This is a genomic window from Flavobacterium bernardetii (assembly GCF_011305415.1).
GTDB classification, from domain to species: domain Bacteria; phylum Bacteroidota; class Bacteroidia; order Flavobacteriales; family Flavobacteriaceae; genus Flavobacterium; species Flavobacterium bernardetii.
The window spans coordinates 805,122-862,792 of the sequence record NZ_JAANOQ010000001.1 but is presented as its reverse complement, the minus strand read 5'-3'; the positions used below and the strand labels follow the sequence as shown (position 1 = coordinate 862,792).

Here is a 57,671-nt window from a genome sequence, read left to right as displayed (position 1 = left end):
AAGAGTTGCTAAAATGGCGAATGTTCTTCGTGAACAAGGTATCAAAAAAGGCGACAGAGTTTGTATTTATTTACCAATGATTCCAGAACTAGCCGTATCAGTTTTGGCTTGTGCCCGAATTGGAGCCATACATTCTGTAGTTTTCGCAGGATTTTCAGCTTCAGCAGTTTCAGCAAGAATTAACGATTCGGAATGTAAAATGGTAATTACTTCTGATGGTGGATTTAGAGGAAATAAATCAGTAGATTTAAAAGGAATTGTCGATGAAGCTCTGGAAAAATGTCCTTGTGTAGAAACGGTTTTAGTCGCTAAAAGAACAAACACTGAAGTTACTATGAAAGATGGTCGTGACATTTGGTTACAACCTCTTTTAGATGAAGCTATTGGAAATAACGTTGCAGAAATAATGGATGCGGAAGATCCTTTATTTATTTTATATACTTCTGGTTCAACAGGAAAACCAAAAGGAATGTTACATACAACCGCTGGTTACATGGTTTACACAGCATATACATTCAAAAATGTTTTCAATTACGAAGAAAATGATGTGTTTTGGTGTACTGCCGATATTGGCTGGATTACCGGACATTCATATATTTTATACGGACCACTTTTAAACGGTGCTACAACTGTAATTTTTGAAGGCGTTCCTTCTTATCCAGATTTTAGCCGCTTTTGGGAAGTTATCGAAAAACATAAAGTGAATCAATTTTATACGGCTCCAACCGCAATTCGTGCTTTAGCCAAAGAAAGTATCGATTATGTACAACGATTTCAACTAGATTCTCTAAAAGTAATTGGATCCGTTGGAGAACCTATTAATGAAGAAGCTTGGCATTGGTACAACGATCACGTAGGAGGAAAGCGTTGTCCGTTAGTAGACACATGGTGGCAAACGGAAACAGGTGGAATTATGATTTCTCCAATTCCTTTCGTAACACCAACAAAACCAACTTATGCGTCTTTACCTTTACCAGGAATTCAACCCGTTTTAATGGACGAATTACGCAACGAAATTGAAGGCAATCAAGTTACAGGAAGTTTGTGTATCAAATTCCCTTGGCCATCAATGGCGAGAACCATTTGGGGAGATCACCAAAGATATAAAGAAACCTATTTTACAGCTTTCCCAGGGAAATTTTTCACAGGTGATGGCGCTTTACGCGATGAAGTAGGTTATTACCGAATTACAGGTAGAGTAGATGATGTAATTATTGTTTCTGGTCACAATTTAGGAACGGCTCCAATTGAAGATTCAATCAACGAACACCCAGCAGTTGCTGAAAGTGCTATTGTTGGTTTTCCTCATGATATTAAAGGAAACGCTTTATATGGTTTCGTAATTTTAAAAGAAACTGGAGAAGGAAGAGATAAAGACAATTTATCTAAAGAAATTAATCAATTGATTTCAGATCAAGTTGGACCAATTGCGAAATTAGACAAGATTCAATTTGTGTCTGGTTTACCAAAAACACGCTCTGGAAAGATTATGCGACGCATTCTAAGAAAAATTGCAGAAGGTGAAGTAGATAATTTCGGAGATATTTCAACTTTATTGAATCCAGAAATTGTAGAGGAAATTAAAAACGGAAAATTGTAATAAAACATTTTCTAAACATTATATTTTAGAGGCACAGTTTTTGTGCCTCTTTTTTTATTAAAATTATCCAAATGAAAATTTACTTTATCTCAATCATTCTACTTTTAGTTTCATGCTCAAAAGAGAAAACTTATAAACCTGAAAAAGAAAAAAGAATTGTTGGAATTCAACCTTACGGGAAGTTCTCAAAAGAAGACGCTAAATTAATTTCTTTTGTGATAGATAGTTTTTATAGGTTAGAAACAAAAGTTTTGCCAAATATATCTTTACCAAAAACTGCTTTTACAAAAATTAAATCGCCAAGATATCGAGCAGATAGTATTATCAAAATTCAAAACCAAAACATTCCAAAAGACGTATATTATGTTTTAGGATTAACAAACGAAGATATTTCTGTAACTAAAAATGATAAAAATGGTCAAATATTAGAGCCGAAATGGAAATATTGTGATTTTGGAATCATGGGATTGGCTTACAGACCAGGAAAAAGCGCCGTTGTTTCAAGATTTAGAGTGAAAAGTAAAAATTATAAAACAGAAATGACTCGTTTACGGAAAATTGCTATTCACGAGTTTGGGCATAATTTAGGATTGCCACATTGTTCTGATAGAAAATGTGTTATGACAAGTGCTGCAGAGAAATTAACAACAATTGATAATGAAAAATTAGCATTATGTGATAAATGCAAGAAAATAATCAACTATAAATATTAAAATTGTGAGAATTTTACATTTTAGTAACACTTAAATAATTATTTTTGTAAATACCAAAGCATTAAACAAACTACTTAATATGAATTTTACATCCGTAAAACAGACTCTTTTCGAATTACAACATTTATTGAATCAGATTTCTGAAGATGATTATTCAAAACCGATTGAATACTTAAGCAATGCTTCAATTGGTGAACATACACGCCATATTATTGAATTGTTTCAATGTGCTATTAATTCTTATGAAGTTGGTGAATTGAATTATGATAAAAGAGAAAGAAATCTTTTGATTCAAACCAACCCATCATTTGCCATTGAAAATATCGATGCAATTTGTAATTCTATTGAAAAAGAAAACAAAGATTTAATTTTGGAAAGTGTGTTTTTTGCAGAAGTTTCTCATATGAAAACCAATTATTTTAGAGAAGTTATTTATAATTTGGAACATTGTATTCATCACCAAGCACTAATTAAAGTGGCTGTTTTTCAGTTTGATTATTTAACTGTTAATGCAAATTTTGGGGTAGCACCTTCAACTATAGTTTATAGAAATCAATGTGCACAGTAAGTTTTGTTTACGCAAATAATTCATTTTTATTGACATCAAATAGAGATGAAAAAATAACGCGACCATCAGCAATTGAACCAAAAGTTTATCAGTTAGAAAATAAAAAAATTATCTACCCAAAAGATGCTAAAGCCGGCGGAACTTGGTTTGTGGTAGATGAATTTGGAAACGCAATAATTCTACTTAATGGTGGAAAAACCAAACACATTGCTAAAGAAAAATATCGTTTAAGTCGTGGTATAATAGTTTTAGATTTAATCGCTTCGAATTCAGTTGTTTCGACATGGAAAACGATTGATTTAACTGATATTGAACCTTTTACTTTAGTTGTTTTAGATAACAAACAACTTTTTCAATTACAATGGAGTGGTGAAGAAAAATCCACAGATGATTTAGATATTAATAAAACTTATATTTGGTCATCTTCAACATTATACACTCCTGAAATTCAGCAACAACGCGCCAATTGGTTTGCTCAATATATGAATGAAAATAAAGAAATTTCATCAGAAAAGATGAAGTCTTTCCATAAGAACACCGAACCAAAAGATGCTAAAAATGGTTTAATTATCAATCGTGATAATTTACTAAAAACTTTAAGTGTGACGCAAGCAGTTATTTCAGGAAATTCAATATCTGTGAAACATTCCGATTTAATTTTGGATGAGGAATATTCTATTACTTTTTAAATTTTAAAATTTGAAACTTTTTATACATAAAGTACTCAACTGGGAATATTGGCCTTTTGGTATAGTTTATTTTCCAATATTTTTTCTTTGGGTTTATTATTCGATAAAAGCAAAAACGATTTTTTTCTTCAATGCAGCCAATCCGAAAATTAAAAATGGTGGATTTATGAATGAGAGTAAAATCGAAATTTACTACTTAATTCCAAAACAATATTATCCAAAAACGTCAATAATAAGAGTAAAAACGCCAATTGAAGCCGTTTTAAAAGGATTTAATGTATCGAACTTCAATTTTCCTCTGATTTTAAAACCAGATATGGGCTTAAGAGGAAATGGTGTAAAAAAAATCACTAATTTAGAAGAACTTAAAGACTATCACGCTAAAGCAGATTTCGATTTTTTAATTCAAGATGTGATTCCGTTTGAAAATGAAGTGGGTATTTTTTATGTAAAATTACCAAATGAAACTAAAGGAAAAATAACCGGAATAGTTTCTAAAGAATATCTAATTGTAGAAGGTGATGGAACCCATACAATAGAACAATTAATCAAACAAACTCCAAGATTTGAATTTCAACTAAAAGCTTTACAAAAAGAATATAAAGACAAGTTACTTAAAGTTTTACTTAAAGGTGAAAAAGTAAATTTAGTACCTTATGGGAATCATGCTCGTGGTGCGAAATTCATCGATTCAAGTCATTTGATTTCTGAAAAATTAAACAATGTTATTGAAAATATTAGTAAAGATATTTCTGAATTTTATTTCGGACGATTTGATATTATGTACAATACTTTTGAAGAATTAGAAAACGGACAAAATTTCTCTATTGTAGAATTAAATGGAAGTGGGAGCGAACCAACTCATATTTACGATCCAAAACATAACATATTTTTCGCTTGGAAAGAATTAGCTCGACATATTGGCTATATGTACAAAATTGGAAAATATAATAACGATAGAGGTTTCAAATTTTTAAATTATACAGAAGGAATGAAAGAATACAAAGCCCACAACGAGTGTTTAAATAAAATCGTTTCTATTTAGTTTTGAAAATCTTAAAAAACATATTAGTTGGTTTCGCTGTAAGTTTTATTGGCTCAATTCCATTGGGATACCTTAATTTATTTGGCTATCAGATTTTTACAACATCTAATTTTAATCAGCTAAATTTATATTTATTTGGTGTTTTAATTGTGGAAGCGATTGTGATTTATTCAACTTTAAAATTGTCTGCAAAAGTTTCAATGAATCCAAAATGGAAAAATTACATTTCTATTTTTTCGTTCATTTTTTTACTCGGTATCGCTATATTAACTTACAGTTCCACTTCAAACACTAGTAATGCTTTAGACAAATACAATTCTTATTTAAGTTACTCTACTATAATTTCTGGTGTGATTTTAAGTTGTCTAAATTTTGCTCAAATTCCGTTCTGGATGAGTTGGAATTTATATCTAACCAATGAAAAATACATTGTAGTTGAAGATAAAAAAGAACTGTTTTATGTTTTAGGAACACTTATCGGAACTTATTTGGGAATGTTAGCCATAATTTTTTCTATACAAGCTGCAAAAAATAAAGAGGTTATTTCACCCCAATTTTTCTCTAAATATATTTGGGTCATTTTTTTAGTTTTAGCTATTTTTCAATTGTTTCAGATTGTTAGAAGTAACATCAAATCAAAATAATACTTTTCTGTTAGCTAACTGACATTTTATTTTTTACTGATTTTCTACTTTTGATTTATAAATATTCAAAGTATGAGAACATTTCTAATTTTATCAGTAGCATTATTTTCTTTAATTTCCTGTGAGAAAGAAGGAGAATTTACGCAAACAAACAATCAGCCTCTTAATTTAAGTATGGCGGTTTTACTAAAATCAGGTCAGTTTACCACGACTTCCGGAATTTCAGGTTCTGGAAATGTAAAAATTTATGATGATAATAATCTGCGTAAATTGGTTTTAGAAAATTACACTATAGAAAATGGTCCTGATTTAAAAGTCTACCTTTCTACAACAAATGCTCCAAATACATTCGTTAATTTAGGAAATCTAAATCCTGAAACCGTTTACACAATTCCCAATTCAGTGGATTTGAATGTGTACAAATATGTCTTAATTCATTGTCAGCAATACAATCATTTGTTTGCCATCGCACTTCCAAATTAATTAAAATGAAAAAGTTATTATTTAGTTGTATCATTTTATTTGGCTCATTTGGTTATAGTCAAGGCTGCAGCGACGCGGGTATTTGTTCTATAGGTAACAGTTTTACTTCTGTAATTGATTCTACAAAAAATCAAATAGAAGTAGGGAACGTTTTCGGAAAAGGTGTAGAGGATGTTTTTTACATTTCTCCCTATGTTTCATATACAAGAGCGTTTAATGAGCATTTTTCATTAACAACAAAAATAACCTATTCGCAAGCTTCTGGAAGTTTTGGAACGCGTGGAAATATTGGAGATGCTTTTCTAATTGGGAACTATAAGTTTTTGGAGAAGAATGAGAAGCAATGGAGCACACTTTTAGGAATCAAAATTCCGTTTACTGGAAGTAATGATAAAATTAATAATTTCTCGATTCCTTTGGATTATCAGTCGAGTTTAGGAACTTACGACTTGTTTTTGGGAGCTGATTTCAAATACAAAAAATGGAATTTCAATTCAGTTATTCAAATTCCGGTCATTAATTCTAATGGGAATTCTTATTTTGATGAATATTCCGCTTCCAATGATTTTCCAACTACTAACTTATTTGAAAGAAAATCGGATGTTTTATTCAGAAGTATGTACACGTTTAAATCGAAAAGTCAAAAATTTACTTATAAACCCAATTTTCTTTTTATTTACCATTTAGGAAATGATACTTACGAAGATATTTTTGGAAAACGACAAGAAATTAAAAACTCTGAAGGAATAACAATTAACGCAAATTTCATTTCAAATTATAAAATTAACGACAGGAATAGTATTGAAGCATCCATAGCTTTTCCAGTGGTTTACAGAGAAATTAGACCTGATGGATTAACCAGATCTGTCACTTTAGGGATCAATTATAAATATTCATTTTAAAATTTTAGAATTATGAAAAAGTTTAAATTATCAATCGTTTTATTATTTATAGTCTTTTCCGTTTTTTCTCAAAATCAATCCAAAAGAACTACAGAATTCAATTTAGAAAAGAAAGTAGCTATTCAAGGTTATGATGCCGTTGGATATTTTAAACTAAACAAAGCCATAAAAGGAAAGAAAGAAATTTCTACAACTTACGAAGGTGTAATTTATTATTTTTCAACAGTAGAAAATAAAAATTTATTTATAAAAACCCCTGCAAAGTATGAACCTCAGTATGGTGGTTGGTGTGCTTACGCGATGGGTGATTCAGGTGAAAAAGTTGAAATTAATCCAGAAACTTTTAAAATTGTTGATGGAAAATTATTTTTATTTTACAACGCTTATTTTAACAATACGTTAAAAAGCTGGAATAAAAATGAAGCAACATTAAAAGCAAAAGCAGATGTAAATTGGAAAAAAATAATCAAATAATTATGAATAAATATTTCATCTTAGTTTTAAAAGTAATTGTAGCTATTATTTTGTTACAAACGTTATTCTTCAAATTTTCAGGAAGTGTAGAATCAGTTTATATTTTTGAAAAATTGGGAATGGAACCGATTGGCAGAATAGGTTCTGGGATTGTTGAATTAATTGCTTCAATTTTACTTTTTATAAATAAAACGAGGTTTTATGCAGCATTAACAGTTGTTGGAACGATGTTTGGCGCTATTATTTCACATATATTCATACTTGGAATTGAAGTAATGAATGACGGTGGAACTTTGTTTATTTTGGCTTTAATTACATTGGTTTTTAGCTCAATACTCGCTATTATTTTTGTTTCAGATTTAAAAAAGTTGAATAATAAAGCGATAAATTCTTTATTAAATTAATTGCTATTTTTTTGTTATCACTTTGAATGCACTAGGATTGATTTTTTTATGTTTTTTAAAAAACTTATTAAAATGACTAGGGTCAATAAAACCAAGTTTTTCTGCAATTTCATTGATGTTTAAGTTGCTGTCTTTTAATAAATTTTCAGCTAATTTTAATTTTACTTCAGCACAATATTTTCTAAGTGACATTCCAATATTATGTTTTAAAAACACACTCAAATAATTTGGTGAAATATTAAATTTAGTTGCCAAATAGTTGATCTTCAATTTTTCAGAATCAACTACATTCAAACGAATAAATGCTAAAATTTCTTGTAATTTTTCTTCTTTTCCATAGTTCACTTCAATACTAAAACTGTTTAGAAATTCTTTTTCTAACAGAAATATAATTGATGTAAATAAGCCTTGAACAATTTCTTTATGGAAGGCTTCTTTTTTAATATATATTTCTCTAATTACTGATAATAAATTAAAGAGTGTAACTACATCTGAATTTTGACTTACAATTGAACTATTTATAACGACTTTATTTTTTAAAATTTGGTTGAAAAGAGTAGCAGAAAAATTATTTTTAATATCTTTAAATGATTCCATAAAGTAAGAATCACTAAATTTAATGAAAGTGAAAATGGTTTTTTCTGAAATTTCAAATTCATGTGCATCTTTAGGTGTTAACAAAAACACATCACCAGCTTTATAAGCAAATGAAAGGTCGTTTAAATGATGTATTCCAAAACCTTTTTCAATAAACAATAACTCATAAAAATTATGAGTATGCAATTCATATTCCCAAAACTCTAATTCTAAAGAGAAAATATTTATGGCATTAAAATCTGAAAAGCGTTTCATAAAATAACATTTTTTTACAAATATACAATTGATTCGTACAAATAATCAATTAATTTCTCGTTTTATCTTTGTATAACAAATTTTAAATTATTTCAAAATGAAAAATATATCGAATAAAATATTTGCATTACTTACTTTATCAGTTTTGACATTAAGCTGTAAAGAGAAAAAATCAGAAGTAAAAAAATATTGGCCAAATGATGCACAATTAGTTATTTCTGTATCGATGCAATTTGAAACTGGCGGACAACCAGAAGGTGCTGAAAGTCCATTTTCCGGAAATCCATTACCAAAAGGAAATCCTGATTTACCTGCGGAATCTTGGTTTAGATATGGGGCAAATGAAGGTGTATATAGAATGCTTGATCTTTGGAAAAAACACAACATTTATGTAACTTCACATGTAGTCGGAGAAGCAGCGGTTAAATATCCTGAAATTGCAAAAGCCATAGCAAATGGTGGACATGAAATCGCAGCTCACGGAATGTCGTGGAGTAATCAATGGGATAAAAATTATGCTGAAGAATTAAAATTTGTAAAAGATGGAGTAGAAGTAGTGGAAAAAATCACTGGAAAACGTGCAGTCGGTTATAATGCAAATTGGTTAAGAAGAGGACCAAATACTTTGAAAGTTCTACAAGACTTAAATTTTCTGTATCATATTGACGATTTAAGTCGAGATGAACCTTATATAACAAAAGTTAGAGGGGAAAATTTCGTAGTTATGCCTTATACTTTAAGAAATAATGATATTGTAAACATTGAAGGCAAACATTGGAGTCCAGATCAATATTTAGCACAATTAAAATATGAATTTGATCAATTGTATGCTGAAGGGGCTACAAAAAGAAGAATGATGTCAATCAGTTTACATGATAGAATTGGTGGATCACCTGCAATTATTAAAGTTTTAGAAGAATTTTTAACTTATGCAGAATCAAAATCGGGAGTTGTTTTTATGCGTAAAGATGAAATTGCAAAATTAATTCAAAACGACCCTAACACACCAATTGATACTTCAGAAGCTAAATATAATAAATAAAATTTCAGATTATGAATAAGCAAGAAATATTAGACGCATTTCAGTTTCGTCACGCATGTAAAGAATTTGATAGTTCTAAAATAATTCCAATAGAAGATTTTGAATTTATTTTAGAAACCGCACAACTTTCTCCAAGCTCATTTGGATTTGAACCTTGGCATTTTATTATAGTTCAAGAAAAAAAGTTACGAGAATTATTAAAAGAAAATGCTTGGGGAGCACCCAAAAAGCTAGATACAGCAAGTCATTTCGTAATTGGATTAACAATGAAGCCTACATTAACCAAATGGAATAGTGACTACATCCAAAATTTTATGAAAAATGTACAACAATTGCCAGATGAAATGATAAAAGGCAAAGGAAAATTTTATGAGGAATTTCAAAAATCGGATTATGATTTAACTGACGATAGAAAATTATTCGATTGGGCTTCTAAACAATGTTATATTGCTTTAGCAAATATGATGACTTCTGCTGCCTTAATTGGAATTGACAGTTGTCCGATTGAAGGATTACAACAGAAAGAAATTGATGAAATTTTGAAGAAAGATTTCGGTGTAGATAACAATAAATACGGTGTTTCGTATATGGTAGCTTTTGGTTATAGAGTTGCAGGACCTAAACCAAAAACTAGAAGAAATTTAAATGAAATAGTAACTTGGAAATAACTAATAAAATGGAATTTAAAAACTTATTTTCTACCTATAGAATTAACGATTTAGAAGTAAAAAATCGTTTTCTAATGGCACCAATGACACGTTCAAGAGCATCTCAACCTGGCGATATTCCTAACGAATTAATGGCAAAATACTATGCGCAAAGAGCATCTGCAGGAATCATAATTACAGAAGCTACTCAAATTTCTTTACAAGGAATGGGTTATGCAAAAACACCTGGAATTTATACAAAACAACAAATTGAAGGTTGGAAATTAACCACAAAGGCAGTTCATGAAGCTGGAAGTACTATCTTTTTGCAATTATGGCATGTTGGGCGTGTAAGTTCTTCAAAAGTGAATGGTTTGCAACCTATTGGGCCTTCAAATTTAATGGCTAACAATACGAATGTATATATTTTTGATGGTGCACCAAATGGTGATGCAACTTTCGTACCTGTTGATGAACCTAAAGAAATGACAAAATTAGATATCAATGTGGTTATTGAAGAATTTACAAAAGGTGCTAAAAACGCAATAGAAGCTGGTTTTGATGGTGTTGAAATTCACGGCGCAAATGGCTATTTAATTGACCAGTTTTTAAGAAGTAATAGCAATCAAAGAACGGATGAATACGGTGGAAACCAAGAAAAAAGAATCCGATTTTTAATTGAAATTACAAAAGCAGTAGTTTTAGCTGTTGGAAAAGAAAAAACAGGAGTTCGACTTTCGCCTTTCATTAGTTTTAAAGACATGAACGATCCAGAAATTCTACAAACTATCATGTTAGCAGTTAAAGAATTGAACAAACTAGATATAACATATATTCATCTTTGTGAAGCAGATTGGGATGATGCGCCAAAAATTCCAATAGAATTTAGAGAAAAATTAAGAGCCAATTTCAAAAATACGATTATCGTAACAGGAAACAAAACTCCAGTAGAAGCAGAAGAATTATTAGAAAAAAACTTAGTTGATTTAGTGGGTTTCGGAAGAAAATTTTTAACTAATCCTGATTATCCAGAAAGAGTAAAAAAAAATGCTCTATTAAACGAAATTTCAGATAATCATACTTTATTTGGAGGCGGAACAGAAAGAGGTTATACAGATTACCCTTTCTTAAATTAAATTTTGTAATTTTATCATATAAAATTTAATATTTATGAAAAACTCAATCATTTTATTTGCAGCATTATTAATAATTTCATTTACATCTTGTAATAAAAAAGAAAATACTATAGTTAAAAGGGTAACTGATTCAATTTCTGTGAAGTCTGTAAAAAAATCAAATAAAATTGAATATAATAGCTCCACAATAAATGAAGTGACAGCTAATAAATTGAAAGAGTTTATCAGTGCAAATTATTTAAAACCAGAAGATTTAAAAATATTAGAACCAAATGATAGAAAATTTAGCTTCTATGAAATTGATTTAAATAGTGATAATAAAGTAGAATATTTTGTAAATCTTCAAGGTAATTATTTTAGAGGGTCTGGAGGTGGAACGTTTTTATTATTATCTAATGACATGAAAATAATTGACAATTTCACAGTTATGAATGAACCCATATTCAGAAGTAATCAAAAAACTAATGGTTGGAATGATATTATTTTAATTGGTGATTATGATGAAAATGGAGGAGCTAAAAATTTTTTGCATTTAAAATACGATAAAGAAAAAAGAAAATATCCATCAAATCCCTCTTTAATTAAGAAAATTAAAATGGCTCCAAGTGGTAGCGATTTTTCTATGTGGAATAAAGAATTTAGTATGGCAAAAGTATTTGAATTTTAATAATCTAAAAAAGTAGTCTGAATAGCTAAACAAATTTAATAGTTGTTCAGACTACTATTTTATTCCCAATTTATCTTTCATTTTTAAAAATAATAAAGCAATAGTATATGCATCATCAGCGACAGAATTTCTGTTGCTCATGGCTACATTTAATGATTTACTCATTTCTTCTAAGGAATATTTTTTTTCGTTTGTATCCTTTATTTTATTAAACATTGCTTCAATATCAAAAGCTTCGTTTCTGATATTACCTAATTTCATTCTGCTTAAGGCTTTATTTAGCATTTCAATATCAAAATCTACCCGATGACCAATTAAAATAGAATTACTTAAATAGTTTAATAAGGTTTCAACGGCATTATTTTCGAATACTTTTTCAATTTTACTTACTGAAATGAATTCGTTATCAATATCTAATTCGGTGTGTCTTTTATGAATTACAAAAACTTCAAAGGAATCTTTAATAATAATTCTGTTGTCAATCACCGAAGTAGCTGCAACAGACATAATTACATCTTTTTCAGTATCTAAACCAGATGTTTCCATACTAATAACCACATATTTTGTTGCCGGATTCTTAAAAGAATCGGTGTATTTTTTCCAAAATTCAGGATATTCTTTATTAAATAATTTTGATAGCATATGGTTTATGAAAATCTAGTTAATTTGTATTTATCTTTGATTAAATCGATAACATTATCAATTTCTGCAACGGCTTTTTTTAATTCTTCTTTATCAATTTTCGATAATTTAGAAGTATCAATGAATGCACCATCGTTATCATTTAAAATTCCTTCTTTTGTTCTGAATTCTTGCAGTTTGATGTAGTTTTCGGCAAAATCAAGGTATTTTTCAGCATTTTTCGGGTCAGTTATCGCCATTTGCTTAAATCGTAAAAAGGTATTATTAACACCTTTTAGGTTGTGACTTAAAGCAAAAATTCTCGCAGCATCAATGTAAAATTGTAACCCTTTTTGTTTCAAATTGAATTTATCTTTATGAACTCCATTTTCTTCCACAGCAAATTTCTTGAAAAAAGTGAGTGGTGGTGGAGATTTCAATAACTGATTTCCAATATAATCGAAAAATATCTTGTTGTTGGTTAAACTTTGATGAATGGCTATTTCTAAAGAATCTTTAATTTTAGTTTCTCCATAAATATATTCGAAATCGAAGAAAATCCCACTAAAATCAGACATATTTTCACCTGGCGATTTGATGCAATTGCTATAAATTGCTGTAAAATCTGATAAAGATTTACACCATTTGATATTGCTTGCCAAATGATCGTAAGGACAAGGTTTATAACCTAATAACTCCATATTTGAAATCACCATTTTAGCTAATTGTACGAAATAAAACTTCACATCACGATGTTTTTCAGCCGCAACATCTTCATAAACAATCATATTATCTTGATCACTCAAAACCAATTGCTCTTTACGTGCTTGACTTCCCAAAGCCAACCAAACAAAACGTGCAGGAGGTGAGCCTAATTTTTCTAAACATAACTTAATACATTGCTGAATAATTGAATGTAAAATTCCACCAGCCGTATTATTGATATGAAAAATCGGAATATTTTTGGTAAATGAATTCTGAATGACAAATAAATATTTCGAATGAACATATTTTAGTTCTTCAAAATTCTTAGCATTTCTAATTTCATCAATTAAAACGCCAGGATTATTAGATTGCGATTTGATGATATCACGTTCAGAAATCATTCCTTTAACGCGAGTATTTTCTGTGCCATCTTCAGTAACTAATAAATAATCCGTATCATTTTTAAGTAACAATAACTGAGCTTCAGCAACTGAAATAGATTCTTCCACAATTGTCACATTTTGTTGCATAATTGTGGTGCAGTCAGCTTCTAAATTTATAATTCCGAAAGCAATTTTCTTTTTAAAATCGGCATCAGTAATTAAACCATTTATTCTAGCGTTATTGGTAACAATTGCGTAAGATTTATTAGTTTCTACCATTTTTTTAGCAACAGTAGAAATATTGGTATGAATAGGAACTAATAGTGGATTTTTATCGTAATCTAATTCTTGAAAATAAGAAAAATCAGTTAATTCAGATTCCGAACCAGCTTCAGAAATAGCTTTTAAATTTTGATAATTTTCACCAGTAGATTTTGTTTGTTCAGAAAAACTTTCTAAGAAGTAATCCATCACAACAGCATATTTAGCCAACAAAGGTTTAAATAATACAATTGGAATCGCATAAACTACAGCATCTTCATTGGCTATAGAATTTAAAGAATAATTATTTTTTGCAAAAAACGGACGTAATCCAAAAATAGAACCCACATAACATTTTGAGACTAAAGCTTCTTGAGCATCAATAATTTTTGTTAAATGGATAATTCCAGAATTTACGATGTAGAAATTTTTATGTAATTCATCGTTTATTTTGAATAATCGTTTCGATTTTTCTAAATAAATAATTTCGCTTTGTGAAGCAATATCTAATAAATCGCTGTATTGCACAGTTTTAAAAGGATCGTATTGCTGTAAAAAGTCTACAATATTTTCTGCAAAGGTATTCTTCATAATTTTGGAGTAGTAAATACACATCAAATTTAAACAAATATATCAATAGTGAAAGACTTAATTTAAAATAATCTATTGAACTTATACTGATTGTATTTTACTAATTTTAACATAACTGATTAAAAAACAACAAGATATAGTGTAGTGATTAAAAAAGTGTTCATAAAATATGGTCATAAATTTTAAAAAGATAAAGATAAATATCAACTATTAAAAGTTATTCAAATAGCTTAAAGAAAAAAAATCTAATTTTGTAAGAAATAAAACTACTATTCTTTTGAAAAATATCTTAATCATTGATGACGAAGAAAAACTTCGCGGACTTCTTGGTCGAATTGTAAAATCAGAGGGATTTGAAGTTATTGAAGCACCAGATTTAAAATCGGGTTTCAAAAAATTAGAGCAAAACGATATTGATGTAGTGCTTTGTGATGTAAAACTTCCTGATGGAAATGGGGTTGATTTTCTTCAAAAAATAAAAGCAAATTTTCCACTTACAGAAGTGATTCTTTTAACGGCTTATGGCAATATTTCAGATGGCGTTCAAGCTATGAAAAATGGCGCTTTTGATTATATTGTAAAAGGCGATGACAATGACAAAATTATTCCATTACTCTATAAAGCAATTGAAAAAGTACACTTACAAAAGAAAGTCAAACAACTTGAAAAAAGAATTTCTGACACCTATTCTTTCGATACAATTATAGGAAAATCTAAAGCCCTTGAACAAGTTATTGATTTAGCTAAAAAAGTGGCAAAAACCAATTCAACAGTTTTGTTAACAGGTGAAACGGGAACTGGAAAAGAAGTATTTGCACAAGCCATTCACGAAAATAGTTCACACGCAAACAAATCGTTTGTAGCCTTAAATTGCAGTACTTTCAGTAAAGAGATTTTAGAAAGCGAATTATTCGGACACAAGCAAGGTGCGTTTACTGGAGCTACAAAAGACAAAAAAGGATTTATAGAAGAAGCCAATGACGGAACTCTTTTTCTAGATGAAATTGGAGAAATGCCTTTAGAATTGCAAGCTAAATTACTTCGTGTGTTAGAAACCAATCAGTTTATTCCAATTGGTGATACAACTCCAAAAAAATCAAATTTCCGATTAATTGCTGCTACTAATAGAAATTTAAAGGAAGAAAGCGAAGCACATCGTTTTCGTTCCGATTTGTATTTCCGATTAAATATTTTTGAAATCAATATTCCACCATTACGAGAACGAGTTAAGGATATTGCACCTTTAGTTCATTTCTTCGTAGATAAATTTTCGTCTGCTATCAACAAAAAAACATTACAAGTAGATGATAACTTTCTTCACAAATTAGAAGTATATCATTGGCCAGGAAATGTACGTGAGCTAAAAAATGTGATTGAAAGAGCTGTAATATTAGCTAATGACGACATATTAACAGTTGATGTTCTGCCATACGAAATGCAACATCAATCGGATCATTCTACCAAATCGATGTCGGCATTTTCAATGAATAGTGTTGAAAAATTGCATATTCAAAAAGTTTTGAATCATACCAAAGGCAATAAAGCAGAAACGGCCAGATTGCTAGAAATTGGCATCGCTACTTTATATAGAAAATTAGACGAATATAATATTCAATAGAATATCTTATCATTTTAATAAAAGCCTATCATTTTGATAGGCTTTTTTATTGGCATGAACTTGCGTGAAAACTAATATCTTATTGTTTTACAGCGGTTTACTTGTTTTGTTTTATTTATGGAATACATTTTGGCAGTAGCGATGAAGAATAAATAAATTCATCACTATGAAAACTAAAATAAAAACCATTTACAAACAAGCCGAACGTTTTGCAGAGCTTACCAACAAAGCTATTGTTTCGGGAAACATTTCAAGAGCAAAGAAACTCTTAAACATTGCTGAAAATCTTTTAGTAACAGGAAGTAAGGAAACTAAAGAAGTGATTGCAACGGTTTACATCTATTCTGTTTCCTCATTCATGGAAATTCGCCATTGTAGCATTTCAAATTTATTTCCTAAAACACTAAAAGCCGAATATGTGAAGCAAATTAATGCCATTTCCGCTTAAATTCTAATTTTAAATCCATTATATGATAAGTACAATTCTCTTACTCGCATTAGGAATTTTCCTTTTTGCAATCTTTTTTAAATCGGTCGAATTTTTTGAAAAAATCTAAATTATGATAGCACTATTTATTGTCGCTTTAGCCGTTTTTGGCTATTTGGTTTATGTTTTAATTAAACCCGAAAAATTTTAAAATGAACAAGGCAAAATTTAAAGAATTTATACTAATTGCTTTTGCTTGGTTATTTGCATTTGCTATGGTTTACTTTGTTTATATGAAAGCCAAAAATTTATTAAATAACAAATAATTAATTATGAACACAGAAATTTTTGGAGTCGTAACAGTTTTTCTTCTAACTATAGTTTTAGCTATTCCTGTTGGAAAATATATAGCAAAAGTATATGAAGGAGAAAAAACGTTTTTAGATTTCATTTTTAATCCAATTGAACGCTTGATTTTTAAAATAAGTGGTATCAATGACAAAGAAGAAATGAATTGGAAACAACATCTAAAAGCACTTTTAAGTGTCAATTTAGGTTGGTTTATTCTTTGTTTTTTTGTTTTACTTTTTCAAGGAAATTTACCACTCAACCCAGATGGAAATCCTTCCATGAGTCCCGATTTAGCTTTTAATACAGCTATTTCATTCGTAGTAAATTGTAATTTACAGCATTATTCTGGCGAATCAGGCTTGTCTTATTTAGGTCAATTAATGTTGATGTTTTTACAATTTGTTTCAGCTGGTGTAGGAATGGCAGCTGCCGCAATGGTTTTCAACGCCATGAAAGAAAGAACAACGGAACATTTAGGTAACTTCTATAATTACTTTATCAAAAGTTGTACTCGTGTTTTATTACCACTTTCAGCCATTGTTGCTGTTGTATTGATTTTCAATGGAACACCAATGACCTTTGAAGGTAAAGATCAAATTACAACTTTACAAGGTGATATTATTGAAGTTTCTCGTGGTCCGGCAGCGACATTTATTAGTATTAAACATATTGGTACAAATGGAGGTGGTTTTTTCGGAGCGAATTCGGCACATCCTTTAGAAAACCCAACGTACCTTACTAATGCAGTGGAACTTTGGGCGCAACTAATTATTCCATTTGCTATGATTTTTGCTTTAGGATTTTATCTGAAAAAACGAAAATTATCTTACGTGGTTTTTGGAGTAATGACAATCGGTTTCTTACTCTTAGTGATTCCAACCATGACTTCCGAGTTAAACGGAAATCCAGCTATTGAAAGAATGGGAATTACCCAAACTACAGGAGCAATGGAAGGTAAGGAAGTGCGATTTGGTCCAGCTATTTCAAGTTTTTGGAGTATTGCTACAACGGTAATTTCAACAGGTTCAGTTAATAGTATGCACGACAGTTCTATGCCAATTTCTGGTTCCATGCAATTATTAGCTATGATGGTAAATGCCTTTTATGGAGGTTGTGGTGTAGGTTGGTTGAACTTTTATATTTTCATTATTCTTGCCGTTTTCATTTCGGGATTAATGGTTGGTAGAACGCCTGAGTTTTTAGGAAAGAAGATAGAAGCTCGAGAAGTTAAAATTGCAGCCTTTATTGCTATTCTTCATCCTTTATTGATTTTATCTGGAACAGCTTTAGCTTCTTATTTTGCTGCTAATGATACTCCAATGGGATATTGGTTTAGCGGAAATGCAACAGGTTGGTTAAATAATCCAGGTAATCACGGGTTTTCAGAAATGTTATATGAGTTTACCTCAAGTGCTGCCAATAATGGTTCTGGTTTTGAAGGTTTAAGTGATAACAATCCGTTTTGGAATATCACTACAGGAATTGTATTACTATTAGGAAGATTTTTACCAATTATCGGTCCACTTGCGATTGCAGGATTATTAGCTAGTAAAAAATACATTCCAGAAAGTGCAGGAACTTTAAAAACAGATACAACTATTTTCGGAATTATGGTTTTTGCTGTAATTGCAATTATTGCGGCACTTTCTTTCTTTCCAGCTTTGGCTTTAGGTCCATTAGCAGAATATTTTACAATAAAATAATTTAAATAAAATGAGTAAAAATAAATCCAATTCATTATTTGAAAGTCAGCAAGTAAAAGAAGCTTTAGTGCAATCTTTTGTAAAGCTTAACCCGAAAGTAATGTTCAAAAATCCAGTCATGTTTACGGTGGAGATTGGAACTGCCATTATGTTCATTATGTGTATTGCCATTTTAATGGGTGCGCAAAATCAAGGTAGTTTTATCTATAATTTCATCGTGTTTATAATATTGTTTTTAACACTTTTGTTTGCCAATTTTGCAGAAGCTATTGCCGAAGCAAGAGGAAAAGCACAAGCCGATAGTTTAAGAAAAACAAGAGAAGAAACACCTGCTAAAAAAGTGTTAGTCCTTGGAAAAATTAGTTCAAGCGATATTGAAATGATTTCTTCTTCGCAACTTAAAAAAGGAGATATGTTTTTCTGTGAAGCAGGAGATGTAATTCCTACAGATGGAGAAATTATTGAAGGTTTAGCCACAATAGATGAAAGTGCTATTACTGGAGAAAGTGCTCCTGTTATTCGTGAAGCTGGTGGCGATAAAAGTTCAGTAACTGGTGGAACAAAAGTATTAAGCGATAGAATAACCGTAAAAGTAACTACTGAACCTGGTGAAAGTTTTCTAGATAAAATGATTGCTTTGGTAGAAGGTGCCAGTCGTCAAAAAACACCTAATGAAATTGCCTTAACTATTTTGTTAGCCGCTTTTACTTTAATTTTCGTAATTGTTTGTGTGACTTTAAAACCATTCGCAGATTATGCTAACGCGCCAATTACAATTGCTGCTTTTATCTCACTTTTTGTGTGTTTAATTCCAACAACCATTGGCGGATTATTATCAGCTATTGGTATTGCTGGAATGGACAGAGCCTTACGAGCAAACGTAATTACAAAATCTGGAAAAGCGGTGGAAACTGCTGGAGATATTGATGTGTTACTTTTAGATAAAACAGGTACAATTACTATCGGAAATAGAAAAGCTACTAGTTTTTATCCTACGAATGGTGTTTCTAAAGAAGATTTTATTCAATCAGCGGTTTTAAGTTCTTTAGCCGATGATACTCCAGAAGGAAAGAGTATTGTAGAATTGGCAGGAAATGAAGTAGCTCAAAAACTTTCTATTGATGGTGCAACTTTAATCAAATTTACAGCCGAAACCAGAACTAGTGGTGTGGTTTTAAAAGACGGAACCAATATTAGAAAAGGAGCACAAGATGCTGCTAAAAACATTTCGGAACAAGCGGGACATAAATTTCCTGAAGACACGGCTAAACAAGTAATAGAAATTTCTTCTAATGGTGGAACGCCTTTAGTGGTGATTAAAAACAGTCAAGTTCAAGGTGTAGTGGAATTGCAAGACATCATCAAAACAGGAATGAAAGAACGTTTTGATCGTTTGCGAAAAATGGGTGTAAAAACCGTTATGGTTACAGGTGATAATCCATTAACAGCCAAATTTATTGCAGAAAAAGCAGGTGTTGATGATTTTATTGCTGAAGCGAAACCAGAAGACAAAATGAACTACATCAAAAATGAACAACAAAACGGAAAATTAGTTGCCATGATGGGTGATGGTACTAATGATGCACCCGCTCTTGCTCAAGCTGATGTTGGTGTAGCCATGAATAGTGGAACTCAAGCAGCAAAAGAAGCAGGAAACATGGTGGATTTGGATAATGATCCAACCAAGCTAATTGAAATTGTTGAAATTGGAAAACAATTATTAATGACAAGAGGAACACTAACTACTTTCTCAATTGCTAATGATGTGGCTAAATATTTCGCTATTGTTCCTGCACTTTTTATTGGATCTATTCCAGCGTTACAAGGTTTGAATATTATGCGTTTACATAGTCCAGAAAGTGCCATTTTATCAGCGGTTATTTTTAATGCTATCATCATTCCAATATTAATTCCGTTAGCATTACGAGGTGTGGATTACAAACCAATCGGAGCAAGTGCCATTCTAAAAAGAAATCTTTTGATTTATGGTTTAGGAGGAATAATTATACCTTTTATTGGTATCAAATTGATTGATTTAGTGGTAGCTATGTTTTTTTAAAAAATGAAATAAAATGAAAAATATAGTATCAATACTCATCATTCCCATACTGATTCCATTAAAATTACGCGGAGTAGGTTACAAATCAGTTGGAACAAATACTTACTTAAAAAGTAATCTTATACTTTATGTTTTGGGAGGATTGATGGTTCCGTTTATTGGAATCAAATTGATAGAAGTAGTTATAACAATGTTCTTTAAAAATTAAATAAAATGAAAAATATAATATCAATACTAAAATTTACTGTTTTAATAGTAATTTTGTTTGCAGTCATCTATCCTTTGACCATCTTAGGGATTGCCCAATTTGCTCCAAACCAAGGTAAAGGAGAAACCCTTTCGGTAAATGGTAAAGTGGTTGGATATCAAAAAATAGGTCAAAAGTTTGATAAACCAAACTATTTTTGGGGTCGACCATCAGCTGTAGAGTATAATGCAGCAGGAAGTGGCGGAAGCAATAAAGGAGCAAGTAATGCCGAATATTTAGCTCTAGTTCAAAAAAGAATTGATACTTTTTTAGTGGTTCATCCCTATTTGAAAAAATCGGAAATACCTACTGATATGGTAACCGCATCTGGAAGTGGATTAGATCCAAATATTTCACCACAAGGTGCTTTAATTCAAGTAAAAAGAGTAGCTGATGCCAGAAAATTATCTGAAGAAAAAGTAAAACAATTAGTAGAAAAAATGAGTAACAAACCAAAAGTTATGGGAACTGAAACCGTAAATGTTTTAGAATTGAACATCGCTTTAGATCAATTGAAATAAAAAATTAAATGAAAAAAATAATATTGACAGCTTTAGGAGCTTTCGGATTTACAATAGGTAACGCTCAAGAAGCAGCAAAAGAGAAAAGTCCATTAACCTTTTCAGGATATTTAGAAACCTATTACAGTTACGATTTCGGAAATCCAGATAATCATTTGCGACCAGGATTTGTATACAGTCATAATAAACACAATGAGTTAAACCTGAATTTAGGAATGGCAAAAGTAAATTATGCCAAAGACAATATCAGAGGAAACTTTGCATTAATGGGCGGAACGTATGCCCAATATAACTTAGCAGCCGAACAAGATTTAATGAAAAATATCTATGAAGCGAATGTTGGAGTTAAAATTTCATCAAAACATAATTTATGGGTTGATGCAGGAGTTATGCCTTCTCATATTGGTTTTGAAAGTGCTATTGGAAAAGATTGTCAAACTTTAACTCGAAGCCTATTAGCAGATAATTCACCTTATTATGAAGCAGGTGCAAAAATCGGCTATACTTCTAAATCTGAAAAATGGTATTTAGCAGCCATGTATTTAAACGGTTGGCAACGTATTCAAAAAGTGGATGGGAATCAAACGCCAGCTTTTGGAACGCAAGTAACTTACAAACCATCTGGAAAAACGACATTAAATTGGAGTACTTATGTAGGAAATGAACAACCAGATAGTATTAAAAAATGGCGTTATTTCAATAATATTTACGGTCAATTTAAAGTTTCTGAAAAAACCAATTTAATAGCTGGTTTTGATATTGGAGCGCAACAAACTCTAAAAGGTAGCCATGCTTATGAAACTTGGTATTCACCTGTTATTATCGCACAATATAAACCAACGGCTAAAATTCAATTAGCAGCAAGAGGTGAGTATTATCAAGATAAAAACGGAGTAATTATCGCTACAGGAACCGCAAACGGTTTTAAAACTTTCGGCTATTCTGCTAACTTTGATTATCTAGTTTCGGATCATGCTATGTTCAGAATTGAAGCACGTTCCTTAAATAGTAAGGATGCTATTTTCTTAAGAAACAATAATCCAACAGAAAGTAATTTCTTTATTACTACTTCTTTGGCTATTTCTTTCTAGTTAAAGTATAATATAATTTACAAATCCTACAAGGTTAATTTGGACCTTGTAGGTTATTTTCATTAACTATGGATGCTGAAAAAGAAAAAAACGTAAAACATTTTCTAGATTTAATTCAAAAATCTAGAAAAGGAAAATTCAAAGTCTATATTGGAATGAGCGCAGGTGTGGGTAAAACGTATCGTATGCTACAAGAAGCACATACGCTTTTGAAGAAAGGCATTGATGTTAAGATTGGTTATGTTGAAACGCATAATCGGAAAGAAACGCACGAATTATTGGCTGGACTTCCCGTAATTCCAAGAAGAACCATTTTCTATAAAGGAAAAGAATTGGAAGAAATGGATGTGCAAGCCATTATCAATCTTCGTCCAGAAATTGTCATTGTGGATGAATTAGCCCATACAAATATTGAAGGAAGCAAAAATGAAAAACGCTGGCAAGATGTTTTAGAAATTTTAGATGCTGGAATTAATGTGATTTCCGCAGTCAATATTCAACATATTGAAAGTTTAAATCAAAATGTAAAAGACATTACTAATGTTGATGTTCAAGAACGAGTTCCAGATAATGTGTTGCGATTAGCAGATGAAGTAGTAAATATCGACTTAACTTCAGATGAATTAATCACACGATTAAAAGAAGGGAAAATTTATACTGAAGATAAAATTCAGGCGGCATTAAATAACTTTTTCAAATCCGATCAAATCCTTCAATTAAGAGAACTTGCTTTGAAAGAAGTGGCCAGTCAAGTGGTTCGAAAAGTAGAAAATGAAGTACCAAAAAATGTAGCTTTAAGACACGAAAAGCTTTTAGCTTGCATCAGTAGTAATGATAAAACGGCCAAAAGAATAATCAGAAAAGCTGCGCGTTTAGCTAGTTATTATAACAGTAATTGGTATGTTTTATACATTGAAACGCCAAATGAAAGTAGTGATAAAATTGCATTGGACAAACAACGCTATTTAATCAATAACTTTAAGCTTGCAACCGAGTTAGGAGCAGAAGTTATAAAAGTTCAAAGTTCTAATATAACGGATGCTATATTAGATATTGTGGAACAAAAAGACATTACAACGGTTTGCATTGGAAAACCACACTTAAATTTATTTAAAGTAATTTTGTCTACTAATGTATTTAATAAATTATTAAATAATCTTTCATCATCTAATATTGATCTTGTAATTCTTTCCTAATGAGAATAAAAACTAAATTAAATCTAGGGGTAGGAGTGTTGTTCTTACTAATTATAATACTTTCTATAATAAGTGCTTTTTATATATATTCTATAAAAAAAGACACCCAAAATATCATTAAAGCTAATTACGAAACATTAGAGTATTCTAGAAATATGCTTTTAGCTTTAGATGAAATTAAGGAGAAGGATTCAAAATCTGTTGCTTTTTTTGAAGTCAATTTGAAAAAGCAGTTGAGTAACATTACTGAAGATGGTGAAAATAAAGCTACTTATAAATTAAGAGATAACTTTAATTCTCTTAAAACCAATATGCTAAACGATAGTATTAAATTTCAAATACATCAAAATATTTTTGAGATTATGAAACTTAATATGGACGCCATTAAACAAAAAAGTGATGTAGCAAAAAAAACAGCAGAAACCGCCAACTTTTGGGTGATTATTATTGGAACATTATGTTTTCTTATAGCCTTTAATTTATTGGTTAATTTGCCAAATAATATAGCAAATCCGATTAAAGAATTAACCACAAGTATTCAAGAAATTGCGAATAAAAACTATTCTGAACGGGTACATTTTATAGATCATAATGAATTTGGAGATTTGGCTGATTCATTTAATACAATGGCAGAAAAACTGGAAGAATATAATAGTACTAATTTGTTTAAATTGTTGTTTGAAAAGAAACGATTAGAAACCTTAATTAATAATATGCACGATCCAATTATCGGATTAGATAATGAGGATAGTATTCTATTTGTAAACAATGAAGCCTTAAAAATTATTGGATTAAAAAAGGAAGATGTCATAGGTAAATCGGCTCTTAAATTAGCTTTAGAAAACGATTTGATACGAACGCTATTAAACACTAAAAATAACTCACAGAAATCAGCACCAATAAAAATATTTGCTGATGGAAAAGAAAGTTATTTTGAAACAGAAACAGTTAATATAACAATCACACCAACTGGAGAAGATAAAACGATTGATATTGGTGATGTAATTATTTTAAGAAATATTACTATTTTTAAAGAATTAGATTTCGCTAAAACTAATTTTATTGCAACCGTTTCACACGAATTGAAAACTCCAATATCGTCAATTAAATTCAGTTTACAATTGTTAGAAAAAGCTGAAACAGGAGACATCAATGAAGATCAAAAACAATTAATTGAGAGCATTAAAGATGACAGTCAAAGACTTTTAAAAATTACGGGGGAATTATTAGATATGTCTCAATTAGAAACAGGAAACATTCATTTAAGTATCGAAAAAAGTAATCCCTATCACATTGTAAATTATGCTTTAGAAGCGGTAAAAGTTCAAGCAGAGCAGAAACAAATTAATCTTATTGTTGAAGCTGAAAATGATTTACCTGACATTAAAGCAGATAGTGAAAAAACAGGCTGGGTTTTAATCAATTTTCTAACGAATGCCATTACATATTCTTCAAGTAACAGTCAAATTCTTGTCAAATTAAAAAAAGAAAAAAATCAAGTTGTATTTCAAGTTATTGATAATGGAAAAGGAATTGATAAACGTTACCAATCGAAAGTTTTTGATAAATATTTCCAAATTCCTGGAAGCAACAAATCTGGTACTGGTTTAGGTTTAGCAATAAGTAAAGAATTTATTGAAGCTCAAAATGGGAGTATTGCTATTGAAAGTGAACTAGGTTTAGGTAGTACTTTTAGTATTGGTTTGAATGTGTTTTAAATGAATATATATTATTTAAAACACATGTTTAATATTTGAAGTAATTGATATGGACTTAAATATTCTATTAAACTTATATTCACTGCATTTTGTTCTTTTTTTTACCTCAATCTCATAATAATATAACGTTTGCAAATGTTTTCTAAAAATAATGTTCATAGATAATGTTCATGAATTTTGTTTTGTACATTTATATTTGATTTCAATTCTTTGCTATTTGAATGAATTAGTATAGAACCCAATATTATTATAGGTTTACTACTTTTTGCTTAATAATTATTTAACATTTTAAATCTAAGACTTACATAATAGTAACATAAAATTAACTTGTATTTTTTACATATATTAAAATTATATCGTCTTTTTGCGTAATAAATTTAATATTTGTAAAAATGAAAACAAGATTTAAAAAATTATTATTATTCGTATTGTTAAACACTGTGGGTTTTTGTTTTGCTCAACAACAATCTATTAGTGGTTTTATTTATGATGACAATCAAGCATTACCAGGTGCTTCGGTAACACTTTTAGGATCAAATAAAGTAACAACTACTGAAGTAGATGGTTCTTTTAAATTGAATGGTTTACCAATTGGTGAAGTTACTTTAAAATTCAGTTATTTAGGTTACGGAAGTTACGAACAAACGTTTGATTTAAAATCTGGTTCTGCAATTAATATTGGGATTATTAGATTAGAATCAGGTGTAAATGAAATTGAAAAAGTAGTTGTTTATTCTTCTCAAAAGAATAGTGAATCTAGAGCTTTGTCAATGCAAAGAAAAGCAGTAAATATTATGAATGTTATTGCTGCTGATGGTATTGGTAAACTCCCAGATAGAAATGCAGCTGAAACTGTTCAAAGAATTCAAGGTGTATCTATTGAAAGAGATCAAGGTGAAGGACGCTTTGTTTCATTGCGTGGACTTCCTCCATTTTGGGCTTCAACTACAATTAACGGAAATAGAATTCCAACTGCAGAAGAAGAAACAACTTCTAGAGCTACTGCATTTGATTTTTTCCCATCGGAACTTATATCATATGTACAAGTAAACAAAGCATTTACTCCAGATATTGAAGCAGATGGTATTGGTGGAAGTGTTAATTTTATTACACAAACGGCTCCTTTAAAAAATAGTTTTAATGCAACTATTGGAGGTGGTTATAATGACAAATCTGGTAAAGGAATCTATAATACATCTTTAACTTATGGTGGAAGAACAAAAGATAAAAAATTTGGTTATTTATTCAATTTAACTAAGTTCAATAGAAATTGGTCAACTGATAATTTTGAAGCAAGAAGAAACGGTGATCAAGGTGTTTTTAGAATGGAGTTGAGAGATTATAACGGTATTCGTAAAACGACAGGAGTAAATGTAGCTTTTGAACACAACCCAACATCTAAAGATAAAATATATTTAAAAGCATTATATGGATCTTTAAATGATGATGAAACGCATTACAAACACAGAGTTCGTTTTGATAAATTTAATTCCACAACTAATGCAGCAAGAGTTGAATTGCAAAACATACATAATGTATTAATAACTGAGTTAAAATCTGTAACATTAGGAGGTAAGCATGAATTGAGTAAAAGTAAAATAGATTGGGATTTATCTGTATATGAAAATGAATTTAAATATGGTAATATACCTGATAAAGAAAACAAATCATATTATGTAATTAAATTCACTCAAAATAATGTTGGAATTGACCCAAGCTACATTCAAAATAATGGAGTAGGACCTAGAGCATATTGGGCTGCTGATGGTGGGAAATTAGATTATAAAAATCCAGATGCTTTGTTTGGTTTTTATAGTGATCCAAATTTTAAAATGGATGCGACCAAAATGAGATTTGCAGATTTAGAGTTTTATAAAGTATCAGTTATTGAACGTGATAATATTGTAGCTGCTTTTAATCATGAAATTAATGCTTCGGAAAAATTCACATTAAAATACGGTTTAAAATTTAGAGATAAAGAAAGAATAGCTCGTTTTTCAGATTTGTTTTACACATGGAATAATGGAACAGCTCCTTTATTGTCAGACTATAGTAATTATATAACCACTCAACCAAATGGGACAGATTATTTAAATGAAATGAATACTTCTATTGGAAATTCTTTTGGACCAGTTTTGTCTACGGATGGAATGAATGCTTTTTGGAATCAAAATCAGTCTAATTTGTCTGTAAGTGCTGCTGATTCTGAAGCATTAGAATTTAATAAAGGTTTAGGTAGAAACTTTGATGTTCATGAAACTCATGCAGATGCTTACACAATGGGTACATACAAAATTACAGATAAATTGACTGTTTTAGGTGGCGTTAGATTATCTAACACTAACACAGTAGTTGATGGATATAATGTTGTAGATAACAAACTAATAGAGGTTCAAAATGAAAAAAAATATTTAGCAATATTACCAATGTTACACGTTAAATATGAAGTTAACAACGATGTAAATGTCCGTTTCGCAGCAACAAGAACATTTTCTAGACCTAACTTCGGAGATATCACACCTGGTGGTACTTTCATTGAGGCGGATAATGAATTTAAAGGAGGAAATCCTAATTTGAATCCAACGTATTCTCTAAATTTTGATTTAATGGGAGAATATTATTTCTCTAATGTTGGAGTGGTTAATGCTGGTGTATTTTATAAATCAATTACTGACCCAATTTTTCAAGATTCATTTATTGGAAATTATAATGGGTTAACTGGAGTTCAATTTACAGCTCCAAATAATGCAGGAAATGCTTGGCTAGGAGGTTTTGAAGCTGGAATAATGAGACGTTTTGACTTTCTTCCAGGCTTTTTAAAATACTTCGGTACTCAGTTAAATGCAACATTAATGACATCAGAAATGGAAAAACCAAGTGGTCGTAAAGTAGCACTTCCTTATCAAGCAAAACAATTATATAATGCTCAATTGTTCTTTGAAAAAGGAGGATTCAATATTAGAGCTGCTTATAATTTCAAAGGGAAATATGCTATTGAGTATGCTGAAGAAGACATAAACGATTTGTATTATGGAAAATATAGCACTTTAGACGCTGGATTGTCTTACAGAGTAACTAAATATTTAACATTATTTAGCGATGTAAACAATATTTTAAACAAACCATTGATTTATCATTTTGGAAATAGTGAAGATCGTCCAGAACAAGTAGAATATTATGGTATTAGAGGAAGTTTTGGAGCTAAATTCAACTTTTAGTACATAGATTTTTAAGTAAATGAAAATATTAAAAAACAATAAAAATTATATTATTCCAAAAGCTGCTTTTGCGGCTTTTGGAGTATATTTTTGCATGTATGCTTTCAGAAAACCTTTTACTGTAGCAACCTTTGAAGGAATTTCTTATTTTGGAATTGATTATAAAGTACTATTAATTATAGCTCAAGTTTTTGGGTATTTTATTTCAAAGTTTCTAGGGATAAAAATTATTTCTGAACTTAATGAAACGAAAAGATTACGCTATTTAATTGCTTTTATTTTACTTGCAGAGTTGTTTTTGTTCTGCTTTGCAGTAGTTCCCAAGCCTTATAATATTTTATTTATGTTTCTAAATGGTTTACCACTTGGAATGATTTGGGGAATAGTGTTTTCTTATATCGAAGGAAGAAAAGCAACGGAAATATTAGGGTTAATTCTTTGTTCAAGTTTTGTAGTGTCTTCAGGATTTGTAAAATCTGTTGGGAAATTCATGTTAGATGTTTTTCAAGTAGATGAATTATGGATGCCCTTTCTTACAGGTTTGTTGTTTTTATTACCATTACTGTATTTTGGAAGATTGTTGGAAAGATTGCCAAAACCTACTGATGATGACATTGCATGTAAATCAGAACGATTGCCTCTTGGACGCAAAGGAAGAAGAAAATTGTTGCAAACTTTTTCTTTACCATTAGTTTTTCTATCAATAGTTTATGTTAGTTTAACTGTAGTTCGCGACTTTAGAGACAATTTTGCACGTGAAATTTGGGATGCTTTAGGATATGAAAATTCTAGTTCGATTTATACTTTTAGTGAAATTCCAATCGCAATAACTGTTTTAATACTTTTAAGCAGTTTAATTGCCATTAAGAATAACCAAAAAGCATTTGTGTATTATCATTATATGATTGTTTTAGGTTTGTTAGCAGTTGGTCTTTCCACATTTGCTTTTATAAATCACTATATGTCGCCTTTTAACTGGATGATGCTTTCGGGAATAGGTATGTATTTGTGTTATATACCTTTTAATGGTATATTTTTCGATAGAATGATAGCTACCTTTAAGATAAAAGGAAACGTTGGATTTCTAATATACTTTATAGATTCTATTGGTTATTTGGGAAGTATAGCAGTGCTTTTATATAAAAATTTTGGAACACAATCAGAATCATGGTTGAATTTTTACTTAAAACTAAACTTTGTTTTGGTAGTAATAGGTGTTTCCTCAATACTTTTTGCTTTGTTTTTCTTTCAAAAAATTAAGAATAAAAATAAGATTAAAACTAATTTAAAAATGAATATTGTAAAAATATAAATATAGAAATGATGAAATATGATTTAATTGTAGTAGGTGGCGGTATTTTAGGAACATTTCATGCCTATCATGCTTTGAAGAAAAATTTAAAAGTTCTTTTAGTGGAACGAAACAGTCTTCCACAGGGAGCAACAGTTAGGAATTTCGGGCAAGTAGTTCCTTCTGGAATGGATTTAAAATGGCAAAATTTTGGTAGAGAAAGTTTAGCAATTTATAAAGAATTACAATCCCTAACTGATTTAACTGTTCGTCAGAATGGAACTATTTACATTGCATCAAATGATGAAGAAATGCAATTGATTGAGGAATTAAGCCAAATTAATAAATCAAATAGTTACGAATCACACTTATTAACTAAAAACGATTGTTTAAAAAAATTCGATGGTTTGCGTTCAGATTATTGCAAAGGAGGTTTATTTTTTCCAGAGGAAATTACAGTAGATTCAGGAGAAATGATTGTGAAGTTACATAAGCTATTGGTTGAAAAATTCGGATTAATTATTCAATATAATACTACGATAACTGCAACACAAGAACTAAATGGAACTTGTACAGCAACTACTGGTAATGGTGATTTTTTAGAAGCTTCTAAAATTATAATTTGTGGAGGAAGTGAATTTAAAACTCTTTATCCAAATGTTTTTGAAGAAAGTGATTTAGAAGTTACAAAATTGCAAATGTTACAAACGAAATCACAAGGAATTTATACACTGCCAAGTAATATTTTAACAGGATTAACTATAAGAAGATATGAATCTTTTGAAGAATGTGCTTCTTTCAAAAGTATAAAATCAAAAGAAAACCCTTCTAGCTTTGAAAAGAAATTTGGAGTGCATATTTTATTTAAACAAGGTTTAGATGGATCTATAATCATTGGAGACTCTCATGAATATGCAGATGCAAAAGATATCGATTTATTAGGATATGATTTAAATATGGAAATTGATGAATTCATGATTGATGAAGCTAAAAAAATTATCGATTTACCTACATACGAAATTCAAAAAAGATGGTTTGGGATTTATTCTCAATGTAAAAACAATGATATTTTCGAGTTTAATCCATCACCAAATATTCATATTATTACTGGAATTGGTGGAAAAGGAATGACTGGAAGTGCAGGTTTTTCTAAAAAGAATATTGATTTAATTTTTAATAACTAAATGAGTAATACAATTAAAATGGTAGTTCTAGATATGGCTGGAACTACAATTAACGAAGATAATATTGTTTATAAAACATTACATAAAGCAGTTGAAGAACAAGGAATAGAAGTTGATTTATCTACAGTTTTAAAGATTTGTGCAGGTAAGGAAAAACATAAAGCTATTATTGATTTATTGAAAAATTTAGGAATAGAAAATGTTGATTCAAAGGTTGTTTTTGAAAACTTTAAGAAAAATCTTGAGGAAGCTTATGATTTATATGAAATTAAGCCAATTGATGGAGTAGAAGCTTTTTTTGCAGAATTAAAAAATAGGGGAGTAATAGTAGTTCTAAATACAGGTTACGATTCTAAAACAGCAAATAAATTATTATCAAAATTAAATTGGTCAGTTGGCAATCAAATAGATGCATTAATTACAGCTGATGATGTAGTTACCGGTAGACCAAGTGCGGAAATGATTAATTTGGCTATGGAAATTTTTTCAATAAGTAATTCAAAAAACGTCTTAAAAGCTGGAGATTCAGCCATAGATATTGAAGAAGGAAAAAGTGCAAATTGTGGTTTAACTGTAGGTGTACTTTCTGGAGCACAAAATGAGGAAGAACTCATAAAAGCATCACCGGATTATATTTTTCAAAACGTTACACAAATAATTAATTTATTTGTTTAGATTGTTTGTTTTTTTTGTTTAAACCTAACTTTATAGTTAGGTTTTTTTAATTTTCTCAACTAAGATTATTGTATTCTGATTCAGATTTAAATGAACAATAATAAGAGAATGTTAATTCCATTAATTTTTGGTTAATACATTAAAAAGTTTACAAATAGTAAATAAATATTATATAATTTTACAAATAATATAAATTTAGAAATATAAAAAATCATGAAAACAAAATTATTTTTATTTGTCTTTTTGAGTACATTGTGTGTAGCTCAAACAAAGAAAGTTTTATTTATTGGTATTGATGGTTGCCGACCAGATGCATTAGAATTGGCTAATACACCAAATATCGATTTGTTAAAAGCACAATCTATTAGAAGTGATGATGCTTTATGTACCTATGAAACCTTGAGTGCTAACGGATGGAGTAGTATGTTAACAGGAGTTTGGAATAATAAACATAAAGCTTTCACAAATTCTTTTACAGGTGCTGACTTTGTAAGTTATCCATCAATTATTTCCCGAATTGAAGCAATTAATCCAGCTTTAAGAACAATTTCTAACGTGCATTGGGCTCCAATTAATAGTACAATAATAGGAGCGTGTGATGTTAAAAACACGGTTACTACAGATTTAGCGGTTAAACAAACTTCAGTAAATGCATTAACAAGTGATAATCCAGATTTATTATTTGTTGCTTTTGATGATGTTGATCATGCTGGTCATGCCGCTGGTTTTTCTCCAACGGTTCCATCTTATTTACAAGCTATTGAAGCCACTGATGCTTATATCGGTGAAATTTTAACAGCTTTACAAAATAGACCTACTTATGCAAATGAAGATTGGCTAATTATTGTAACTACTGATCATGGCGGAACTTTAGCAAACGGACATGGAGGTGGAGAATTAACCGAAAGAGATATTTTTACCATTTTTTCGAGTCCACTTCTTACACCAACCGTTTTAACAAAATCTATAGTTACTAGTAATCAAACTATAAATACAACAAATTTAAACGCTAGTGCTTATGCTTCACCAATTAATCAAACGCCTTTTAATTTTGGTTCAAACCAAGATTTTACAATTGAATTTTGGGTAAAACCAACAAGCTATACAGCTGATGCTCCTATGCTAGGTAATAAAAATTGGAATAGTGGAACGAATAAGGGTTTTGTGTTTTCTGCTCTAAACGGAGGGTTTTGGAAGTTTAATATTGGAGACGGAACAGATAGAAAAGATATTAAAGGTGGAAAATTAGTAATTAATGAATGGATGCATATTGCCGCATCATTTGACAGAGACGGATTAATGACTGTATACGAAAATGGAGTGGTAGTTGGTTTTCTTAATATGGTTAATATTAATGATATAAATAGTGGTTTACCATTCATTATTAATCAAGATGGTACAACAACTTATAATTTTAAGTTTTCTGGAATTTATAAAGATATAAGAGTTTGGAATTCGGTTATCCCAAATAATGTCTTAATTAATTGGGCAACTCAACCTATTACAGCTTCACATCCAAATTATAATCAATTAGTTGCTAACTGGACTTGTAATGAAACTACTGGAACTTCTTTACTTGATAGTAGTATTAATGCAAATAATGCAACTATTACTGGAGCTGTAGCAAGATATTCAGATGTAAATGTTGCATTATCAATTTATGATTATTTAGCTACAACACGACAAACTGATAATGCCATTGCGGCTCTTGATTGGTTATGTATTCCTGTTCAGACTTCTTGGAATTTAGATGGTGTAAGTAGAGTACCGAGTTGTACAACTTTAAATCAAGATAGCTATGATAATAAAAACAGTCAATTTTATATTAGTCCAAATCCAGCCAATGATTTAATTCAGATCAAATTTTCATCTACATCGGAAAAAATACTTTATCGTATTTTAGATATAAATGGAAAAGTTATTTTAAATGACAGTAATTCAAGCAATTCATCAAGTTTTGAATGGCAATTAAACGTATCTCATTTGAATCAAGGCATGTATATTCTTGAAATTAAGGATGGAAACCGAGTGTACACAAAAAAGTTTTTAAAGAAATAAAAAAGATAAAATAAAATTAAAATGTCGGTTCAATTATTTTGAGCCGACCTTTTTTTTATGGTTTAATTTTTATCAGAATAGAAGTAAAGTACTAACATTGTACATTTTTTTTCAGAATTGTTAATAGGAACGTGAGGAAATTTTCCATTAAAATAAAGTGAATCACCTTCTTTTAATTCTACTTGTTCATTATCAATTATGTAGGTAACTTCACCATCTAAAATGTACTTAAATTCCCAAGCATCTGTTATAACTTTATCTCGTTTTGATCCTGGTGCAATTGTTAATAAAACGGCTTCAAAACCAATAGCATTTAAACTTTTATTGAATATATGTAAATAACTAAATCCTTCAGCTTCAACTTCTTTTTCTAAAATTTGTTGGTTTTCTTTAGGTATATGAATGTATTTAGTATTTGATTTTTTTTCGACACCTTGAAAAAAATAACTAGCATCTATTTCTAATGATTGAATTAATTCTAATAAAACAGGTAATGATGGAATTGTTCTTCCATTTTCAATCCTAGAAATTAAACCATTACTAACACTAGCTTTATTGGCTAATTCGTTAATAGTTAAATTGTTTTTTTTTCTAATGTCTTTAATTCGTTTACCAATACCTATTAAAAAATCACTCATTTCGGTTTTTATTTTTAAAATTCAAATGTAATAGTTTTGCGGATAAGTATGTTTAATTTTAAATTAAATATTTAGAAATCCCTTTTCATTTATAATAACTATAATATTTTGATTGTTGATTTTACTTTTAATAATTTTCATCTATGCAATTTTAAAATAAAATTACATATTTATTTTTTAAACCGAAGGGAAATAATTTAATATGAACAATATTTGCAGTACTTCTTATTTTACATAATGTATATTATAGTTCAAATATAATATTTTAAAATTATCATAAATACTGCGTTAATTGCTAAACATTATTTAGTTTTGTATAAAATATAAATTTACACATAATATGTTTAACTGGTTTAAAAGAATCGCACTACTTGAAGGAATTTCGTATTTAATTTTAATTTTTAATATGTTGGTTTTAAAACCAAACTATTTTGAAACTTATAAAATGATTTTGAAGCCTTTCGGAATGGCTCACGGAATTTTATTTATCTTATACATAATTTTAGCGTTTTTGCTTAAAGAAGAAAAAAATTGGAATCTTAAAAATTTCGCCATTATATTATTAGCTTCATTAATTCCTTTTGGAACTTTTTGGGTGGATAAAAAATATCTTAGCTAAAATTTCGATATTCAAAAAAAATAAAAACTATTTGAAAATATGAAAGTTTTCGACCTAGCAGAACCTTTATTAAAAAAAAATGATTTTGGTGCAGATTTTACTTTGTATATAAATTTGTTCATCAATCTCTTTGTATTGATGTTATTGGCTTATGCTATTGATTATTTGGCTAAAAAAGTATTGATAATTGGTTTGGCAGTTGTTGCAACGTATACAAAATCAACGTTTGACGATTTTTTAGTCGCTAATAAAACCGCAAAATATATTGCGCATTTAGTTCCATTATATTACATCAGTAAAAAAATTCCAATAGTTTTAGATGATTTTGTGTATTGGGAAAATTTGTTCGGAAAAAGTGTCAAGATTTTCATTATCGTTTTATCACTTTTTATTGTTCGAAGTATATTTAATTCTCTTAAAGATTATTTAAAAAGCTTACCAAAATATAACGACAAACCTATTGATAGTTACATTCAGGTAATTATGATCGTGTTATGGATTTATGCTTTAATTTCTATTGTTTTATTACTTTTTGATACGAAAAAGAACGTTTTATTAACGGCTTTTGGGTCTATTTCAGCTTTAATTATCTTAGTTTTTAGAGATACGATTTTAGGATTTGTGGCAAGTATTCAGGTAACTGTGAACGATATGGTTCGTATTGGTGATTGGATTACAGTTGACAAATTTGGCGCTGATGGAGAAGTAGAAGAAATTAATTTGGCTACAGTAAAAGTTCGAAATTTTGATAACACGACTTCCACTATTCCAACTTATAGTCTAATTTCGGATAGTTTTAGAAACTGGCGAGGCATGATAAATTCTGACGGAAGACGAATTAAAAGACACATTTTAATAAAAGGCGCAACAGTAAGATTTATTACGAATGAGGAATTAGAATCGTTCAAACGCATTCAATTTGTAGCGAGTTATATTGAAAAACGTAAAGCTGATATTGATAAATTTAATATTGCGAATAACATTGATAAATCATTAAATGTAAATGGTAGAAATATCACCAATTTAGGGCTTTTCAGAAAATACATTCAAAAATATATTGAAACACATCCTGGCATAAATAAAGATATGCAATTGATGGTTAGACATTTACAACCTACAGAAAAAGGAATTCCATTAGAAATTTATTGTTTTAGTAAAGATAAAAAATGGGAAAACTACGAATATATTATGGCCGATATTTTCGATCATATCATTGCTTCTATTCCGTATTTCGATTTAGAATTGTTTGAAGTACAACATGTTAAGTCCGATAAGTTAAATTTGTTAGATATAATAGATACAGAATAATCAACTCAATTTTATAAAATTGAGTTGATTATTTCTAAATGATCAAAAGCTAATTCTGGTAAATCGTTTATGGAAAACCATTTTGTTTCTTTCGCATCATCTTTAGCTTTTACAATTTGATTGTCAATTAAATAGGTTTGATAAGCAATAGAAATCATATGTCCGCGCGGATCACGATTTGGAGTTCCGAAAGCGCCTATTTGAATCATTTCATTTGTTTCAATATTAGTTTCTTCAAAGAGCTCTCTCCTAGCCGCTTGTTCTAAATCTTCATTTTCATCAACAAATCCGCCAGGTAAAGCCCAACAATCTTTAAAAGGTTCGTTCAAACGTTTGATTAATAAGATTTCGTTTGATATTTTGTTAATAACTAATACATCAACTGTTACAAAAATTTTAGATACATATTTAGACATGAGAGTTTTTTTTGTAAATTTAAAATAAAAAATGATAGAACGTAGCCAATTTCTTTTGCCACTTAAAACTGTAAAGTTTGGAGATGAAAATGTAGAATCATTAAGTGAGGAATATTTTCAAAATAATACACTTCGACCAATTCTTAAATTGCAAAACGATTTATTAATTGAGGTTTTTAAGAATTACGCTGTCAAACAAAAGAATACCTTTTTTGAGCTTTCTCCAGATAAAAAGGAAAAGTATATAGAAAATGTTATTCAGAAAGATATCAAGTTCAGAAATTCATTAAAAGGAATGATTATCGCTTTGTTTAGTGTAGAAGAATATTTAGATTACATCAAGAATTCTTCCAATTTAAATAAACGAATGATGACTATGTTAATGGAAAGATTAAAAAGTCAGGTTCAAATATTAACAAATAATTAAATGGAAATAGATAGTTTACCAAAAGATAAAAAAATAATTCTTTTTGACGGAGTTTGTAATTATTGTAATGATAAAATTAATTTTATTATAAAGAATGACAAACAAGATGTTTTCAGATTTGTGGCATTACAAAGCGAAACCGGACAAAAAATCATCAAGTATTTAGGAATTGATTCTTCTATTGACAGTATTATTTTATACGAACCTGGTTATGCTTATTTTATTAAGTCGGAAGCCGTTTTTAGAATTATAAAACACTTATCTTCATCAGTTCGATTACTGTTGTTTTTCAATTTTATTCCAACAAGTATTAAAAATATTTTTTACGATATAATTGCGAAAAACAGATACAATTGGTATGGTAAAAAAGAAAGTTGTATGATGCCAACAGAAGAAGTCAAAAGAAAATTTATTTCATAAAAAATCCCGTCTAGTTCCAAAACTAGACGGGTTTTTATAAATGTAGGCCTTATTTTAAATTAAATAGTATTAATAATAAAACACGAACTATTTCAATTTTCTTCTATTTCTTTCGGTAATTATTAAGGTTAATTCTCTACCTGTTTGTCCTGCAACTGATGTATTTTCCTGAGCACGTCTAATTAAGTATGGCATAACGTCTCTAACTGGTCCAAAAGGCAAATATTTTGCCACATTATATTCGTTTGCAGCCAAGTTATAACTGATGTTATCACTCATTCCATACAATTGTCCGAACCAAATTCGGGAATCATTTTTAGAAATCCCTTTTTGTTGCATTAAGTCCATTAATAAGTACGAACTTTCTTCATTATGAGTTCCAGCAAAAACAGCCATTTCATTAATATTGTCTAACATATATGATAATCCAGCATTGAAATTAGCATCAGTAGCTTCTTTGCTTTCGCAAATAGGATTTTTGTAACCTTTCTCTTCAGCACGTTTCGCTTCTTTTTCCATGTAAGCACCACGAACTAACTTCATTCCAATGTGATACCCTTTTTCTTTTGCTCTTGTATGTAAAGCTTTTAAATAAGGAACTCTATCCCAACGATATAATTGTAAGGTGTTAAAAATCAATGCTTTTTTCGTATTGAATTTCTCCATCATTTTCTCTACTAAATCATCAGCAGCATCTTGCATCCAAGTTTCTTCACCATCAATTAAAATCTGAACATCATTTTCAAAAGCATATTGACAAATTTTTTCAAAACGTGCCACTACTCTATTCCATTCATTTTGTTCGCTTGAAGATAAAGGTAATTTTGCACCAACTTTTTCGTATAAATCAATTTTTCCTAAACCAGTTGGTTTGAAAACCGCAAATGGAATGGCTTTATTTTCTTTAGCAAAATCAATCGTTTTCAATGTCATTTTTAAACAAGCGTCAAACTGCTCTTCTTCTTCTTTACCTTCAACAGAATAATCTAAAACAGAAGAAACACCTTTGGTATACATATTTGCTACCACTTTTAAACAATCTTGCTCACTTACGCCTCCACAAAAATGATCAAAGACGGTTTTTCTAATTATACCTTCTACTGGTAAATGAAATTTTAAAGCAAAATTTGTTAATGAAGTTCCGATTTTTACTAATGACGGCTTCCCAATCATTTGAAATAAAAAGTGTGCTCTGTTTAATTCAGAGTTAGATTTTAGCGAAAATGCGTTTTCTGTATTGTTAAATATTTTTTCCATTTTATTGTATGAAATGAGTATTAATCTAAATTTATTGTAAATACTATTATTGTTTACGAATTACATGTGTCAGAAAAAAAAACAATTGAAAAGTCACATGAAAATTTAGGAATGCAAATATACTTATTGAAGTAATGATTTCTCCTTTTTTTTAATTTATTTTGCAAAGAATTTATAAAAAAATCTATGGATCCTATTCAAGCCAATAATTATTCTATTTATTTTAATGATGATAGTTTTGTTTATTTAGAAAACCTTCTAAAAGCAGAAACCTATTCCAAGATATTCGTTTTAGTTGATGAAAATACGAACGAAAATTGTTTGCCTTATTTTTTGTCAAATTTACCAACTGAAATTGATATAGAAATTATTGAAATTGAAGTCGGTGAAGAAAATAAAAACATCTATACTTGCCTTGATTTATGGCATACTTTAATTGAATTAGGTGCGGATAGAAAAAGTATCATGCTAAATTTAGGCGGTGGCGTAATCACTGATTTAGGTGGTTTCGTAGCGTGTACCTTTAAAAGAGGAATCGATTTTATAAATATCCCAACTACTTTATTGTCAATGGTTGATGCTTCAATTGGTGGTAAAAACGGTGTCGATTTAGGAAACTTAAAAAACCAAATTGGTGTGATTAAAGAACCAAAATCTGTTGTTGTAATTACTAAGTTTTTAGAAACTTTACCTTCCAACGAAATGCGTTCTGGTTTAGCTGAAATGTTAAAACATGGATTAATTTACGATAAAAAATATTGGGATAAATTAAAAAACTTAAATGATTTAAATACTGATGATTTAGATGTTCTAATTAAAGAATCAATTGAAATAAAAAATAAAATTGTTTCTGAAGATTTAACCGAAAATGGGATTCGAAAATCATTAAATTTCGGACATACTTTAGGTCATGCTATTGAAAGTTATTTCTTGGAATCTGAAGATAAAAAAGCATTACTTCATGGTGAAGCTATTGCGGTTGGAATGATTTTAGAAAGTTTTTTATCCTTAAAATTGAATCTGATTTCAAATGAAGAATACGCCGAAATAAAATACATCATTACCGATGTTTTTGAAAAGGTTGATTTTAACGATGTTGACATTCAAAAAATTATAGATTTATTAATTTTCGACAAGAAAAATGAGTTTGGAAAAGTACAATTTGCATTACTAAATAAAATTGGCGAAATTAAAATTGATCAAACTGTAGATAACTCGTTGATTTTATTAGCGTTTGAAGATTATTTACAGAATTAATTTTTTTTTAAATTACATCTATTTTTAGCAATATTATTTTTACTTTTGCTAATTGTTTTTGTACTGATTTTTCAATTAAACTTTTATTTATTCAATGAATACAAAATATTCCGATCTAATAAACCAGACTTTCTATTTTCCGCAAGAAGAATTTACTTTAAATAAAGATAATTTGCAATTTCATGGCATTGATTTAATGAAATTGGTTGAACAATATGGAACGCCTTTAAAGTTTACCTACTTGCCTAAAATTTCTGAGAATATCAATAAAGCCAAAATGTGGTTCAGAAATTCGATGGAAAAACATGGTTACGAAGCAAAATATTTCTATTGCTATTGTACAAAAAGTTCGCATTTTGAATTCATTTTAAATGAAGCTTTAAAAAACAATATTCATATTGAAACGTCTTCAGCTTTCGATATTAATATCGTTGAAAACTTAATGGAACAAGGTAAAATTAATAAAAATTCATTTATTGTTTGTAACGGTTTCAAACGTGATCAATATATTACAAATATTGCTCGTTTAATTAATAACGGTCATAAAAACACCATTCCAGTAATTGATAATTATGAAGAATTAGATTTACTTCAAGAACAAATTGATGGTAAATTTAAAATCGGAATTAGAATTGCTGCGGAAGAAGAACCTAAATTTGAGTTTTATACGTCTCGTTTAGGTATTGGTTATAAAGATATTGTGCCATTTTACAGAAAACAAATTGCTGATAATAAAAAGGTTGAGCTTAAAATGCTTCACTTTTTCATTAACGCAGGTATTCGTGATACAGCTTATTACTGGAACGAATTAGTAAAATGTTTAAAAGTATATATCGCTTTAAAAAAGGAATGTCCGTCTTTAGATAGTTTAAATATTGGTGGTGGTTTCCCTATCAAAAACTCTTTAGCTTTTGAATACGATTACCAATATATGGTAGATGAAATTCTAAATCAAATCAAAATTGCTTGTGACGAAGCAGAAGTTGATGTACCTCATATTTTTACAGAATTTGGTTCATTCACCGTTGGTGAAGCTGGTGGTGCCTTATACCAAGTTTTATATCAAAAGAAACAAAACGATAGAGAAAATTGGAACATGATTGACTCATCGTTTATTACTACATTACCAGATACTTGGGCTATTAACAAACGTTTTGTGATGTTAGCGGTGAATCGTTGGAATGATGTTTATGAAAGAGTACTTTTAGGTGGATTAACCTGCGATGGTGACGACTATTACAATTCGGAACAACACATGAATGCGGTTTATTTACCAAAATATAATAAAGAAAAGCCATTATATATAGGGTTTTTCAACACAGGTGCGTATCAAGAAACAATTGGAGGATATGGTGGATTAAGTCACTGTATTTTACCACAACCCAAACACATTTTGATTGATAAAGATAAAAACGGAATTTTTGCAACAGAAGTTTTTTCTGAACAACAAAATGCCGAACAAGTTTTAGACATTTTAGGATATAATAAAAAAAAGAACGAAAATATATAATACAATGAGTAAAGGACCAATAAGTCAGTTTGTAGAGAAACATTATTTACATTTTAACGCTGCGGCTTTAGTTGATGCGGCTAAAGGATATGAAGAACATTTATTAGACAATGGTAAAATGATGGTAACTTTAGCAGGTGCGATGAGTACGGCTGAGTTAGGGAAATCATTAGCTGAAATGATTCGTCAAGATAAAATTCATATTATTTCTTGTACTGGTGCGAATTTAGAAGAAGATATTATGAACTTAGTCGCTCATAATTCATACAAAAGAATTCCAAATTATAGAGATTTAACTCCAGCTGAAGAAAGAGATTTATTAGACAATCACTTTAATAGAGTTACAGATACTTGTATTCCTGAAGAAGAAGCTTTCCGTCGTTTACAACAACATTTATTCGATATTTGGAACAAAGCAGACAAATCTGGAGAAAGATATTTTCCACATGAATTCATGTACCAAATGATTAATTCTGGAGTTTTAGAACAATACTACGAAATTGATCCAAAAGATTCTTGGATGGTTGCTGCAGCTGAAAAAAACTTACCAATTGTTGTACCAGGTTGGGAAGATAGTACAATGGGTAATATTTTCGCATCATACTGTATTAAAGGAGAACTTCAACCGTCAACAACAAAAAGCGGAATTGAATACATGATGTGGTTGTCAAAATGGTATCCTGAAAACTGCGCTGGTAAAGGAATTGGTTTCTTCCAAGTTGGTGGTGGTATCGCTGGAGATTTTCCAATTTGCGTAGTACCAATGTTATATCAAGATATGGAAATGCATGATGTACCATTTTGGAGTTATTTCTGTCAAATTTCAGATTCAACTACAAGTTATGGTTCGTATTCTGGTGCCGTTCCAAATGAAAAAATTACTTGGGGAAAATTAGATATTGACACACCGAAATTTATTGTAGAATCTGATGCTACAATTGTGACACCACTAATATTTGCTTACATCTTAGGTTGGTAATAAGAAAAAAAAAAGTTTAAAAAAAATTTAAATTTTAATATTTCAATACTAAATTTGACACTTAAATTGATTAAGGCACGCAACAAATGAAAAGAGTAATTGTAGAGTACGCAAAGTTAACAAACGAGATTTTAAACTTACTAGTTGAAAAGTTTCCTGACGGATATGATGATTCGGATATTATTCGTTTCAAAAATGCTAAAAATGAGACTATTGAAGCAGTTGAAGTAAAAACGGAGGACACTATTTATTTGGTAAAAGTAAGTATGAAGTTGGCAGATAGAATTGAAAACTTCGATGAAGATGATGATTTATTCGCACCAGAGGAAAGTTTAGATGCTTTAAAAGAGTTAGAAATTGACGATGATGGAGATGATGAAGATGAAAAAGAAGAAAAAATCGAGTTAGATGACGAAGAAGATGCTGATGGAAATAAAATCAGTGACGATTCAGATGATGATGACGAAGACGACGAAGATTAAAACATAAAAAAATCCCGATTATTTTAATCGGGATTTTTTTATTTCAAATATCTCACTTTTATAATATTGATGTGATGTATTTCATGACCAGAGATTATAAAACCAATTGCTCTAACAGAAGCAGGTGCATTATTCGCCTGACCAACATTTAAAAGCATTTTTTCTGAAAAACTTTTAAATAAATGAATCGTTGCTAATTTTACAATTTTATATTCTTCAATTAAATCTTCAATAGTTCTGCTATTTGCATGGGCAACTTCTGCATAATCATTTTCTTCATAGCCAGGAAGATTAATAGCATCGAAACGAGCGAATCTTAAAGCTCTGTAAGCGAATATTCTTTCTGTATCAATAATGTGTTGCAAAATATCTTTTGGTGTCCACTTCCCTACTTCATATTGATATTCTAATTTATCAGCTGGAATTGATTTAAAAAAATCACACGTAGCTTCTAATTGATGCTCTAAATTCAGAATTAAATTATCAGTAGCATTTAATGAAATGTAATAGCCGTAATATTCTGAATATTCGTTGTGGTTTAAATGTATCATAGTTATATAAAAAAAAAGGCTTTCAAAAATGAAAGCCTAAATATATTACAATTCTTTGAAGATTGTATGCATTAATCGTTTTTTGTCGTTAATGCTTTCTTCTAATGAAATCATTGTTTCTGTTCTGTAAACTCCGTCAATGTCGTCAATTTGGAAGATAATGTCTTTTGCGTTTGCTGTATCTTTCGCTCTAATTTTACAGAAAATATTAAATTTTCCAGTCGTTACTGAAGCAACAGTTACATATGGTATTTCGTTAATTCTTTCTAATACAAATTTTGTTTGAGAAGTACTTTGTAAAAAGATACCTACGTATGCAATAAAAGAATATCCTAATTTTTCATAATCTAAGGTTAATGAAGAACCTTGAATGATTCCTGCATCTTCCATTTTTTTAACTCTAACATGCACCGTACCAGCAGATATTAATAGTTTTTTGGCAATATCCGTGAACGGGATTCTAGTATTGTCAATTAACATATCTAAAATTTGGTGATCTACTTCATCTAATCTAAACTTACTCATAATCAATATATTTAATCTTTTTTATATTCTAATTTTTATAGTGTCGCCAATTTTAGGAAAGTTTCTATTTTCAAATTCAAATAAATCATTTTTAAAATCAATAGTTTGATGTGCATAAAAATCATCTAAATTCTCTACTTGAATAATCTCAGGAATAAACTCAATTTCGTCATTCTTCAAAACTTCCTTATATTGAGCTGCAAATTTAATGATTTTTTCTACATTATTGTCAATAATTTTGACATTTTTGAAAATAAAATCATAAAAACATTTGTTATTTTGATAAATATGCAAATATTTGTTAAAATTTGGTTCTACTATAACGTTTTCGACTATAGAAGAAATCGCAGATTTTATGGAAATAAAAACATATTTTCTTACAACATCTCTCTGATAATCATTGTGATAATGTCCCGCTTCAAACAAAATTGTAGGATAACCTTTATTGGTAAAATAGTCACCAGTGCAGTTTATATTAAAGGAATCATCAAATCTACCCACTTGATTAGGAATAAATTTTTGAAGTTCATTATTTATTCCAACAATAACTTCGGCAGCTTTCTTTCTAACAACGTTAAATTCTCTTTCATTATTGTACGAAGCTGTTAAAAAAGACATAGTTGCTGGTTTTTTCGATTCTAACAAACCAAAAATAGTACGCTGATCATGTAAATTGAAACAATAATCTGGGTTGAAATCTTCTAAAATCTTTCTTAATATTTTGCTTTCCGGTTGTGAACAATCTAAAGCATCTCGATTTAAGTCGACTTTATTCGCATTTTCACGTGTATATAAAATCGCACCATCCGGATTTAAAATTGGTAGTATATATAAGGTGTAGTTTTTTGTTATGTTTTCAAACTCCTTTTTATCTAAATTCAAATAGTTTAAATAATCGATTAAGCCTTTTGTTGTTGTCGATTCGTTTCCATGCATTTGTGACCAAACCAAAATTTTAGTTTTTCCTTCACCAAATTGAATAGCTTTTATAGGATTATTTTCGACAGAAAATCCAACAGTAGAAATTTTAAAACCAGAATGTAAAGTCTCTAAAAAAGGATTAATATGATTCATAGTAACATATCGTCCTAATATATTACTGTATAAATATTCAGTTGCTAATTGTAAATTATCTTTCATGTTACAAATGTAAATATATTTGGTTTTACATTTGTAAACTAATAAACAGAACTAGTTGTAAACAATTGTAAACAATAATAAATGAAGAATAGTTTGGTAAATTGACAAATGTAAATAAGTTTAATTGTTTAAACATAAATATATAATTATTAGGTAGTTGTATGTATTTAAATAAACTTATTATTTATGTTTTTTTGAGTTACTATAAGGATATTTACAATTGTAATTTGCCATTATGTGATTTATTTTATTACATTTGTAAACATAATTTACAATTTAAATTACCATGATAAATACAGACGATTTTGTAAAACGATTAGAAACCATTTTTGATTATTATGGACTAACTGCTTCTTCATTTGCAGATAAAATCAACGTGCAACGTTCGAGTATTTCTCACCTATTATCAGGAAGAAATAAACCTAGTTTAGATTTTATTCTAAAAGTTATAGAGAATTTTCCAGAAGTAGAATTATTATGGCTGTTAAATGGAAAAGGAAATTTTCCAAAAGGAGAAAATTCTAATTCTGAAAAAATTGACACTACTCCTATTTCAAAAATCGAAAATGAAGAAGAAATAAATTCACCAGATTTATTTTCGAATAATGTGCCGATATCAGAAAATGAAAAAAATCCTGTATTTGAAAATAGTTCTAAAAATTTTTCAAATACGGAAGTTTTCAATACTCCGATAAATTCTTTAATTAGTAATTCTGATATTGAGCAAATTGTAATTTTTTATAAAGACGGAACTTTTAAAACATACGTACAAAAAAATCCCAACCTGAAATAAATCAAGCTGGGATTATTTTTTAAAAAAATTTTGCTCTAAATAAAACTGTTTTCAGCTACCTTACCTTTTACATTTTTAAATAAGCTTTCTAAATATTTAGAATCTTTTTCAAAATCATTTGTAACGGTAAATGGTTCAAAAACAATTACTTGTTTATTCGCATAATCAAAACCAATAGGAATAATTGGAAGATTGGCTTTTTGAGCGATATAGTAGTAACCCGATTTCCATTGTGTCACTTTTTTTCTGGTTCCTTCTGGAGATAAGGAAAGTCGTAATACGTCTTTAGTTTCGAATATTCTTGCTATCGCATCAACTTTGTTTTCTGTTTTACTTCTGTCTAACGGAATTCCGCCCATCCATTTTAAATAACCACCTAAAGGAAATTTGAATAATTCTTTCTTAGCTAAAAAATTAATTTCTACAGGATAAGTTCCTCTAAAGAAAACGCCAATAAAAAAATCGAACCAACTTGTGTGTGGAACGACAATCATAATGCATTTTTTTATATTTGTATCGAAAGTGCCTTTTACCTTCCAACCCATTAAAGTAAAAAATATAAATCTGTAGATAATTTGTTTCATTCTTATAAATTTGCATGACAAAAATATAGTATATTTACTTAAATCAAAGCATGATGTTTAAAAAAATACTCAGTTACTTCTATCCTATCACCGTTTATAATAAATCTTCAAATATTAGTAAGTCCATAGAAGTGACCTTGTATAATGGAAAAACGTTATTAAATACTAAAAATACGAATTATTCTTACGGCAGTTTACAATCTGTTCTAAAAAAAGGACTTTTAACGATTGGTCAATCGGAAATAAGTAAAATGAATAGTGTTTTGGTGCTTGGTGTCGCTGGCGGAAGCGTTGTAAAAACTCTAATTACTGATTTTGAATTCACAAAAAGTATTACTGGTGTGGAGTTAGATCCTGAAATAATTGAAATTGCGAATTCATATTTCGACTTAGATAAGGTTACTAATTTTAAATGTATAATTGACGATGCAGAACAGTTTGTTGCAACTAGTACGGATAAGTTTGATTTAATCATTATCGATATTTTTAAAGATACAGAAATGCCGGAATTTTTATTTGAAGAAAGATTTATTAATTCTATTAAACAAAGACTTAATATAAATGGTTATATTATCTTTAATATGATGATTTTAGATGCTTCTAAAAAATATAAAATTCAAAATTATTTAAACCATTTTGAAGGAGAAAACTATTCTAAAAATGTATTGAAAAATGTTGAGCGCTATAATGATTTGATAATTATTAAGAGTTTATAAGATATTAAACCCAAAAAAATGAAAAGATTTTTAAGACAACTTCTACTAGGAAAGATCACAAAAAATGATAAACCTCGATTAAAAGTAAATCCCATTAAAAAAAGAATATTAAATATAAGAGCGATTTGGAATAACGATCATCAAGACGATAATGGAATTGAGAAAATATTCAGGTTGTTTTTATCGATTTCACAACTGCTTTTTCCTGGAGTTTATATCAAATATTGGGTTTCTAAACGAAATTTCGAGTATCAAGATATCGCTATGGATATTTATATTTTATTGAAATTGTTTTTTCCTGTGCTAATTTTAAAAAATCATTGGCAAGAACATACTATTCTAATTTACATTATGGTTTATGTTTTGTTAGAAACGGTTTTATACATTCCAACTTTAATTTTTGCTTCCGACATGTTATCTCGACCACGTTCATATAAACGTTCTATGATGCTTTTGTTTTTAAATTATCTGGAAATTGTTTGCGCTTTTGCTGTTTTATATACTTTAGGAGACAATATGAACAAACCTTTTACAAGTTGGTTTGATCCAATTTATTTTAGCATAATTACATCCAATTCAGTTGGTTATGGAGATTTTTATCCTATAACTACATTTGCAAAAGTATTAGTTAGTATTCAGGCGATGTTTTTCTTGTCGTTTGTGGTTTTATTTTTAAATTTCTTTTCTTCAAAAGTAAAAAGTAAAGGCTATTTCGATCATGAAAGTGAAATATAAAGTATTAAAATTATCCTAAATTACTAGGTTTGATTAGTTCTTTACAGTTATAAAATCTATTTTTGGCAAAGTGAGAAATACCTTAAAAATATCATTTGTAATCCTTTTCTCTGTTATAAGCTACTTTGTTATCAGTAACTTACAACAGATGGATTCTCGTATTATAGAAATTCCTCAACAAGAACAAACTGATAAAAAAGAGATTCACACTATAGATTCTCCAACAATTTTAAGTGATAATTTAAATAGAACGTTACAACTTCACTTTTTTACAGCAAAAACAAAAATAGCTAAAGCTTTTTATAACATTCATTTTATAAAAGCTATAAATAAGAAAAAACAAAACAAATCGGTTTTAGCCAAAAATCATTTTTCTTATACCATTATCCCTATTAGTTTTAAACAAACTGATATTATATTCCCTTTCCATAATTTTTGGTAATTAATTATACATTTTAGCAATAAAACAAGTTTGTAAGTAGTAAAATATAACACTTACAAAAAGCAATGTATCATTAATTTAAAATTTAAAAAATATGGATTCAACATCCTTAACAATTGGCATCATATTATTAATAGTATGTGTGTTACCGTTTATATTATTCAGTGTAAATAACAGTAAGAAACGTAAAAAAAGAATTCAAAATTTAATTAAAAAAGCACAAGAAAATAACGCTACTATTCAAGAAAAAGACGATTGGAATCAGTCTATAATTGGAATTGACAAAACAAATAAAATGCTTTTTTTCTCTAAAAAATCAGAAGAATTTGATAAATTTATCTCCATCAACATTTCGGAATTATTAAAATGTCGAATTGAGAGAACTGAAAATAAGCATAACGTATTAGAAAAGTTGGAGTTAGAGCTCACATTCGCTAGCAGACCAACAATAGTTTTAGAATTTTTCAATAAAGACGAAACCCGATTAATACTAAACGAAATTGAAATTATTCAGAAATGGCAAACACTGTTGAATAAAATCACATAATTATTCTTAAAAAAACATAAAATGAATTCATTTTTAAAAAATTTAGTTCTTAAACTCATAATTCGCGATGAATCGATCGATCGAAGTAAAATATCAGATTATATTTTCGCGAAAGCCTATAAAAAATTTAGAATTACAGTAAAACATAATATTAAGGATGTTTTCTTGATTTTATTAGGAATTTTATCTGCATCCTTTGGTTTTAAGGCCTTTTTATTAACGAATCATTTTATTGATGGTGGCGCTACAGGTATTTCTTTACTTGTAGCTTCACTAACTAATATTCCATTATATGTACTTATTATTTGTGTCAATTTGCCTTTCGTATTTTTAGGTTATAATGTAATAGGAAAACAATTTGCCTTTAAAACAGCCTTTGCAATTGGCGGACTTTCCCTTGCGTTAGCCACTTTAACTTTTCCAAACATCACAGACGATAATTTATTAGTAGCTGTTTTCGGTGGATTTTTCCTTGGAGCCGGAATTGGTTTTGCCATTAGAGGTGGCGCTGTTATTGACGGAACTGAAGTTTTAGCCATTTATTTAAGTCGAAAATTTGGAACCACAATTGGTGACGTAATTATTATTATTAATATCCTTATTTTTGGAACAGCGGCTTATTTCTTAGGAATTGAAGTTGCTTTATATTCGATGATTACTTATTTGGCGGCGTCCAAAACACTTGATTTTATTGTAGAAGGTATTGAAGAATATATTGGTGTAACAATCGTTTCATCTCACAATGAGGAAATTAGAGAAATGATTATCAACACAATGGGTCGTGGTGTTACGGTTTACAGCGGTAAAAAAGGATATGGAAAACGTGGTGAAACTAAAGAAACAGATATTGTTTATACAGTAATTACCCGATTAGAATTAAATAAATTAATGACCGAATTAGATAAAATTTCACCTTCTGCTTTTGTAGTGATGAATAGCGTAAAAGATACTCGAGGTGGAATGATTAAAAAACGACCATTGAAGCATTAGTATGGAAGAATTAGAACAATTTGTATTTTGTTTAGAAGCCGTTTCCGATGTTGAAACTTTGGAAACAACAGAAATTCAAAAGCAATTAGAAAGTTTAGCATTACATCATGGAATTCCCAATATTTATAAAGCTTGTGATACGATTGAAGGTTTAGAAGAAAGTTTGTCTGCACTACTCTACGATGATCATAATTTTAAGAATTATGAAATTATTTATTTGGTGATGGAAGGCGAAGATAATTCCATTTGTATTTATGATTACTACTATAGTTTAGATGAAATTGCCGAACTTTTTGAAGGAAAAATGAAAGGAAAAATTGTCCATTTCGCCAATACAAAAACTTTAGAATTAACTAATGATGAAGCACAATTTTTCTTAGATGTTACCGGTGCAAAAGCGATTTCTGGCTATGGAGAAAAATTTAGTAATTTAAAAAGTTATCAATTAGATCAAGTCTTTTTTCAACTTTTTCAGGAAAATGATGATATTACCGAAGTGGTAGAAACTCTTTTTGAAAAACATTATGCGCTTTGTAAATTATTAGATTTCAGATTGTATTTTTAAGCTAAAACCCTATTAATGTGATAGATAATTTTGCAAATCAACATTAAAAGCATTTATTTGTAATACTATAATATTGCTAAAAACATAAATTGCACCCAATGAAAAAAAATCTACTACTTTTATTCTTAGTTTTTGCATCTGTTGTTTTTGCCCAAGAAACGGCAACAATTGAAAACATTACTTCATTTGAAGGAAAAACAATAACCATTTGCGAAAAAGTAACGGGAATTCATGAAACCAAAGGTGAAAACGCAGTACTAAATTTCGGTAAAGCTTATCCTAACAATGCCTTTTCAATAATTATTTTTAAACGTGATAGAGAAAAATTCTCTTATAATCCGTTAGAATTTCTAAATAGCAAAACCATTTGCATTACTGGAACGGTGATTATGTATAAAGGAAAGCCAGAAATCGTTATTAAAAATGAAGCAGAGATTGTGATAAGGTAGATCAAATAATAATTTAAGCCATATAAAATTTAGTATACATAAAAAAACCTTGGAAATACAAGGCTTTTTTTTATGTATGTAAAGATATTATTTAATCAATAACCTCGCTTTTTCTAAATCTTCCAACGTATCAATTCCAATACTTGCGTGAGATGTTTCTATCATTTTAATACGTTTCCCATATTCTAAATAGCGTAATTGTTCAAGTTTTTCTGAAGCTTCCAAAGAAAGCATTGGTAAATTAGCAAAATCTAATAAAGCTTGCTTTCTAAAGGCATAAATTCCAATATGCTTCATATAACGCACACCAACATTTTCTTCACGAGGAAACGGAATTACAGAACGCGAAAAATATAAAGCAAAACCTTGTTGATCTGTAATCACTTTTACATTATTCGGATTTTCAATTTCCGATTTATCTTTAATTTCAAACATTAACGATGCCAAGTCAATTTTCTTTTCCACATCTTGTTTGAAGGCTTCAATAATTTGTTCTAATGGCGGTTTATTGATAAAAGGTTCGTCACCTTGAACGTTAATGATAATATCAGCGTCAATTTTTTCTACAGCTTCAGCAATTCTGTCACTTCCACTTTCGTGTTCTTTGATACTCATAATCGCTTTTCCGTTGTTCGAAATAATTTCGTTATAAATTAAATCAGAATCGGTTACCACAAATACATCATCAAATAAATTTGTAGACATTGCAGCTTCATAAGTTCTTAAAATAACCGTTTTTCCACCTAAATCTTGCATTAATTTAGCAGGAAATCGTGTAGAAGCATAACGCGCAGGAATTACAGCAATTATTTTCATTTTTTTGTCATTGCGAGGAACGAAGCAATCTCAAAATCCCTCAATTAATAATTATTTTTTCAAAAGTAAAAAGTTTTTCATCATTTGTATCTTCATTTAAAATAAAATCAAGTTTATTTAATAATTTGATAGAATCAACATTCTTTTTAAAAACTTTTGCTTCTAATTTATTAAATTTTTGAGTTTTCAAATAATTCATAAAACCATTTAAAGTTTCAATTGCGAAACCTTGCTTCCAATGGTTTTTCCCTAAAGAATAGCCTATTTTACAAATTTCTGAATCTTTATTTTCAGTAAAATATAAAATAGTACCAATTAATTCATTTGTTTCTTTTTTTACAATTGCAAATCTAAATTTCAAACCTAATTTACAATCTGTATTGGATTGCTTTATCATTTCTATTGCTTCAGAAAGATTCTCAAATGGTTTATTTGCTCTGTATTGCATAGACTCTTTATCTGAATAAATTTCAAACATAGATTCTGAATCACTTTCTTCTAAATTTCGAATAAATAATCTTTTAGTTTCAAAAACCATATCTAATTAATTTTTGATTTTCTTTAGATAAAGAGTCTACACCTAACTCAAGTTTAATGATATTTATTAATTCTCTATAATTATTAAAATAAGTTTCAAAATTTGACTCCAAATTAGCTGAATTTTTATTTTCTAACTCATTCAATAAAAAATTAATAGTATTTAATGTATCACTTGATTTTTCTAATATTTTATTTGAGCTAATATGAATATTTGAAAACATAACTTCAAAAGTTTTCTCAATTTTTAATTTTGTTTCCTGAATATCAACTTTTTGATTGTTTTTTAATTTACTTAAATCTGAATGTAAATTATAAAACTCATTTGTAAGTTTTGATATAAAATTCATTTGCTCTTTATATAAACTTTCCCTTAAAGAGTTTTTTCTGTTTTTATTTGCTATATAAATTGTAAAAACACTTATAATAAATGTAGAAAATATTCCGAATAAGTAGAAAAAATCTTTTAAATTTTCTGGTTTTATTTGACAACAAATATTCATTTTTTATATTTTAAATTAGGAAATTATTTTCAATTAACGATTTTATAAAATTACTCAAAATTTTCATCTTTAAACCCTATTAAATATAACTTTTCTTTAGCACGAGTAATCGCAGTATATAACCAACGAATGTAATCTCTATCTACTCCATTTGGTAAATACGGTTTTTCTACAAACACACTACTCCATTGCCCACCTTGCGATTTATGACACGTTATCGCATAAGAAAACTTGACTTGTAACGCATTGAAATACGGATTGCTTTTAACTTTTAAAAGGCGTTTGTATTTATGACTTTCGTCTTCATAATCTTTAGAAACTTCCTGGTATAATAAGTTCGATTCTTCATAAGTTAAAGATGCCGATTCACTTTCGATTGTATTTAAAAGTAAAACCGTTTCAAACGAAGCTTCATTTGGATAATCAATCATTCGAATCGTAACATTCGCAAATTTAAATCCGTATAATTCTTGAATATTTCTAATTTTTAGGACTTCAATAATATCTCCATTGGCAATAAAACCAGCTTGTGAAGTGTCGTTCAACCAAAAATAATTGTTTTTTACAACCATTAGTAAATCGCCAGCCGATAAATCGCTTTCTTTTCCTAAAATACGTTGTCTAATTTGTTGGTTGTATTGATTGGCTCTTTTGTTCGAACGCACAATAAAAGCTGTATCTTCCGTAGAATAATTTCTGTACGATTGATGAATGGCGTCTTCAATATCAAAACCATCTTCTAATCGGACAATATCTTTAAATCGTTTCAAACTGAATTTGAAATCATCAATAAAATGTGATTTTAGTAATTCTCGTAATTCTGTTGCATTGTACAAAATCCCAGAATTTTCAGCTTGTCGCATGACTTCATCTAATTCAATATGAACGATTTCTTTATCATAATTCACATTTAAAGAATGAATATCCAAAGCAGGACTAATTTCTGAATTGATTGGTGGCAACTGCGCCGTATCTCCAACTAAAATTAGTTTGCAATTTTGTCCAGCATCCACATAAAACAACAAATCATCTAATAATGAACCGTTTTCATACAAACTCGTTTCGTTAGATTGATCTGAAATCATGGACGATTCATCCACAATGAAAATCGTATCTTTAAATTTATTGGCTTGCATGACAAATCCAACACCGCCATTTTTATTCTTTTTCGGAAAATAAATACGTTTGTGAATAGTAAAAGCTGGTTTATCAGAATAGGCCGACATCACTTTTGCTGCACGACCCGTTGGCGCTAACATCACTGCTTTTTTATTGGCTGTATTTAATTGATTTACTAAAGTAGAAATTACAGTTGTTTTTCCAGTTCCAGCGTATCCTTTTAATACAAATAAATCGTCTTTGGAATGTAAAATGTAACCTGCGATTTTTTGAAAGAAAATATCCTGATTTGCGGTAGGCTCAAAAGGAAAATTATCCATTAAAACTCTGTAAAATTGCGTTGGCGACATTCATTTTTATTTAAGAACACCAAATATAGCAAGGTTTTTAAATATAATTTCATTTGAAGGTTTTTAATTCTCTCAAAAAATGTAAATTTGTCAATCAAATAGAAAACATGAATCAGGATATTACTCAAAAAACATATAAAAAGTTATGCTTTGAGGTTGCAACTAGTAACCTTTCTTTTTGTGTTATTGATTTGATTTCGAATAAAATAATTACGCATAAATCGTATGCTTTTAATCAGAATAATGTATTAGAAGAAGAATTTTGGAAGATATTTGTAGAAAACCCAATTTTAGAAGAAAAGTATGATGATGTGATAGTTTTGCACAATTCTAACTTAAATACTTTTGTGCCTTCTTCCCTATTTGATCCGAATTATTTAGGAAGTTATTTGCAATATAATTCCAAAGTTTTTGAAACCGATTATTTTGCTTACGATTATTTAGATACCTACGATTTAAACAATGTTTTTATTCCATATACGAATATAAACAACTATTTATTAGATCATTACGATACCTTCGATTATAAGAATTGCAATTCGATATTCGTAAAAAAAGCATTAGATTTTTCTAAAAATAACGATGCAAAACAAGTTTGGGTACATTTTCAAAAGGATCGATTTGAAATTGTGGTGACCAAAAACAAACATTTATTATTGTTTAATACATTTATTTACAAAACGTTAGAAGATTTCATTTATTATTTATTGTTCACTTATGAGCAATTGCAATTGAATCCGGAAATAGTTCCAGTTCAGTTTGTAGGCGATATTTCGGAAGAAAGTGATTCTTTTAAAATAGCTTATAAATACATAAGAAATTGTAGTTTGTTAGATGTATCGCACTTAAAAACAGCCTTTAATGTGGATGAAAAAGACCTATTAAAGCACTTTATTTTATTTCACTCATGAGAATAATATCAGGAAAATATAAAGGAAGAAGATTACAAGCACCTAAAAATTTGCCTGTAAGACCAACCACCGACATGGCCAAAGAAGCTTTGTTTAACATTTTGAACAACCATTTTAATTTTGGTGAACTTAAAATTTTAGACTTGTTTTCTGGAACTGGAAATATTGCTTACGAATTTGCTTCTCGTGGCGCTACTCCTTTAGTAGCTGTTGATGCAGATATGGGTTGTGTGAATTTCATCAGAAAAATTTCAAATGAATTTGATTTTGATATTACGCCTATTAAAAGTGATGTGTTTACTTTTTTACAAAAACACAAAGGATGTTATGATATTATTTTTGCTGATCCACCGTATCATTTAGATCAAAAAGATTTTGAAAAAATTCCGACTTTAATTTTCGAAAATGAAATTTTAGACGAAGAAGGAATGTTGATAATTGAACATTCTAAAGATACGAAATTAGAACATTTAGATAATTTTTCATTCGCCAGAACTTACGGCGGTACAACTTTTACTTTCTTCGAATTAGTAAGCGATGAAGATGAAGAAGATACTATCACAAAAGACGATGAGGAAGACGACGAATCTGAATCTGAATAAAACAAAAAAAATCCCAACAAATTAATGTTGGGATTTTTTACATTATAACTAAAAACTAAACAATTAAAACTAAATGTTTATCAATTATTTTCGGATAAACATCAAAGTATAATATTTTTTACCTGCAGCATCAGCTTTTACAGCTAAGCCAAAGTGTGTATGTGACGTACTTTCTAAATTTGCTTTGTGAGTTGTACTAGCTTTCCAAGCAGCTAATACAGATGCTGGTGTACTAAAACCTGAAGCAACATTTTCACTTACTAAAATAGCTCCAACGCCACTTTTTAAAGAAGCAGATCTTTGTTCAAAATTGTCATGACTTGCAGCACCTTGAGTAATCATATAATCATCGTGTGTAGAAGCAACATAAGAAATTTCACTTATAATAGTTAAAGTATTTAAACCTTTACTAGCTCTATCTTGATTTACTAAATCTAATACTTCTAATTCGAAAGCAGAGTGTGTATATTTATTTAATGCAATTGACGACTGCGTAGTGTTAGTTTCTGAAGCATCTTCACTTGAGCAAGACATTAAAGAAATAGAAAAACATAAAACTACTAAACTTCTTAAAAACATCATTTTTTTCATAATTATCGATTAAGTGATTGATTTACAGGACAAATGTACATCTTTTCTGTTTAACTGCAAATAAAATCGACGAAATACACTAAATTTTAACATTTTAAATCGTTAAACATCAATTAGTTACGTGTTTTGTAAGTAAAAACGTAAAAAAATCCTAAGTGTGGTACTTAGGATTTGTGTATTTTTATATGTATTTGAATATCAAGGAGATAATCTTTCAATTTTCCAGCTAAAATCTTCGTTTAGTTTATATCTAATTCTATCATGTAATCGGTTGGCTCTTCCTTGCCAAAATTCTACTTCAACAGGTTTGACTAAAAAACCACCCCAATTTTCTGGTCGGATAATTTCTGAACCTTCCGTTTCTTTTTCTAAAGCTTTTAATTTATCATCTAAATATTCTCTAGAAGGAATTACTTCACTTTGATTAGAAACTATTGCACCTAACTTACTTCCTTCTGGACGAGAATCGAAATAATTATCAGAAATGATCTTCTCTGTTTTTTCTGCTACTCCTTTAATAATAACTTGACGTTCTAATAATGGCCAAAAGAAAGATAAACAGATATTTGGGTTTTGTTGTATTGCTTTTCCTTTTTCAGAATTGTAATTGGTGTAGAAAATAAAACCTTCTTCATTAAATTTTTTAAGGAGCACTACTCTACTTTTCGGAAATCCGTCTAAACCAATAGAAGAAACCGTCATAGCATTTACTTCACCATCTTCTTGTTCTTCTGCTTCATAAAACCATTTATGAAACAATTGAATCGCATCATCTGGAATTGTGTTTTCTAACAATTCGCTCTTTTCGTATGATTTTCTATAATCTGATAAGTCTTTCATAATATATCCGCGAAGTCACAAAGTCGCGAAGGCTTTTTTTAATTTCTAAATAAACATCTTATAATAAATGCAACTAGTTTTGCTAAAAAGGTTTCAATTTTTTTAATTCTTATTTTTGATTTCTGGTTTATTAATAATTGTTGAAATTGTTCCAATAGTGCTAATTTCAATGGTTTTATTTGATTTAATATAAAAATAATATTGACTGTTTGAACCTAAAATATGACATTTAATAGTAGTTCCATTACTTAGTGTCAAAACATCTTCA

Annotated in this window: 64 protein-coding genes (2 of these 64 cut by a window edge); 47 read left to right on the top strand and 17 right to left on the bottom strand. The window is 29.2% G+C overall.

Annotated features, from left to right (window positions below):
- From acs to G6N05_RS04165, 10 genes are all read left to right on the top strand, one after another.
- On the top strand, positions 1-1,600 hold the 3' portion of the coding sequence (gene acs / locus G6N05_RS04210; protein ID WP_166125294.1) for an acetate--CoA ligase. The gene continues 308 nt to the left of window position 1, outside the view; 1,600 of the gene's 1,908 nt are visible here — the last part of the coding sequence; the start codon falls outside the window, past its left edge; it ends in the stop codon at positions 1,598-1,600.
- A 71-nt stretch (positions 1,601-1,671) separates the two neighbouring features.
- Entirely contained in the window at positions 1,672-2,313 is a 642-nt protein-coding gene (locus G6N05_RS04205) for an archaemetzincin (protein WP_166125293.1), read from the top strand.
- A gap of 79 nt (positions 2,314-2,392) precedes the next feature.
- The gene (locus G6N05_RS04200) at positions 2,393-2,881 is read left to right on the top strand and encodes a DinB family protein (RefSeq protein WP_166125292.1); all 489 of its coding nucleotides are present in this window, start codon (positions 2,393-2,395) and stop codon (positions 2,879-2,881) included.
- Positions 2,869-3,570, top strand: a complete 702-nt coding sequence (locus tag G6N05_RS04195) for an NRDE family protein (protein ID WP_166125291.1) — start codon at positions 2,869-2,871, stop codon at positions 3,568-3,570. The genes G6N05_RS04200 and G6N05_RS04195 overlap by 13 nt, the downstream gene beginning before the upstream one ends.
- 10 nt (positions 3,571-3,580) lie before the next feature.
- A complete protein-coding gene (locus G6N05_RS04190; protein ID WP_166125290.1) occupies positions 3,581-4,615 on the top strand; it encodes a D-alanine--D-alanine ligase in 1,035 nt (344 codons plus the stop codon).
- Between the two features lie 2 nt (positions 4,616-4,617).
- On the top strand, positions 4,618-5,259 hold the full coding sequence (locus G6N05_RS04185) for a hypothetical protein (protein WP_166125289.1): 642 nt from the start codon (positions 4,618-4,620) through the stop codon (positions 5,257-5,259).
- Between the two features lie 72 nt (positions 5,260-5,331).
- The gene (locus G6N05_RS04180) at positions 5,332-5,742 is read left to right on the top strand and encodes a DM13 domain-containing protein (RefSeq protein ID WP_166125288.1); all 411 of its coding nucleotides are present in this window, start codon (positions 5,332-5,334) and stop codon (positions 5,740-5,742) included.
- Between the two features lie 5 nt (positions 5,743-5,747).
- Positions 5,748-6,644, top strand: a complete 897-nt coding sequence (locus G6N05_RS04175) for a hypothetical protein (RefSeq protein ID WP_166125287.1) — start codon at positions 5,748-5,750, stop codon at positions 6,642-6,644.
- Positions 6,645-6,656: 12 nt separating this feature from the next.
- Complete coding sequence (locus tag G6N05_RS04170; RefSeq protein WP_166125286.1) at positions 6,657-7,118, top strand: YHS domain-containing (seleno)protein; 462 nt, start codon at positions 6,657-6,659, stop codon at positions 7,116-7,118.
- A 2-nt stretch (positions 7,119-7,120) separates the two neighbouring features.
- Complete coding sequence (locus G6N05_RS04165) at positions 7,121-7,522, top strand: DoxX family membrane protein (RefSeq protein ID WP_166125285.1); 402 nt, start codon at positions 7,121-7,123, stop codon at positions 7,520-7,522.
- A 3-nt stretch (positions 7,523-7,525) separates the two neighbouring features.
- On the opposite strand, the gene G6N05_RS04160 is transcribed toward G6N05_RS04165, so the two are convergent.
- The gene (locus G6N05_RS04160) at positions 7,526-8,374 is read right to left on the bottom strand and encodes a helix-turn-helix domain-containing protein (RefSeq protein WP_166125284.1); all 849 of its coding nucleotides are present in this window, start codon (positions 8,372-8,374) and stop codon (positions 7,526-7,528) included.
- A 97-nt stretch (positions 8,375-8,471) separates the two neighbouring features.
- Here G6N05_RS04160 and G6N05_RS04155 point away from each other — a divergent pair, with 97 nt between their 5' ends.
- From G6N05_RS04155 to G6N05_RS04140, 4 genes are read left to right on the top strand one after another with little or no spacing between them, the layout of a single operon-like run.
- Positions 8,472-9,416: a polysaccharide deacetylase family protein gene (locus G6N05_RS04155; protein ID WP_166125283.1), complete on the top strand. Its 945-nt coding sequence runs from the start codon at positions 8,472-8,474 to the stop codon at positions 9,414-9,416.
- A gap of 11 nt (positions 9,417-9,427) precedes the next feature.
- Positions 9,428-10,084, top strand: a complete 657-nt coding sequence (locus tag G6N05_RS04150) for an NAD(P)H-dependent oxidoreductase (RefSeq protein WP_187002998.1) — start codon at positions 9,428-9,430, stop codon at positions 10,082-10,084.
- An 8-nt stretch (positions 10,085-10,092) separates the two neighbouring features.
- Positions 10,093-11,199 (top strand): alkene reductase, encoded by a 1,107-nt coding sequence (locus tag G6N05_RS04145; protein ID WP_166125282.1) that lies wholly within the window; start codon positions 10,093-10,095, stop codon positions 11,197-11,199.
- Positions 11,200-11,233: 34 nt separating this feature from the next.
- A complete protein-coding gene (locus G6N05_RS04140; RefSeq protein ID WP_166125281.1) occupies positions 11,234-11,866 on the top strand; it encodes a hypothetical protein in 633 nt (210 codons plus the stop codon).
- 54 nt (positions 11,867-11,920) lie between these two features.
- Here the strand turns inward: G6N05_RS04140 and G6N05_RS04135 are convergent, their stop codons facing one another.
- Both G6N05_RS04135 and G6N05_RS04130 read right to left on the bottom strand, forming a co-directional pair.
- The gene (locus G6N05_RS04135; protein ID WP_166125280.1) at positions 11,921-12,508 is read right to left on the bottom strand and encodes a 3'-5' exonuclease; all 588 of its coding nucleotides are present in this window, start codon (positions 12,506-12,508) and stop codon (positions 11,921-11,923) included.
- Positions 12,509-12,513: 5 nt separating this feature from the next.
- A complete protein-coding gene (locus G6N05_RS04130) occupies positions 12,514-14,427 on the bottom strand; it encodes a DUF294 nucleotidyltransferase-like domain-containing protein (protein WP_166125279.1) in 1,914 nt (637 codons plus the stop codon).
- 277 nt (positions 14,428-14,704) lie between these two features.
- Here G6N05_RS04130 and G6N05_RS04125 point away from each other — a divergent pair, with 277 nt between their 5' ends.
- From G6N05_RS04125 to G6N05_RS04055, 15 genes are all read left to right on the top strand, one after another.
- Positions 14,705-16,045 (top strand): sigma-54-dependent transcriptional regulator, encoded by a 1,341-nt coding sequence (locus G6N05_RS04125; RefSeq protein ID WP_166125278.1) that lies wholly within the window; start codon positions 14,705-14,707, stop codon positions 16,043-16,045.
- 166 nt (positions 16,046-16,211) lie between these two features.
- Positions 16,212-16,493, top strand: a complete 282-nt coding sequence (locus G6N05_RS04120) for a DUF7674 family protein (RefSeq protein ID WP_166125277.1) — start codon at positions 16,212-16,214, stop codon at positions 16,491-16,493.
- 112 nt (positions 16,494-16,605) lie between these two features.
- Entirely contained in the window at positions 16,606-16,683 is a 78-nt protein-coding gene (gene kdpF, locus G6N05_RS04115) for a K(+)-transporting ATPase subunit F (RefSeq protein WP_091314114.1), read from the top strand.
- Between the two features lie 121 nt (positions 16,684-16,804).
- Positions 16,805-18,526, top strand: a complete 1,722-nt coding sequence (gene kdpA / locus G6N05_RS04110) for a potassium-transporting ATPase subunit KdpA (RefSeq protein ID WP_166125276.1) — start codon at positions 16,805-16,807, stop codon at positions 18,524-18,526.
- Between the two features lie 10 nt (positions 18,527-18,536).
- Positions 18,537-20,585, top strand: coding sequence for a potassium-transporting ATPase subunit KdpB (gene kdpB, locus G6N05_RS04105; RefSeq protein WP_166125275.1), 2,049 nt, complete (start codon positions 18,537-18,539; stop codon positions 20,583-20,585).
- A 13-nt stretch (positions 20,586-20,598) separates the two neighbouring features.
- Positions 20,599-20,793, top strand: coding sequence for a hypothetical protein (locus tag G6N05_RS04100; protein WP_166125274.1), 195 nt, complete (start codon positions 20,599-20,601; stop codon positions 20,791-20,793).
- Between the two features lie 5 nt (positions 20,794-20,798).
- The gene (locus G6N05_RS04095) at positions 20,799-21,353 is read left to right on the top strand and encodes a K(+)-transporting ATPase subunit C (RefSeq protein WP_166125273.1); all 555 of its coding nucleotides are present in this window, start codon (positions 20,799-20,801) and stop codon (positions 21,351-21,353) included.
- Between the two features lie 8 nt (positions 21,354-21,361).
- A complete protein-coding gene (locus tag G6N05_RS04090; RefSeq protein WP_166125272.1) occupies positions 21,362-22,444 on the top strand; it encodes a porin in 1,083 nt (360 codons plus the stop codon).
- Positions 22,445-22,512: 68 nt separating this feature from the next.
- Positions 22,513-23,640, top strand: coding sequence for a sensor protein KdpD (locus G6N05_RS04085; protein WP_166125271.1), 1,128 nt, complete (start codon positions 22,513-22,515; stop codon positions 23,638-23,640).
- Positions 23,640-25,358 (top strand): sensor histidine kinase, encoded by a 1,719-nt coding sequence (locus tag G6N05_RS04080; RefSeq protein WP_166125270.1) that lies wholly within the window; start codon positions 23,640-23,642, stop codon positions 25,356-25,358. The genes G6N05_RS04085 and G6N05_RS04080 overlap by 1 nt, the downstream gene beginning before the upstream one ends.
- Before the next feature lie 392 nt (positions 25,359-25,750).
- Complete coding sequence (locus tag G6N05_RS04075; RefSeq protein WP_166125269.1) at positions 25,751-28,576, top strand: TonB-dependent receptor; 2,826 nt, start codon at positions 25,751-25,753, stop codon at positions 28,574-28,576.
- Positions 28,577-28,595: 19 nt separating this feature from the next.
- Entirely contained in the window at positions 28,596-29,888 is a 1,293-nt protein-coding gene (locus G6N05_RS04070) for a DUF5690 family protein (protein WP_166125268.1), read from the top strand.
- An 11-nt stretch (positions 29,889-29,899) separates the two neighbouring features.
- Complete coding sequence (locus G6N05_RS04065; protein ID WP_166125267.1) at positions 29,900-31,051, top strand: TIGR03364 family FAD-dependent oxidoreductase; 1,152 nt, start codon at positions 29,900-29,902, stop codon at positions 31,049-31,051.
- On the top strand, positions 31,052-31,726 hold the full coding sequence (locus tag G6N05_RS04060; RefSeq protein ID WP_166125266.1) for a phosphonatase-like hydrolase: 675 nt from the start codon (positions 31,052-31,054) through the stop codon (positions 31,724-31,726). It abuts the gene before it with no gap.
- A 213-nt stretch (positions 31,727-31,939) separates the two neighbouring features.
- Entirely contained in the window at positions 31,940-33,784 is a 1,845-nt protein-coding gene (locus tag G6N05_RS04055; RefSeq protein ID WP_166125265.1) for an alkaline phosphatase family protein, read from the top strand.
- A 62-nt stretch (positions 33,785-33,846) separates the two neighbouring features.
- Here G6N05_RS04055 and G6N05_RS04050 read toward each other — a convergent pair whose 3' ends face one another.
- Positions 33,847-34,422, bottom strand: a complete 576-nt coding sequence (locus tag G6N05_RS04050) for a helix-turn-helix domain-containing protein (RefSeq protein ID WP_166125264.1) — start codon at positions 34,420-34,422, stop codon at positions 33,847-33,849.
- A gap of 340 nt (positions 34,423-34,762) precedes the next feature.
- Between G6N05_RS04050 and G6N05_RS04045 the strand changes: the two genes are divergently transcribed.
- The gene (locus tag G6N05_RS04045) at positions 34,763-35,041 is read left to right on the top strand and encodes a DUF3817 domain-containing protein (protein WP_166125263.1); all 279 of its coding nucleotides are present in this window, start codon (positions 34,763-34,765) and stop codon (positions 35,039-35,041) included.
- Between the two features lie 39 nt (positions 35,042-35,080).
- Complete coding sequence (locus G6N05_RS04040) at positions 35,081-36,349, top strand: mechanosensitive ion channel family protein (RefSeq protein WP_166125262.1); 1,269 nt, start codon at positions 35,081-35,083, stop codon at positions 36,347-36,349.
- Positions 36,350-36,360: 11 nt separating this feature from the next.
- Here the strand turns inward: G6N05_RS04040 and G6N05_RS04035 are convergent, their stop codons facing one another.
- Positions 36,361-36,765: an NUDIX domain-containing protein gene (locus tag G6N05_RS04035; RefSeq protein ID WP_166125261.1), complete on the bottom strand. Its 405-nt coding sequence runs from the start codon at positions 36,763-36,765 to the stop codon at positions 36,361-36,363.
- Between the two features lie 31 nt (positions 36,766-36,796).
- Here G6N05_RS04035 and G6N05_RS04030 point away from each other — a divergent pair, with 31 nt between their 5' ends.
- Both G6N05_RS04030 and G6N05_RS04025 read left to right on the top strand, forming a co-directional pair.
- Positions 36,797-37,192, top strand: coding sequence for a glyoxalase (locus G6N05_RS04030; protein ID WP_166125260.1), 396 nt, complete (start codon positions 36,797-36,799; stop codon positions 37,190-37,192).
- A gap of 6 nt (positions 37,193-37,198) precedes the next feature.
- Entirely contained in the window at positions 37,199-37,612 is a 414-nt protein-coding gene (locus G6N05_RS04025; RefSeq protein WP_166125442.1) for a thiol-disulfide oxidoreductase DCC family protein, read from the top strand.
- An 87-nt stretch (positions 37,613-37,699) separates the two neighbouring features.
- On the opposite strand, the gene G6N05_RS04020 is transcribed toward G6N05_RS04025, so the two are convergent.
- On the bottom strand, positions 37,700-38,869 hold the full coding sequence (locus tag G6N05_RS04020; RefSeq protein WP_166125259.1) for a proline dehydrogenase family protein: 1,170 nt from the start codon (positions 38,867-38,869) through the stop codon (positions 37,700-37,702).
- Between the two features lie 186 nt (positions 38,870-39,055).
- On the opposite strand from G6N05_RS04020, the gene aroB reads away from it, so the two are divergent.
- The 4 genes from aroB to G6N05_RS04000 all read left to right on the top strand — a co-directional run bounded on the left by aroB (position 39,056) and on the right by G6N05_RS04000 (position 43,097).
- A complete protein-coding gene (gene aroB, locus G6N05_RS04015; protein WP_166125258.1) occupies positions 39,056-40,126 on the top strand; it encodes a 3-dehydroquinate synthase in 1,071 nt (356 codons plus the stop codon).
- 94 nt (positions 40,127-40,220) lie between these two features.
- Positions 40,221-41,636 (top strand): type III PLP-dependent enzyme domain-containing protein, encoded by a 1,416-nt coding sequence (locus G6N05_RS04010; RefSeq protein WP_166125257.1) that lies wholly within the window; start codon positions 40,221-40,223, stop codon positions 41,634-41,636.
- Positions 41,637-41,640: 4 nt separating this feature from the next.
- On the top strand, positions 41,641-42,615 hold the full coding sequence (locus tag G6N05_RS04005) for a deoxyhypusine synthase family protein (RefSeq protein WP_166125256.1): 975 nt from the start codon (positions 41,641-41,643) through the stop codon (positions 42,613-42,615).
- Between the two features lie 86 nt (positions 42,616-42,701).
- Positions 42,702-43,097, top strand: coding sequence for a DNA primase (locus tag G6N05_RS04000; RefSeq protein ID WP_166125255.1), 396 nt, complete (start codon positions 42,702-42,704; stop codon positions 43,095-43,097).
- A 38-nt stretch (positions 43,098-43,135) separates the two neighbouring features.
- Here the strand turns inward: G6N05_RS04000 and G6N05_RS03995 are convergent, their stop codons facing one another.
- Genes G6N05_RS03995 through G6N05_RS03985 form a run of 3 tightly spaced genes read right to left on the bottom strand, consistent with a single transcriptional unit; the run spans position 43,136 to position 45,313 of the window.
- Positions 43,136-43,648, bottom strand: coding sequence for a DinB family protein (locus tag G6N05_RS03995; protein ID WP_166125254.1), 513 nt, complete (start codon positions 43,646-43,648; stop codon positions 43,136-43,138).
- A 45-nt stretch (positions 43,649-43,693) separates the two neighbouring features.
- Positions 43,694-44,173 carry an Lrp/AsnC family transcriptional regulator gene (locus tag G6N05_RS03990; protein WP_091313834.1) on the bottom strand — a complete coding sequence of 160 codons (480 nt, stop codon included), beginning with the start codon at positions 44,171-44,173 and terminating at the stop codon, positions 43,694-43,696.
- A 21-nt stretch (positions 44,174-44,194) separates the two neighbouring features.
- Positions 44,195-45,313, bottom strand: coding sequence for a M14 family metallopeptidase (locus G6N05_RS03985; protein WP_166125253.1), 1,119 nt, complete (start codon positions 45,311-45,313; stop codon positions 44,195-44,197).
- Between the two features lie 286 nt (positions 45,314-45,599).
- Here G6N05_RS03985 and G6N05_RS03980 point away from each other — a divergent pair, with 286 nt between their 5' ends.
- Positions 45,600-46,106, top strand: coding sequence for a helix-turn-helix domain-containing protein (locus tag G6N05_RS03980; protein ID WP_166125252.1), 507 nt, complete (start codon positions 45,600-45,602; stop codon positions 46,104-46,106).
- Between the two features lie 35 nt (positions 46,107-46,141).
- On the opposite strand, the gene G6N05_RS03975 is transcribed toward G6N05_RS03980, so the two are convergent.
- A complete protein-coding gene (locus G6N05_RS03975) occupies positions 46,142-46,690 on the bottom strand; it encodes a 1-acyl-sn-glycerol-3-phosphate acyltransferase (RefSeq protein WP_166125251.1) in 549 nt (182 codons plus the stop codon).
- A gap of 50 nt (positions 46,691-46,740) precedes the next feature.
- On the opposite strand from G6N05_RS03975, the gene G6N05_RS03970 reads away from it, so the two are divergent.
- The 7 genes from G6N05_RS03970 to G6N05_RS03940 all read left to right on the top strand — a co-directional run bounded on the left by G6N05_RS03970 (position 46,741) and on the right by G6N05_RS03940 (position 51,134).
- Positions 46,741-47,406 (top strand): spermidine synthase, encoded by a 666-nt coding sequence (locus G6N05_RS03970; protein ID WP_225875122.1) that lies wholly within the window; start codon positions 46,741-46,743, stop codon positions 47,404-47,406.
- A gap of 18 nt (positions 47,407-47,424) precedes the next feature.
- Complete coding sequence (locus G6N05_RS03965) at positions 47,425-48,141, top strand: potassium channel family protein (protein WP_166125250.1); 717 nt, start codon at positions 47,425-47,427, stop codon at positions 48,139-48,141.
- Between the two features lie 148 nt (positions 48,142-48,289).
- Entirely contained in the window at positions 48,290-48,583 is a 294-nt protein-coding gene (locus G6N05_RS03960) for a hypothetical protein (protein WP_166125249.1), read from the top strand.
- Between the two features lie 94 nt (positions 48,584-48,677).
- Positions 48,678-49,130, top strand: coding sequence for a hypothetical protein (locus tag G6N05_RS03955; RefSeq protein WP_166125248.1), 453 nt, complete (start codon positions 48,678-48,680; stop codon positions 49,128-49,130).
- A 21-nt stretch (positions 49,131-49,151) separates the two neighbouring features.
- Positions 49,152-50,120 (top strand): YitT family protein, encoded by a 969-nt coding sequence (locus G6N05_RS03950; RefSeq protein ID WP_166125247.1) that lies wholly within the window; start codon positions 49,152-49,154, stop codon positions 50,118-50,120.
- A gap of 1 nt (position 50,121) precedes the next feature.
- On the top strand, positions 50,122-50,685 hold the full coding sequence (locus tag G6N05_RS03945) for a DUF6642 family protein (RefSeq protein ID WP_166125246.1): 564 nt from the start codon (positions 50,122-50,124) through the stop codon (positions 50,683-50,685).
- Between the two features lie 98 nt (positions 50,686-50,783).
- Positions 50,784-51,134, top strand: a complete 351-nt coding sequence (locus G6N05_RS03940; RefSeq protein WP_166125245.1) for a hypothetical protein — start codon at positions 50,784-50,786, stop codon at positions 51,132-51,134.
- Between the two features lie 87 nt (positions 51,135-51,221).
- Here G6N05_RS03940 and kdsB read toward each other — a convergent pair whose 3' ends face one another.
- From kdsB to G6N05_RS03920, 4 genes are all read right to left on the bottom strand, one after another.
- Positions 51,222-51,950 carry a 3-deoxy-manno-octulosonate cytidylyltransferase gene (kdsB, locus tag G6N05_RS03935; RefSeq protein WP_166125244.1) on the bottom strand — a complete coding sequence of 243 codons (729 nt, stop codon included), beginning with the start codon at positions 51,948-51,950 and terminating at the stop codon, positions 51,222-51,224.
- A gap of 40 nt (positions 51,951-51,990) precedes the next feature.
- Entirely contained in the window at positions 51,991-52,488 is a 498-nt protein-coding gene (locus tag G6N05_RS03930; RefSeq protein WP_166125243.1) for a GNAT family N-acetyltransferase, read from the bottom strand.
- Entirely contained in the window at positions 52,478-52,837 is a 360-nt protein-coding gene (locus G6N05_RS03925; protein ID WP_166125242.1) for a hypothetical protein, read from the bottom strand. The genes G6N05_RS03930 and G6N05_RS03925 overlap by 11 nt, the downstream gene beginning before the upstream one ends.
- A gap of 203 nt (positions 52,838-53,040) precedes the next feature.
- Complete coding sequence (locus G6N05_RS03920) at positions 53,041-54,459, bottom strand: ATP-dependent DNA helicase (RefSeq protein WP_166125241.1); 1,419 nt, start codon at positions 54,457-54,459, stop codon at positions 53,041-53,043.
- Between the two features lie 107 nt (positions 54,460-54,566).
- Between G6N05_RS03920 and G6N05_RS03915 the strand changes: the two genes are divergently transcribed.
- A complete protein-coding gene (locus G6N05_RS03915; RefSeq protein WP_205729729.1) occupies positions 54,567-55,370 on the top strand; it encodes a DUF3822 family protein in 804 nt (267 codons plus the stop codon).
- Positions 55,367-55,972 carry a 16S rRNA (guanine(966)-N(2))-methyltransferase RsmD gene (rsmD, locus tag G6N05_RS03910; protein ID WP_166125240.1) on the top strand — a complete coding sequence of 202 codons (606 nt, stop codon included), beginning with the start codon at positions 55,367-55,369 and terminating at the stop codon, positions 55,970-55,972. The genes G6N05_RS03915 and rsmD overlap by 4 nt, the downstream gene beginning before the upstream one ends.
- An 84-nt stretch (positions 55,973-56,056) precedes the next feature.
- Here the strand turns inward: rsmD and G6N05_RS03905 are convergent, their stop codons facing one another.
- From G6N05_RS03905 to G6N05_RS03895, 3 genes are all read right to left on the bottom strand, one after another.
- The gene (locus G6N05_RS03905; protein WP_166125239.1) at positions 56,057-56,563 is read right to left on the bottom strand and encodes a CAP domain-containing protein; all 507 of its coding nucleotides are present in this window, start codon (positions 56,561-56,563) and stop codon (positions 56,057-56,059) included.
- A 198-nt stretch (positions 56,564-56,761) separates the two neighbouring features.
- Complete coding sequence (pdxH, locus tag G6N05_RS03900) at positions 56,762-57,403, bottom strand: pyridoxamine 5'-phosphate oxidase (protein ID WP_166125238.1); 642 nt, start codon at positions 57,401-57,403, stop codon at positions 56,762-56,764.
- A 102-nt stretch (positions 57,404-57,505) separates the two neighbouring features.
- Positions 57,506-57,671 carry the 3' end of a hypothetical protein gene (locus tag G6N05_RS03895; RefSeq protein WP_166125237.1) on the bottom strand. 437 nt of this gene lie beyond the right edge of the window, so 166 of the gene's 603 nt are visible here — the last part of the coding sequence; the start codon falls outside the window, past its right edge; it ends in the stop codon at positions 57,506-57,508.

Coding starts and splice junctions, on each gene's coding strand:
- G6N05_RS04170 (WP_166125286.1), top strand. CDS start 6,657: ATGAAAAAGTTTAAATTATCAATCGTTTTATTATTTATAGTCTTTTCC.
- G6N05_RS04165 (WP_166125285.1), top strand. CDS start 7,121: ATGAATAAATATTTCATCTTAGTTTTAAAAGTAATTGTAGCTATTATT.
- G6N05_RS03920 (WP_166125241.1), bottom strand. CDS start 54,459: ATGTCGCCAACGCAATTTTACAGAGTTTTAATGGATAATTTTCCTTTT.
- G6N05_RS03960 (WP_166125249.1), top strand. CDS start 48,290: ATGGATTCTCGTATTATAGAAATTCCTCAACAAGAACAAACTGATAAA.
- G6N05_RS04135 (WP_166125280.1), bottom strand. CDS start 12,508: ATGCTATCAAAATTATTTAATAAAGAATATCCTGAATTTTGGAAAAAA.
- G6N05_RS03965 (WP_166125250.1), top strand. CDS start 47,425: ATGAAAAGATTTTTAAGACAACTTCTACTAGGAAAGATCACAAAAAAT.
- G6N05_RS04000 (WP_166125255.1), top strand. CDS start 42,702: ATGAAAAGAGTAATTGTAGAGTACGCAAAGTTAACAAACGAGATTTTA.
- G6N05_RS04175 (WP_166125287.1), top strand. CDS start 5,748: ATGAAAAAGTTATTATTTAGTTGTATCATTTTATTTGGCTCATTTGGT.
- G6N05_RS04195 (WP_166125291.1), top strand. CDS start 2,869: ATGTGCACAGTAAGTTTTGTTTACGCAAATAATTCATTTTTATTGACA.
- aroB (WP_166125258.1), top strand. CDS start 39,056: ATGGATCCTATTCAAGCCAATAATTATTCTATTTATTTTAATGATGAT.
- G6N05_RS04095 (WP_166125273.1), top strand. CDS start 20,799: ATGAAAAATATAATATCAATACTAAAATTTACTGTTTTAATAGTAATT.
- G6N05_RS03990 (WP_091313834.1), bottom strand. CDS start 44,173: ATGAGTAAGTTTAGATTAGATGAAGTAGATCACCAAATTTTAGATATG.
- G6N05_RS04075 (WP_166125269.1), top strand. CDS start 25,751: ATGAAAACAAGATTTAAAAAATTATTATTATTCGTATTGTTAAACACT.
- G6N05_RS03970 (WP_225875122.1), top strand. CDS start 46,741: ATGATGTTTAAAAAAATACTCAGTTACTTCTATCCTATCACCGTTTAT.
- G6N05_RS04145 (WP_166125282.1), top strand. CDS start 10,093: ATGGAATTTAAAAACTTATTTTCTACCTATAGAATTAACGATTTAGAA.
- G6N05_RS03925 (WP_166125242.1), bottom strand. CDS start 52,837: ATGAATTTTATATCAAAACTTACAAATGAGTTTTATAATTTACATTCA.
- G6N05_RS04070 (WP_166125268.1), top strand. CDS start 28,596: ATGAAAATATTAAAAAACAATAAAAATTATATTATTCCAAAAGCTGCT.
- G6N05_RS04180 (WP_166125288.1), top strand. CDS start 5,332: ATGAGAACATTTCTAATTTTATCAGTAGCATTATTTTCTTTAATTTCC.
- G6N05_RS04005 (WP_166125256.1), top strand. CDS start 41,641: ATGAGTAAAGGACCAATAAGTCAGTTTGTAGAGAAACATTATTTACAT.
- G6N05_RS04055 (WP_166125265.1), top strand. CDS start 31,940: ATGAAAACAAAATTATTTTTATTTGTCTTTTTGAGTACATTGTGTGTA.
- G6N05_RS03995 (WP_166125254.1), bottom strand. CDS start 43,648: ATGATACATTTAAACCACAACGAATATTCAGAATATTACGGCTATTAC.
- G6N05_RS03985 (WP_166125253.1), bottom strand. CDS start 45,313: ATGAAAGATAATTTACAATTAGCAACTGAATATTTATACAGTAATATA.
- pdxH (WP_166125238.1), bottom strand. CDS start 57,403: ATGAAAGACTTATCAGATTATAGAAAATCATACGAAAAGAGCGAATTG.
- G6N05_RS04150 (WP_187002998.1), top strand. CDS start 9,428: ATGAATAAGCAAGAAATATTAGACGCATTTCAGTTTCGTCACGCATGT.
- G6N05_RS04030 (WP_166125260.1), top strand. CDS start 36,797: ATGATAGAACGTAGCCAATTTCTTTTGCCACTTAAAACTGTAAAGTTT.
- G6N05_RS04100 (WP_166125274.1), top strand. CDS start 20,599: ATGAAAAATATAGTATCAATACTCATCATTCCCATACTGATTCCATTA.
- G6N05_RS04040 (WP_166125262.1), top strand. CDS start 35,081: ATGAAAGTTTTCGACCTAGCAGAACCTTTATTAAAAAAAAATGATTTT.
- G6N05_RS03940 (WP_166125245.1), top strand. CDS start 50,784: ATGAAAAAAAATCTACTACTTTTATTCTTAGTTTTTGCATCTGTTGTT.
- G6N05_RS04120 (WP_166125277.1), top strand. CDS start 16,212: ATGAAAACTAAAATAAAAACCATTTACAAACAAGCCGAACGTTTTGCA.
- G6N05_RS03955 (WP_166125248.1), top strand. CDS start 48,678: ATGGATTCAACATCCTTAACAATTGGCATCATATTATTAATAGTATGT.
- G6N05_RS04090 (WP_166125272.1), top strand. CDS start 21,362: ATGAAAAAAATAATATTGACAGCTTTAGGAGCTTTCGGATTTACAATA.
- G6N05_RS04205 (WP_166125293.1), top strand. CDS start 1,672: ATGAAAATTTACTTTATCTCAATCATTCTACTTTTAGTTTCATGCTCA.
- G6N05_RS03930 (WP_166125243.1), bottom strand. CDS start 52,488: ATGGTTTTTGAAACTAAAAGATTATTTATTCGAAATTTAGAAGAAAGT.
- G6N05_RS03905 (WP_166125239.1), bottom strand. CDS start 56,563: ATGAAAAAAATGATGTTTTTAAGAAGTTTAGTAGTTTTATGTTTTTCT.
- G6N05_RS04010 (WP_166125257.1), top strand. CDS start 40,221: ATGAATACAAAATATTCCGATCTAATAAACCAGACTTTCTATTTTCCG.
- kdpB (WP_166125275.1), top strand. CDS start 18,537: ATGAGTAAAAATAAATCCAATTCATTATTTGAAAGTCAGCAAGTAAAA.
- G6N05_RS04060 (WP_166125266.1), top strand. CDS start 31,052: ATGAGTAATACAATTAAAATGGTAGTTCTAGATATGGCTGGAACTACA.
- G6N05_RS04140 (WP_166125281.1), top strand. CDS start 11,234: ATGAAAAACTCAATCATTTTATTTGCAGCATTATTAATAATTTCATTT.
- G6N05_RS04080 (WP_166125270.1), top strand. CDS start 23,640: ATGAGAATAAAAACTAAATTAAATCTAGGGGTAGGAGTGTTGTTCTTA.
- G6N05_RS03915 (WP_205729729.1), top strand. CDS start 54,567: ATGAATCAGGATATTACTCAAAAAACATATAAAAAGTTATGCTTTGAG.
- G6N05_RS04200 (WP_166125292.1), top strand. CDS start 2,393: ATGAATTTTACATCCGTAAAACAGACTCTTTTCGAATTACAACATTTA.
- G6N05_RS04045 (WP_166125263.1), top strand. CDS start 34,763: ATGTTTAACTGGTTTAAAAGAATCGCACTACTTGAAGGAATTTCGTAT.
- G6N05_RS04065 (WP_166125267.1), top strand. CDS start 29,900: ATGAAATATGATTTAATTGTAGTAGGTGGCGGTATTTTAGGAACATTT.
- G6N05_RS04050 (WP_166125264.1), bottom strand. CDS start 34,422: ATGAGTGATTTTTTAATAGGTATTGGTAAACGAATTAAAGACATTAGA.
- G6N05_RS03975 (WP_166125251.1), bottom strand. CDS start 46,690: ATGAAACAAATTATCTACAGATTTATATTTTTTACTTTAATGGGTTGG.
- kdpA (WP_166125276.1), top strand. CDS start 16,805: ATGAACACAGAAATTTTTGGAGTCGTAACAGTTTTTCTTCTAACTATA.
- G6N05_RS03945 (WP_166125246.1), top strand. CDS start 50,122: ATGGAAGAATTAGAACAATTTGTATTTTGTTTAGAAGCCGTTTCCGAT.
- G6N05_RS04155 (WP_166125283.1), top strand. CDS start 8,472: ATGAAAAATATATCGAATAAAATATTTGCATTACTTACTTTATCAGTT.
- G6N05_RS04035 (WP_166125261.1), bottom strand. CDS start 36,765: ATGTCTAAATATGTATCTAAAATTTTTGTAACAGTTGATGTATTAGTT.
- G6N05_RS04130 (WP_166125279.1), bottom strand. CDS start 14,427: ATGAAGAATACCTTTGCAGAAAATATTGTAGACTTTTTACAGCAATAC.
- G6N05_RS04160 (WP_166125284.1), bottom strand. CDS start 8,374: ATGAAACGCTTTTCAGATTTTAATGCCATAAATATTTTCTCTTTAGAA.
- G6N05_RS03950 (WP_166125247.1), top strand. CDS start 49,152: ATGAATTCATTTTTAAAAAATTTAGTTCTTAAACTCATAATTCGCGAT.
- kdpF (WP_091314114.1), top strand. CDS start 16,606: ATGATAGCACTATTTATTGTCGCTTTAGCCGTTTTTGGCTATTTGGTT.
- rsmD (WP_166125240.1), top strand. CDS start 55,367: ATGAGAATAATATCAGGAAAATATAAAGGAAGAAGATTACAAGCACCT.
- G6N05_RS03980 (WP_166125252.1), top strand. CDS start 45,600: ATGATAAATACAGACGATTTTGTAAAACGATTAGAAACCATTTTTGAT.
- G6N05_RS04020 (WP_166125259.1), bottom strand. CDS start 38,869: ATGGAAAAAATATTTAACAATACAGAAAACGCATTTTCGCTAAAATCT.
- kdsB (WP_166125244.1), bottom strand. CDS start 51,950: ATGAAAATAATTGCTGTAATTCCTGCGCGTTATGCTTCTACACGATTT.
- G6N05_RS04085 (WP_166125271.1), top strand. CDS start 22,513: ATGGATGCTGAAAAAGAAAAAAACGTAAAACATTTTCTAGATTTAATT.